This is a genomic window from Lysinibacillus sp. NPDC093210 (assembly GCF_044753985.1).
GTDB lineage: Bacteria > Bacillota > Bacilli > Bacillales_A > Planococcaceae > Lysinibacillus.
In genome coordinates this window covers 333,464-382,408 of the sequence record NZ_JBIVOE010000004.1, presented here as the reverse complement: position 1 = coordinate 382,408, position 48,945 = coordinate 333,464, and the positions used below count along the sequence as shown (strand labels likewise).

Sequence of the window (48,945 nt, the reverse complement as noted above, 5' to 3'; positions counted from 1 at the left end):
AGAGGTCACACCCGTTCCCATACCGAACACGGAAGTTAAGCTCTTTAGCGCCGATGGTAGTTGGGGGCTTCCCCCTGTGAGAGTAGGACGTCGCTTCGCTTGTTTTTTTACGTGGAGGATTAGCTCAGCTGGGAGAGCATCTGCCTTACAAGCAGAGGGTCGGCGGTTCGAGCCCGTCATCCTCCACCATTTTATAAATTTAAAGTAATATTGTCGCGGGGTGGAGCAGTGGTAGCTCGTCGGGCTCATAACCCGAAGGTCACAGGTTCAAATCCTGTCTCCGCAACCAAATTAAGGTCCCGTGGTGTAGCGGTTAACATGCCTGCCTGTCACGCAGGAGATCGCCGGTTCGATCCCGGTCGGGACCGTCTCTTTTTTTGCCGGTGTAGCTCAGTTGGTAGAGCAACTGACTTGTAATCAGTAGGTCGTGGGTTCGACTCCTATCGCCGGCATCAGCCCTTGGAGGGGTAGCGAAGTGGCTAAACGCGGCGGACTGTAAATCCGCTCCTTAGGGTTCGGCGGTTCGAATCCGTCCCCCTCCACCAGTTTTTACTTATAGGGGCATAGTTCAACGGTAGAATAGAGGTCTCCAAAACCTTTGGTGTGGGTTCGATTCCTACTGCCCCTGCCAATTTTTTTAGGTTAAGCTACTGTTATATTTAATATGGCGGTTGTGGCGAAGTGGTTAACGCATCGGATTGTGGTTCCGACATTCGTGGGTTCGATTCCCATCAGTCGCCCCATATAAACTATTGGGGTATAGCCAAGCGGTAAGGCAACGGATTTTGATTCCGTCATGCCCTGGTTCGAATCCAGGTACCCCAGCCATTTTTTATTCATAATATGAGCCATTAGCTCAGTTGGTAGAGCATCTGACTTTTAATCAGAGGGTCGAAGGTTCGAGTCCTTCATGGCTCATCATATTTGCGGGTGTGGCGGAATTGGCAGACGCACTAGACTTAGGATCTAGCGCCGCAAGGCGTGGGGGTTCGACTCCCTTCACCCGCATCATTTATTTTAATTACATAATTGCCAGGATAAATAATCTTATGCACATGCGGAAGTAGTTCAGTGGTAGAACACCACCTTGCCAAGGTGGGGGTCGCGAGTTCGAACCTCGTCTTCCGCTCCAAATGTGCCGGGGTGGCGGAACTGGCAGACGCACAGGACTTAAAATCCTGCGGTAGGTGACTACCGTGCCGGTTCGATTCCGGCCCTCGGCACCATTTTTTAATATTAAGCGCCCGTAGCTCAATTGGATAGAGCGTCTGACTACGGATCAGAAGGTTGTGGGTTCGACTCCTGCCGGGCGCGCCATAAAAAGATAAGATAGACAGTAACGGAATGTAGCTCAGCTTGGTAGAGCACTTGGTTTGGGACCAAGGGGTCGTAGGTTCGAATCCTGTCATTCCGACCATCTTTTAAAATTGGGGCCTTAGCTCAGCTGGGAGAGCGCCTGCCTTGCACGCAGGAGGTCAGCGGTTCGATCCCGCTAGGCTCCACCATATTTATTTGTTTCCGGAGGTATACCCAAGTCTGGCTGAAGGGATCGGTCTTGAAAACCGACAGGCGGGTAACACCGCGCGGGGGTTCGAATCCCTCTACCTCCTCCATTTTGTTTTTCCGGGTCAGTAGCTCAGTTGGTAGAGCATTAGATTGAAGCTCTAAGTGTCGGCGGTTCGATTCCGTCCTGACCCATCTTTTTTTGCGGGTGTAGTTTAATGGTAAAACCTCAGCCTTCCAAGCTGATGTCGTGAGTTCGATTCTCATCACCCGCTCCAAAGAGGGCCTATAGCTCAGCTGGTTAGAGCGCACGCCTGATAAGCGTGAGGTCGATGGTTCGAGTCCATTTAGGCCCATTATAAAATTATTCCGAAGTAGCTCAGTTGGTAGTAGCACCTGACTGTTAATCAGGTTGTCGCAGGTTCGAGTCCTGCCTTCGGAGCCATGGCCCCTTGGTCAAGCGGTTAAGACACCGCCCTTTCACGGCGGTAACACGGGTTCGAATCCCGTAGGGGTCATCTAGTAAAGCATGTAGCATATTGTTGCTACATGCTTTTTCTTTGTAATTTTTCAAATTATTTACTTAGTTATTATAAAATTTGGTAGAAGAATTTTCGACTGTCGGTTTAAATTTGAACAAAGTATTTCATATATAAAAGATGTATGTTTTCTGATGGATTTTTTCGTGGTGAATTTATTTCTATTCATCTAATATGAGGTTAGATGGAGGAAAACGACATGAAACTACAAGAGATACAACGTTTTTTAACACTTTATCAAATGGAACAAAATGAGTCTGCACAATGGCTAACAAATAGATTACAGCAAGTTGAACAAGAGGGAATATATATTCCTTCAACAGAGGAACTTACTTTTGGCGCACGAGTAGCCTGGCGTAATAGTAATAAATGTATCGGAAGATTATTTTGGCACTCACTGCATGTTGAGGATGCACGCGATGTTTTAGATGAGCAAGGTATATTTGAGAAGTTGCTACATCATATTCGATATGCGACAAATGATGGTAAAATCCGTCCAACGATAACCGTATTTGCATCTGGAAGAGTAAAGATTTGGAATCATCAGCTCATACGTTATGCAGGCTATGAGACAGAAGCAGGCATCGTTGGTGATCCACATTCTGTGCCATTTACAAAAGTATGCGAATCACTAGGTTGGCAGGGTGAAGGAACGGCATTTGATGTACTACCACTCGTTATACAGGTGGATAATCGTAAACCGCAATTATTTACAATTCCACGTGAAGATGTATTGGAAGTTGCCATTCGCCATCCTGAGCATCCACAGGTGGAGAAACTAGCGTTGAAATGGTATGCGGTGCCGATTATTTCAAGCATGCGCTTTCAAATGGCAGGTATTGATTTTCAGGCGGCACCTTTTAATGGCTGGTATATGGGGACAGAAATTGGGGCACGTAATTTAGCGGATCATGATCGTTATGATATGTTACCGAAGATCGCTGAAATTTTTGGTCTCGATACAACAAAGCAGGCATCGCTTTGGCGTGATCGTGCATTAGTTGAATTAAATATTGCTGTACTCCATTCCTTTAAAGAAGATGGTGTAAGTATAGTCGATCATCATACTGCTGCACAGCAATTTAAGCTATTTGAAGAAGCTGAGCAGAAGGCAGGCCGTGACTTAACAGGCAACTGGACTTGGTTGATTCCGCCATTATCTCCTGCAACGACACATATTTTTCATAAGCCTTATGTCAATGTATATAATACACCCAATTATTTTTATCAGAAACCCCCTTACTAAATGTAAAGAGGCAGCTCATAGTATAATGAGCTGCCTTTTATTAATTTATAAATTCATTTCTAGAAGCTCTAAATGAGCAGAAGAATAGTAATGCCGCAACGACAACAAATAGCCAGCCAGCAGTATCCCAGCCGCCAAATAAATCATGTAAGTAACCAAATAAAATAGGACCTACTGCGGCTAATAAATAGCCTAATGATTGTGCAAATCCAGATAAATCTGCTGCCTCAAATGCCGTACGTGTACGAAGTGTAAAGAACATCATTGCAAGTGAAAATGATGCGCCACCTGCTAAGCCTAGCAATATCATCCACAATACAGCAAGACTAGTCCATTCCATGACAAGGCCAGTAAAGCCGATGAAATAGAATGCAGTAAACATTAAAACGAGAGGTCGCTGTGACGTCATTTTACTAGCAATAATTGGTACAGCTAAAGCCATAGGTACTTGTGAAATTTGCATGATGGAAAACATCCAACCTGCACGATCTGCGGCTATTCCTTGTGCAATATAGATTTCAGGAATCCAAGCTGCGGTTGTATAAAATAATAATGATTGTAAACCCATCGCGCCAGTGACTGCCCAAGTAACTGGTGATTTCCATAATGGTATACGTGCTTTCGTAGTGGCTACAGTTGGTTCAGGCTTATTAAATTTTAATTGTGGAATCCAAATCAGAATAGTCACTACGACAAGAGCTAGAGCGATTGCAAGTGCACCTTGCCAGCCAAGAGATGCATTAGCTATGGGATAACTAATACCAGCGCCAATTCCAGCTGTTAAGTTCATGGACATTGTGAAAAATGCCATCAGTAATCCAACATGATAAGGGAATTTCATTTTAAGTAGCCCTGGAATAAGGACGTTACCAAATGAAATAGCTACACCTATTATCATTGTACCAAATACGAGTAATCCAGTTGATCCTAGTGAGCGCAGCACAATTCCTAGTGCTAATAAAATCGTTGATATAAATAAAGTTAATTCAAGACCCAGTTTTCTTGCTATTACTGGGGCAATAGGTGACACTAGCGCGAATGCAAGCAATGGAATAGTTGTTAGAAAGCCTGCAAGTACGTTAGATATACCGAGATCCTCACGAATGAAGGAAATAATTGGGCCTACCACCGTTAATGGCATACGTAATGTCGAAGCAAGAAAAATTACACCGATGACTAATAAGAGAGTTGTGCCCTTCCAGTTAATCTTTCTGCTAGGAAAAGTAGATTCCTCGTTAGTTGTCAAAATAAGTACCTCCCTAATAGAACAATTATAATTCGAACCACTATAACACTTTAACACAATAATAAAAATAGTAGAATATTCATAAAATACAGAACATTAATCGTTTTATTGAAATGTCTTAGGTCGTATGTTAAACTAAGACACATCATAAATTTAATAATTATATGCCTCATGTTTGTATTGAGGTAGAGGTCGCGGTATTTATAAGTAAGCTAATGGAGATGACAAGCATTGAAGATGTTAGCTGAAAGGAAATATTGCCGAAGTGTGAGGGGACTTGAAAACCTCATGCTGGGGCTGTCTCCGAAAGGAACAGAACTGTCACGTTGGACAACGTGTTGTGCTATCATTTTTAAGAAACAGAGGATTTACTTAGCCATCACAACGTTCATGTGATGGCATTTTTTTGCCTCTTAGAAAAGGAAGGAAGCTTTAACGTGAGTGAGATAAAAACTAATCAGCTCGGTCATAAAGCACCAGAGTTGAAAAAAGAATTAAAAAGCCGCCATATAACAATGATTTCGTTAGGCGGTACTATCGGAACTGGGCTATTTCTAGCAAGTGGTGGAGCTATAGCGCAGGCTGGACCAGGTGGTGCACTTCTTGCTTATGCACTAATCGGCATTATGGTGTACTTCTTAATGACGAGCTTAGGTGAAATGGCAGCTTATATGCCGTCATCAGGTTCATTTAGTACGTATGCAACAAAATTTGTAGATCCAGCGCTTGGCTTTGCACTTGGCTGGAACTACTGGTATAACTGGGCGATTACAATAGCCGCTGAAATTGCAGCAGTTTCTCTTATAATGAAGTACTGGTTCCCAGACAGCTCTTCGGCACTATGGACAGTCATATTTATTGCCATTGTACTTACATTCAATTTACTATCTGTAAAAAGCTATGGTGAAAGTGAATATTGGTTTGCAATGATAAAAGTTGCGACTGTTATTGTCTTCATTATTGTCAGCCTATTGATGATTTTTGGTATTTTAGGTGGGCAAGCTCCTGTAGGCTTTACGAATTTCTTTATAAGTGATGGACCCTTCCACGGTGGCTTCCTTGCTACATTCGGAATATTTCTAGCAGCAGGCTTCTCGTTCCAAGGGACAGAGCTATTAGGGATAACGGCTGGGGAAACTGATGATCCTGGTAAAAATATCCCGAAGGCTGTTAAGTCCGTCTTCTGGCGTATTATTTTATTTTACATTTTAGCCATTGCAGCAATAGGGATGTTAATTCCATTTACAGATGCTCGTTTATTATCTGAAGATATTGCTGTTTCACCATTCACATTAGTGTTTGACCGCTTAGGAATTGCCTTTGCTGCTTCATTAATGAATGCCATTATTTTAACGGCGATGTTATCTGCAGGTAATTCTGGATTATATGCATCATCACGTATGTTATGGCAATTAGCAGTAGATGGACATGCACCTAAGATTTTCGCTAAGCTAAGCCGTCGCGGAATTCCAATTTACGCATTACTGTTGACATTAGCAGTAGGTTGCTTAGCATTTTTAGCATCTTTCTTTGGTGATGGCGTTGTCTACATGTGGCTTTTAAACGCATCTGGGATGTCCGGCTTTATTGCATGGCTTGGTATTGCCTTTAGTCATTACCGCTTCCGTAGAGCTTTTGAAGCCCAAGGCATAGACCCAAAATTACTACCATATAAAGCAAAGCTATATCCATTCGGGCCACTCTTTGCATTTACAGTGTGTATGGTTGTTGTAATTGGTCAAAACTATACAGCTTTCACAGGCAATTCAATTGACTGGTATGGTGTCCTTGTTTCATATATCGGTATACCACTGTTTATCGCCTTGTGGTTGGGCTACAAAATAAAACATAAAACAAAAATGATTCCACTGCAAAAGTGTGATTTAAAAGTAGAAAAATAGAAATAAAAGCTGTCCTATTAGTTATAGGGCAGCTTTTATTTATTTGGCGTTAATTTCCGTTGCGTGCGGCCCAGGAGTCTGATTAGCTTGGTAAATTGTTTGAGAATTGTTTGAGTGCCTGGCACTTTTAAAGGCATTTTTTAAAAAAACATATGGTAAGCTATACAGATACAGGATAAAAATATAAAAATATGATGGCAAATGGTAATTAAAGATAATGCTTTATGGAAAAGAGGTGCCTAAACATGCAAAAACGTATATTACTAGTTGAAGACGATGAAACTATCCGAGAAATGGTCGACAAGTTTTTAACAATGGAGGGCTTTGCTGTTACATCCGTTACAAATGGTGAAGAAGCAGTGCAAATTTGTTTAAGTAAAACGTTTGATTTAGTTATTTTGGATATTATGATGCCTAAACTAGATGGATTAGAAGTGTTAAAAATAATTCGAGAAAAAGAAGCGATACCTATTATTATGATGTCAGCAAAAGACAGTGATGTTGATAAAGCATTAGGTCTTGGTTTAGGAGCGGATGATTATATTGCAAAGCCATTTTCAATGTTGGAATTTTCAGCGCGTGTGAAGGCTGCAATACGAAGGGCCACACAATATTCTAGCCCGATGGAGGAAACGAAGGGGACATTGACAATTGGTAACTTGGTAATTGATGTCGTTAATTTCTCAGTTGAAAAAGAACAACAACAGGTGAAACTAACTTCAAAGGAATTTGCTATTTTAAAGCTATTTATCACAAATCGGAATCGCGTATTTACTAAACAGCAAATCTATCAACTCATTTGGAATGATCAATATTATGGTGATGAAAATATTATTAATGTGCATATTAGAAGATTGCGAGAAAAAATTGAAGATGACCCTTCCAACCCTCAGTATATTAAAACACTTTGGGGAATTGGCTATAAATTAGAGGGCTAGGCGTATGATACTATTTTTATCTACCATTATTCTTTTTCTCTTAGCAATCATTCTTTTTCAGTTGAAAAGAAAACGAGAGCAAAACGATACAATCAGATACATGCACACAAAACTACAAGCTATTATGAATGAAAACGAACAAACAAACGAGAAAATTTTAGTTGCTACATCGGATCAAGAACTACAGCAAATGCTTACTACTATAAATGCATTACTGAATGATACGCACAAAATATTAGCCAAACATCGAAAAACAGAAAGTTCAATGAAAAAGATGCTTGCCAATATTTCGCATGATCTAAAAACGCCGTTAACAGTTGTGCTAGGCTATACAGAAATGTTGCAGCTACAACAATCGCTAAAAGATACAGAACACAATCGCTTACTTTCAGGAATCCATTTAAAAACGGAGGAAGTACTGAAGCTTATTCATACATTTTTTGATTTGGCAAAAATTGAAGCGGGCGATACAGAATACCCAATAACAAAAGTAAACATAAGTGAAATATGCCGAAAAAATATTTTGTCATTTTACGATATGGTGATGTCGATGGGCCTTCATATTGACATTAACATACCTGAAACACCGATGTATGCTCTAGGCAACGAAGAGGCGTTAGATAGAGTATTGAACAATTTAATTGCCAATGCGATTGCTTATGGGGCTGAAGGTCGTGTAATTGGGCTAACAGTAAGAAATAACGCTACCGATGTTTATATTGATGTCTGGGATTGTGGGAAAGGTATTGAGGAATACCATATAGACAGCGTATTTGAAAGGATGTATACGCTTGAAGACTCAAGAAATAAATCATTTCAAGGTAGTGGGCTAGGTCTAACGATAACAAAACGACTTGTAGAAATAATGAATGGTACAATCCAACTGAAAAGCATCCCTTATGAAAAGACGGTTTTTACGATTTCCTTAAAAAGAATGCTGTACTAATCTAGCCCTGCCTGTAGAGCTAAAAATGCTCTAGAGGCTTTTCTTCTTCTCTTAAGGAATTTGTAAGAATCAAGTAATAAAATAGAGAGTTTTACTTCTTATAATAAAGGAAGCCACATATGAGGGAGAGGTTAAATGGCGTATATTGTAAAAACAAATCAGCTTACAAAAGTCTACGATGGAAACGAAGTGGTTTCCACAGTCAATATGCATGTTAAGAGAGGAGAGATATATGGTTTTTTGGGTCCAAATGGAGCAGGGAAAACAACGATTATGAAAATGTTAACTAATCTGGCCAAACCGACAAGTGGGGATATTGAAATCTTCGGTGAAAAATTAACGGATCGGTCGTACGAAGTGCTAAAAAGAATGGGTACAATTATTGAATATCCCATTTTCTATGAAAAGTTAACAGCACAAGAAAACCTCGAATTACATTGCGAATATATGGGTTATTACGATAAAAACGAAATCGGCCATGTTCTTGATTTAGTAAAGCTAACCAATGTGGATGGTAAAAAAGTAAAGGATTTTTCGTTAGGGATGAAACAACGTTTAGGTATTGCCCGTGCGATAATGACTAAACCAGAGTTGCTAATTTTAGATGAACCTATAAATGGTCTTGATCCAGTTGGTATAAGAGAGTTAAGAGAATTATTCAAGATGTTAAGTAAAGAATATGGCATTACTATTATAGTTTCCAGTCATATTTTAGCTGAGATTGAGCAAATGGCGGATACAATTGGGGTCATTAATAATGGCAGATTAATCGATGAAGTTTCGATGGAGCATGTAAGGCATAGTCAAACAGATTTTATTGAGCTAATTGTCAGTGAGGGGAAAAAGGCAGCCTTTATATTAGATAGTCAATTACGCATCACCAATTTTAAATGCATTGATGAGCGCTGTATTCGAATATACGATATGTCCATTTCACAAAAATTACTATCTAAAACGTTAATAGAACATGATATTGAAATTGAAGAGATTAGTAGGAAAACAAGTTCTTTAGAGGATTATTTCTTGAAATTAATCAATGGAGGTGAAATCCATGCTTAATTTAATGCGTTTAGAAATGAAAAAAAACCATTTAGGCTCGTATGTGACAGCTGCTATTATCGCCAATGTCGTTATATTAGGTTTTATGTTTATGATTTTAGTTATCTCAAAAATTGAAGGTGACGCTGGTTTAGAAAACTATCCTATCGCTTTGACTGTCATTGATTCTTTTGTAAGATGTGTATTTATTATTTTTGCGGCTACACTAATTGCAAAACTTATTATTGGCGAATATAAAAATAAAACAATAATAACTGCATTTATGTATCCTATAAATAGAAAAAAACTAATCGCAGCAAAGCTTGCTATTGTTATATTATTTACATTTAGCGCTATTATCCTTTCAAATATTTTTATTACAGTAATTTTCCTTATTATTAGCGAGAACTTTCAATTAATCCCAGATACATTGACTAATGCAATGATTATGCAACGCATTCCTTCCGTATTAATGAATGCTGTAGCGGCATCCAGTATGGCCCTTATTCCATTGTATTTTGGTATGAAAAAATACTCTGTGCCAACAACAATACTATCATCTCTTTTAATCGTGATGGTCGTTTCCTCAAATACGGGCACATTTTCATTGAATGATATTATCGTAATTCCGATAACATTAGCAATTATAGGTATAGTTATTGCCTATTTAGCAATTCGCAACATCGAAAAGGTGGATGTTTAATAACATAAGTAAAGCCCCTGTGTGAAAATACCATACAGGGGCTTTAAAAAGGCCTGGGGAAGCCTGACGAACCTTATTTATTAATTATTCTCAGGTACATTAGACGTTGCATAGACCTCTACAGAAAGCTTAGCAGGTGCCGTTAATTTAGCAAAGCTAATATACAATAGGAAAGAAACTGCACCACCAACAATCCAAGCAATATCCAATCCATCAAGCATTTTTGCAATAGGACCTACATATAACTCCGTATTAATAAATGGAATTTGAATAAAGATGGTTAACAAGTAAATAATCATTGTTGGTATATTAATTTTCCCGAAAATGCCATCCTTTTTGTTGAACTCATCGGGAGGATAATGTACTCTCTTTAAAATATAAAAATCAGTTAATGTAATCATACTCCACGGAATGATAAAGAATAATATAAATCCTAAGTATAATTGGAAATTAGCCATAAAATTGCTAGAGCTCCAAGTTGCAATAAGCGCAATAATGACACCAATTGCAATGGAAGTAATTGTGCGCAGTCTAGCAGAAGTCTTAAACGTTAAAAAGTTACTCGCAATTGATAAAATAATAATACCTGCTCCATAAATATTTAAGGAGTTAATAACGAGGACACCAAGAGATAACAGTAATGCAATGATGAAACCTAATGAGCCCATATCTTTAATTTGTGCCATTACATTACCATTCACAACCATAGTGGCAATGGCAGCACCTAAAACCATCAACCAAACTGAACTTGCAAAGCTTCCAAGATAACTATAAGTAAATACTTTTTTTGATTGTGATGGATGGATAAATCTGGAATGGTCAGATACATACGGACCATACGTAATTTGCCATGTAACACAAATGGAAGTCATTAATAAAAACTGGCTGAAAGAAAAATTACCTGCATTTAAAAGATCCATGGAAACATTCGCTAAAATCATAAGAGATAAAATTATAAATACCACTGTAAAGCCAATTGTATAGATTTTCATTGACTTTTGAAGTAAGCCTTGTCCAAAAATAGCTAGAAGCACCATTGGAATAAGACTTACGATAACCGTTACATTCATATTAAGGCCGAGTGTTTCTTGCATGCCTTGTCCGACTAACACGGTATTTGTTGCGCCGTAGCCCAGATACATGATAAGAATGATTAACATAGGCAAGATAGCCCCGAAGTAGCCGAATTGTGCTCTACTTTGTACTACTTGTGGTAGACCTGCTTTAGGACCAGTAGCAGAATGGAGTGCCATAATCGCAGCTCCAATGCCATGTCCTAATAGGATAGCAACAAGTGACCACCAAAAATTTAACCCTAATACGATAGCTAGAGATCCTGTTACAAGTGTTGTAGAAACTGTACTTGCGGCAAACCATGTGAAAAATAGCTCTTTAGCAGTACCATTACGCTGTTCTAAAGGAATATGTTCATAACTAATTTCCTCGATAGAATTGCTCATAGATACCCTCCCTCTTATTAATTATTTTCAATATATTTATAGTGTTTTAAATTTAAACAGTTACTTTTAATGATGGCCAGTAAGCAGATTGAATTGAAATAACTTCATTGATTACTTTCTTTTCTACTTCGTTTACAAAATCCGGATACCCTTGGGAATCTTGGAATGGATCTTCAACATCACTTTTCACACCACATAATTCTTCAATAATGCGCAATGTACAAAATGGAACATAAGCATTACTGTAACCACCTTCATGACAAAAGACGATTTTTCCATCTGTATGCTTGTTTGCTAAGTTCATCATGATTTTCGTTAAATCTGCAAAGCCTTCAGCAGTCATGTTCATACGTCCAAGTGGATCAAACATACCTGGATCTTGTCCAGCAGAAATAATGATTAGCTCTGGTTTATAATCGTTCACGATTGGCTCCACGATTGACTTAAATGCTTCAATATAGCCTGCATTTCCTGTACCAGGAGGAAGCGGAATGTTCACGTTAAATCCCTTTCCGTCTGCCTCACCTACGTTCTCTGCATAACCCGTATTATTAGGGAAACTTAAATGCTGATGAACTGAGAAGAATAAAACACCATCAGTGTCATAGAATGCACTTTCTGTTCCATTACCATGGTGAACGTCCCAATCTAACACCATAACTCTTTCTAAATTGTATTTTTGCTTTGCGTATTTGGCAGCAATGGCAACGTTATTGAAAATACAGAAGCCGATGCCTTTTGCAGCTTCTGCATGATGGCCAGGTGGGCGAGTTAATGCATAAACATTATCGACTTCACCGTTCATCACAACATCAACAGCTTTTAATGCACCACCAGTTGAAAGTAAAGCAATTTCATAAGACCCTCTACCAACAATGGCGTGATCTCCAGCGTCTCCACCAGTTGTATCACTTAAATGCTTAACTTTATCTACATATTCCTTAGTATGGAACATTTCAATTTCTTCACGTGTTGCAGAACGTGGCTCAATTTGTTCTAATTCTTTCATTAGGCCACAACGATTAAGTAAATTATTAATTCGTCTTTTTGTTGATGGATGTTCGACAAACACATCTGTTTCTAAGTAACCACCCGAAGGTAAATATAATGTTCCGCTTCCGTTGTCGTGCCAGAAATAACTTTCGTCAAAAATATAACCTGTTTTCATCATCAATTCCGCCCCTTTGATTAAAAAATAATACCGATTTGCACCTTTGTAACACCCCTCGTCAAGGTGGAAAATGGTACTTACAGTTATGAAAATACTAGTTGAGGGAGATTTTTTCTTAAAATGAATTTCAGTCATCTTCCTTGGGATAAAATTTAAATGAATCTCGTTCATTTGTCAAACTAATTTTTAAAAATTAACAAAATTAAATAAATTTTTTAGGTCCATTATAGGAATTAATAATTTTTGGATAAAAGAAAGAGGTTGAATTCTATTTTTGTTTGGATTACAATTTTTAAAAATTCATGATTTTTTAGGGGGCGCATAATGGATAAGGAAAAACGTATCGTAACCTCTGCTATTCAATTGTTTAAAGAACAAGGTATCGACAAAATAAAAATAGCTGATATTGTAAAGAGGGCTGGTATTGCACAAGGAACTTTTTATTTGTACTTCCCTTCAAAAATGTCACTTATGCCCGCTATTGCAAAGGTTATGGTCGACAATATGTTTGAAGCAATACAAAAAAATGTGGATGATCAAGCGCCACTAATTGAAAAATTTAATCAATTAGTAGATACAATATTTATGATGACGAGAGAGCATAAGGAACTTGTAGCAATCATTTATGCTGGATTGTCGGCTTCTGATTATTTGAAAGACTGGGTAAATGCGTATACACCTTACTATAATTGGCTTAGAAATGAGCTGGACAGCGCAAAGTCAAAGGGTGAAATTTTCATAGCCGTTGATTCTTACGCAACGTCAAAGATGGTATTTGGATTAATCGAGTCTGCTGCTGAACGTGCATACTTATTTGATTCCAAGGATGAAGAGCTTATCAATGAGGATAAAAAAGATTTATTAGAATTTATCTGTAATGCGTTAGTTTTAAACAAGGCTGTTGCAAAATAAGCGAACAGGGATAAAACATATTACAGTAAACTTCTGATATATAGGTAAAAATCTATAAACGGTCTTGTTTATAGTAATACGTTGCTATAAACAAGAAAATTAATGTTCGAAATCCGAATTGAAACGCAGATTTTTACTAAAATTTCTAGTAGGTTCTTTTTTACAGTAAAAATGAATGAAGTTCAGTCATTATTAACGGAGGGTTTTTTTATGGGAAAAGCTTGGTTGTATGTAGGGTTAACTAGTTTTTTTGAATTAATATGGATTTATGGTTTTAATGTGGCTTCTCATTGGTGGGAATGGCTATTAATCGTTATATTTATAGGGCTCGATTTGCACTTTTTATCAAAGGCATGCGAGAAATTACCAACAGGAACAGTGTACGCAATATTTGCAGCAATTGGCACAATGGGGACGACCTTAATGGATATTTTAATTTTTAATCAGGTAGTCAGTATCGGTAAGCTTCTCTTTATTTTTATATTGATTGTAGGTGTTATTGGCTTAAAAGTTTCTGATACCGTTGAAGAGAATAAACGTACAAAAGAGGTGGTATAGTATGGGATGGCTTTTTGTTTTTTTAGCTGCATCGAGTGAACTTGTATCTGTTATTGGTCTGAAAAAATATAGCACGAAAAAGGGATTTATCAGCATGTTGCTTTATGTAGGAGGATTTGCTGCGTCACTTAGCTTTTTATATAAATCATTTGAATTTTTACAAACGAGTACGGCTTATGCTGTTTGGATAGGCATTGGTACAGCAGGGGCAGTCTTAATCAATATGATGTTTTTTGGTGAGTCAAAAAGTAAAGGCCGCTTAGCAAGTGTATGCTGTATCATCATCGGCGTCGTAGGGTTAAAGGCACTTTCTTAAAAACTAGAGTCTGAGACAAAGAGAAAAAGTGATAGATTGACTGCCATCAATCTATCACTTTTTTGCTATGCCGTTTATGTTCTCTACAGTGAGTGTAATTGTTTTAGTGCCTGGCACTCAACATAAATACCTAGCATACTATCGGCTCCTAAATCGTAAAAATCCACTTTGCTTTCCACGGGCATAACGTAAGCCGCAACCCTCGCTAACGCGCGGTTTGTTGCGTCTTGCGCTGTGTGCGTTCCCGCAGGAGTCTACGTGGATTTTTACTTAGGTAAGTTTTAAAATACAAGGTTAGCAAGGAAATTGTATGAGTGCCTGGCACCCCCTCGGCTAGATTTTCTCTATTGCCAAAACACCTTTGCACCTGTTTCAAAAAAAATTATTATCATGTCCCAGCATTCTTTTTTAAGCAAATAGCGTTTCCCATAATAAGTAGATATTTAACGCAACTACTATTACAACGACAAACCAACCAAGAACTGTTGTGATACGGTGATTGACCAGGCTACCCATTATGTCCTTTTTACTTGTAAACATCACAAGCGGGATAAGTGCAAAAGCAATACCGAATGACAAGATTACTTGACTTAACACAAGTGCATAGGTTGCATTAACACCTGCTGCGATAATAGCCAAAGGTGGAATCATTGTAATCGCTCTACGTAAATAAAGTGGGATTTTTCGCTGGATGAAACCTTGCATAACAACGTCGCCTGCTAATGTACCAACAGAAGAGCTTGCAAGCCCTGCAATGAGTAATCCAAGTCCGAAAGACACAGCTGCCATAGGTCCAAGAGCTTCTCGTAATCCGCTATAGGCGATATCTAAATCCTCGACTACTAAGCCTTGCGTATGGAACACTGCAGCTGCAATGATTAGCATACTCATGTTAATCGCACCAGCAATAATCATTGCTATCACGATATCGATAAACTCAAAGCGGAAAATACGTCGTTTTTCGTTGTCATTACGACCAACCACACGATTTTGTGTTAAGGAAGAATGTAGATAGATTGCGTGTGGCATAACAGTAGCTCCTAATATACCCGTTGCAAGTAAGAGTGAATCGACACCGTCAAATTGTGGTGTCAACATTCCTAATGTCACTTCGCCCCAATTTGGTTGGGCTAAAAATGTCTGGAACGCAAATGCTAGCACAACAATTAGCACCATACCCGAAATGCCCGCTTCAAAAGCTCTAAAGCCTCTTCGCTGTAGCTCTAAAATTGCAAAAGAACCAATTGCAGTAATAAGTGCAGCGGGTAGCATCGGAATATCAAATAATAAATATAGACCGAGGGCAGCACCGATAAATTCAGCGAGGTCGGTTGCAATGATTACAAGTTCAGCCTGTATCCATAAAAATATAGAAGTTTTTTTAGAAAAATTTTCTCTTGCTACTTCTGGCAAGTTTTTTCCAGTAGCAATACCAAGTTTGGCTGATAAAGATTGAATCAGTACAGCCATTAAATTTGAAAAGGCAATTACCCAAAGTAGTAAATACCCATACTGCGAGCCAGCAGTAATATTTGTGGCAAAGTTGCCGGGATCTATATAGGCAACAGCTGCAATAAATGCCGGACCTAGAAAGGGTAAAATGCGTCGCCATCCTTTTATGTCTCCATCTAAAACTGCTTGGGCTGCCGGTTTTGTAATTTGTTTATAGGCCATCTTGTTCCCTCGTTTCAAAAAGTATCGTAAATGAAATAAAGTTTCCTATGGGAAAATAATAATACTACTATTCTATAGCTAGAACTAAAAAATGTGAAGAAGTTTGCTCATAATTTTTTTGTAAATTTTGAAATCGCCGATAAAATGAGCTGAATCGTCCGTAAAACAGTAAAAATCGCCGATAAACCACGCCGAATCGCCGATAGAGAGCTGATAAAAGCTTGTCTCTGAGAATAAGAAAAAATTTACGAAAAACCGGGCAATATCTTCTTTACTTTTTTTATTTACAGGCGTAATATGACATCATTATAAAAGTTTCAAATTTCTAAATCGCTGAAGCAATTAAACGCGGGGGACCCAATTTTGATGGATTGTTTAAACAATTCTTGGGGTGAATCTCTTTTTAAAGAGTAGGGCTACTCAGGTCCGAATCCGACAGCTAACCTCGTAAGCGTTAAGAGCAGAAAAGTTGGAGCTTGTCAGACGTTAGGGCGTCTACAAGTCGTATTTAGTGATGACTTGTAGACGTTTTTTTTGATGGCATTCTATACGAAAAAGCCCCAGTAGATATAAAGAGACCGATTATGCGAAAGGTGTAATCGATTTAGAAATGCGAAACACACTCTATGAATCTAGAAGGTGTTAAGGATGAAATCCTCATTCAAACGTTATGTTATCGGTAAACCATTGAAATCCGATGCATTAGGGGAACAAAAGCTTAGTAAAACAAAGGCACTGGCCATATTATCTTCTGACGCATTGTCATCAGTTGCATACGGTCCAGAGCAAATTTTAATTGTGCTCATGACTGTCAGTACGGTTGCCTTTTGGTATTCGTTACCGATTGCAGCAGGGGTAGTGGTGCTCCTTGTGGCACTAACTTTATCGTATCGACAAGTTATATTCGCATATCCACATGGTGGTGGGGCATATGTAGTGTCCCGCGAAAATTTAGGTGTGAATGCAGGTCTTGTAGCGGGTGGGTCATTACTCGTTGATTATATTTTAACTGTCGCAGTAAGTGTATCAGCAGGGACAGATGCTATTACTTCAGCATTCCCAAGTTTGCATGCTTATAACGTTCCGATTGCTGTGTTTTTTGTTATTTGTTTAACGATATTAAATTTACGTGGGGTTACTGAATCAGCGTCTATTTTAGCGTACCCTGTTTATTTATTCGTCGTTGTGATGTTAATGCTCATTGGCATGGGAATCTATAACGTAGCAACAGGGCAAGTGCCGGCTGATTTACATCCCAAAATTGGAACGCCAGTTGCGGGCATTAGTTTGTTTTTATTATTAAAGGCATTTGCCTCAGGAAGCTCGGCATTAACTGGTGTAGAGGCAATTTCTAATGCAATTCCAAATTTCAAAAGCCCTGCACCGGTTAACGCGGCAAAAACGCTATTAGCGATGGGGAGTATTTTAGCAGTACTGTTTATTGGTATTGTGAGCCTAGCTTATTTTTACGGAGTCGCTCCAAATGCACAAGCAACGGTTGTTTCGCAAATTGCCGAAGCGAGTGTGGGACGCAATGTATTTTATTATATTGTGCAAGGAACAACAGCAATGATTTTAGTGCTTGCTGCGAATACAGGCTATTCAGCCTTTCCTTTATTAGCAGTCAATTTATCGAAAGATGGTTTTATTCCAAGAATATTTCAAATCCGTGGTGATCGACTTGGCTATTCAAATGGGATAATGATGCTTGGGCTAGCAGCTATAGTGCTTATTATTTTGTTTGATGGCACAACTGAGCATTTAATTCCACTCTATGCGGTAGGTGTATTTATTCCATTTACATTAGCGCAGTCTGGGATGATGCGTAAATGGTGGCGTGAAAAGCCTAATGGCTGGGTTATGAAATTTGTTATCAATACAATAGGGGCAATCATTTCTTTTGTAGTGGCAATGATGTTTTTTGTCACAAAACTACCTCAAGTATGGCCGGTATTTATCTTTTTACCGCTTATTATTTGGATGTTTCATCGCATTAAGCATCATTACAATGCAGTCGGGGAACAACTACGACTTAATGGAGAAGCTTTACCGAAAATAGAGGGAAATGTCTTTGTCGTGCCGGTAGCGGGTATTACGAAAGTGGTGGAAAATTCACTGCATTATGCGCAATCTTTGAATGTTGATAAAATAATAGCCTTTTATGTAGCATTCGATCAAGCGGATGCAAAAGCCTTTGAAGAAAAATGGAAGGCGTGGCAACCAGATGTGCGACTTGTCACTTACTATTCGCCATATCGTAGCATTACACAGCCTTTGAAAAAGTTTATCGATAAAGTGGAACACCAATATGCGAAAACGGACTACCAAGTAACAGTCGTTATTCCGCAGTTTTTACCGAAGAAAGGTTGGCAGCATATGCTACACAATCAATCTAGTCTATTAATTCGAACATCGCTGTTATTTCACAAAAATGTCGTCATTATGACTGTACCTTTCCATTTATCGAAATAATGACTAGCAAGGTCGAAAATAGTCTGATATAATCAGAACATTGATTGAAAACACGAACGTTTACGCCAAAAAAATGCGTAAATACCATTAAATTCCGAAAATTTAAACTTTGCTCGGTGGTAGATATAAGCCTCTGCCGAATGAAGTAAAGTAACAGCTTATTATGCATATTCATATTGAAATTATAAAAATGGATATTTATAATAAGGAAGTTCATACAGCTTAATACTATTTCACTCATATAATAGCGAGAATATGGCTCGTAAGTTTCTACCGATTTACCGTAAATGAATCGACTATGGGTAGCATTGTTTTAGAAAATTCATACTAGAGATGATGTTTTCTATTTATTTCGACGTTTATGCGCTGAATGCCTTGCTCCACTCGTAGATGAATGGAATCAATGTATTTAGCGCTTTTTTTATTACTATAAGAAAGAAGGAAAACAGCAATGAAGTTATTACACGACAAAATTAAGCAGGAAGGTAAAGTTTTATCTTCGTCTGTATTAAAAGTTGACTCTTTTTTAAACCACCAAATTGATCCACTACTTATGAAAGAGATTGGGCATGAATTTGCAAATCGCTTCTCTGATGACATTATTACAAAAGTATTAACAATCGAGTCTTCAGGTATTGCACCTTCTGTAATGCTAGGACTTGAAATCGGTGCACCAGTAGTATTTGCACGTAAACGTAAATCTTTAACATTATCAGACAATCTTTATTCTTCAAAAGTACATTCTTTCACAAAAAACGAAACAAATGAAATTTCAGTATCTTGTAATTTCTTAAATAAAGATGACAATATTTTAATTGTCGACGATTTCTTAGCAAATGGTGAAGCGGTAAAAGGCTTACTTGATATTGCAGCTCAAGCAGGGGCAACTGTCGTTGGTGTCGGCATTGTCATTGAAAAAGGCTTCCAGGACGGCGGTAAATTATTACGTGAGCAAGGTGTTCGTGTAGAATCATTAGCAATTGTGGATTCTTTAGAAGATGGTAATGTAACGTTTGCCACGGAGGATCGTGCATAATGAATGCCTTTAAGTCAACAACGCTAGCTATTCAACATTTACTTGCGATGTATGCAGGTGCTATTTTAGTACCGCTTATTATCGGTGGGGCTTTAGGTTTTGATTCAAAGCAAATGACTTATTTAGTAGCAATTGACATAATGATGTGTGGTATCGCAACATTACTTCAAGTGTATTCAGGCAAATTTATCGGTATTGGTTTACCAGTAGTTCTAGGTTGTACTTTTACAGCGGTTAGTCCAATTATTGCAATTGGGACAAACCCTGAACAAGGCATTACAGACATCTATGGTTCTATCATTGCATCAGGTTTAATTGTAATGGTAATCGCAGGCTTTTTCGGTAAGCTTGTGAAATTTTTCCCTCCAGTTGTAACAGGTTCCGTCGTATCAATTATCGGTATTTCCTTATTACCTGTTGCATTAAACAATATGGCGGGGGGACAAGGTGCAGCAGATTTCGCATCAGGTTCTAATGTTGCGCTAGCATTTATTACTTTAGTTATTATTCTAGTCGTTTATCGCTTTACAACAGGCTTTGCTCGTGCAATTTCAATTTTAATTGGATTAGTTGCAGGGACGGTGTTAGGCGCATTTATGGGCAAAGTAGATTTCACACCCGTTTCAGATGCTGGTGTATTCCACATGGTGCAGCCATTCTATTTTGGAATGCCAACATTTGATGCGACTGCAATTCTTACAATGACGCTTGTAGCAATGGTTTCTTTAGTAGAATCTTCAGGTGTTTATTTTGCACTTAGCGATATTTGCAATAAAAAACTAGATTCAAAAGATTTAGCACGTGGTTATCGTTCAGAAGGGCTTGCTTCTGTTATCGGCGGTATTTTCAATGCCTTCCCGTACACAACCTTCTCTCAAAACGTGGGACTTACGCGTATGTCTGGCGTAAAAGATCGCAAAGTCATTTACCTAACAGGTGCCTTCCTTGTAGCACTTGGCTTCTTACCAAAAATCGCAGCATTAACAACGATTATCCCAACACCAGTACTTGGTGCGGCAATGTTAGCAATGTTCGGTATGGTCATAACGCAAGGTATGGGTATGCTAGTACCTGTTATGAATGAATCAGCAGAAAACGCGATGATTGCAGCGATTGCTGTCGGTCTTGGTGTCGGTGTATCAGTTGTTCCAGATATTTTCGCATCATTACCTCCAGGTGTAGCAATCTTAACATCTAACGGTATCGTCTGTGGTTCGGTAACAGCGATTATCTTAAATATCTTATTTAACATGATTGGGCCAAAGCATAAAAATGACCCGATGCATGGGTAAAAATTAAATAAACGTTCATGGAAATTCGATGGACAAAGCGTTGTCACCTTCCTTATCTATTAACTTAGATTGAGGAGGTGGCATTTTTTTATGAGGGGGAGCGGATGTTATACGCACGTCTTTAGAGACAAGACAAGGGAAATTGAACAAGAGTCTAACTCTCGTTTAATTTCCCTTGTCTTGAAGAAATGATGGCGTTCACAGTCACTCGAATCACTCATTCAGATTATTATAATTGCTGTCCAGTCAGCTTGACATTGTTTTCAGAGTTATTTTATCAACCTGGTTGTGGTGTCGTCCAATTGGCACAACTGATGGAGAATTTGAAACTGGGTCTTCGATAACCATACAGTCGAGTGCGAATATATCTTTAATTAAACCATTTGTAATAATGTCAGATGGTGTACCTTCTGCTACTAGCTTCCCTTCATGTAGGGCGAAAATATAATCTGCATAACGTGCTGATAAGTTAATATCATGTAATACCATGACAATTGTCGTGCCATACTTACGATTTAAATCTGTCAGTAAATCTAAAATTTCCACTTGGTACGTAATGTCTAAATACGTTGTAGGCTCATCCAAAAATAAAATGTCGGTCTGTTGCGCTAATGCCATCGCAATCCATACACGCTGTCTTTGACCACCTGATAATTCATCAATATGGCGATCAGCAAATTCCGTAATGTTCATCATTTCCATCGCTTCTGCTACAGCCTCATAATCCTTTTTTGACCAACCTTTTAAAAAGCTATGATGAGGAAATCTCCCTCTACCAACTAAATCCGCAACCGTAATTCCCTCTGGAACGATAGGTGATTGTGGTAATAAACCTAGTACTTTAGCAAGTTGCTTCGGGGGCATTTTTTGAATTGGTTGCCCATCTAACGTCACTTGTCCGGAAGTCGGCTTAATTAATCGCGCCATCGTTTTCAAAAGCGTAGATTTCCCACAGCCGTTCGCACCAATAATAATACTAATTTTATTGCTAGGAATTGTTACACTCACATCTTGTAAAATCGTTTTATTTTCGTAACCAGCAGTAATTTGTTCCGCTCGAAATGTATGTGTTGGCTTCATATTATAAATCTCCTTTTCGATTGATACGAATTAATAAATAAATTAAATACGGTGCACCAATAATCCCTGTAATGACGCCAACAGGATATCTAGTTTCAAATGCGAACTGACCTATTAAATCTGCAGCTAATACTAAAATAACCCCAACCAAGCCAGCAGGAACAATATTTGAAAAGCCTACGCCGACAATTTTTTTGGCAATTGGACCTGCTAGAAATGCAACAAATGCAATCGGACCAGCAGCTGCTGTAGCCAACGCAATCATTAAAACCGAGCTAAGCAAGAGCACCAATCTCGTTTTGTTCGTATCAACCCCAAGTGATGTAGCTGCTTGCTCACCGAGCTCTAGTATTTCTAATCTACTAGCAAAATAAATAACAATTGGTGTACAAATACAAACTGTCATGATTAATGGATAAAGGTTCTCCATTTTTGCACCATTCAAACTGCCACTTAACCAACGCATAGCTGAAGGGAGGTCATGCGTATTACCAATGACCATTAAGTAGGAAATAAAAGCATTTAACATCGCTTGAATACCGATACCGATTAAAATTAATCGACCGATTGAGAACGAGCTACTTTTCGACAATAGAAAAATAATGATAGCTGTTAAAAGTCCGCCAATGACAGATGCAATGGATACGAATGCATTACTTGCATGCAGGACAATAATACAAAAGACAGCAGCAGCGCTAGATCCTGCAGTAATCCCAATGACGTTAGGATTAGCCAAAGGATTTCGTAACATCGTTTGGAAAACGTATCCGCCAGCACCAAATGCAAAGCCTGCAAATAGTCCGACGATCATTCGTGGTAATCTAATTGTTCCTACAGCAAAGGACGCACCTTTGACATCCTCACCTAATAGAACGGCTACAACATCCTTTACTGGATAAATTGTATTGCCAAGCATAAGCATCAAACCCATAAGTATAAGTGAGATAACTGTTAACAGACACGTCATCAGTAGGAAACGACGTTTACGTTTCATTCTAGAGTTATAAATGGAAATTACTGTATCATTCATCATAATGCACGCATTTTCGCTTTCATTGTAATAAAAATTAATAGAGGAGCTCCAATGAAGGCCGTAACAATACCTACTTCAAGCTCACTCGGACTCCCTAATAATCTTCCGCACACATCAGCAATTGTTAAAATAATAGCTCCAGCTAATGCAGAAAGCGGAATAACATAACGCACATCTGGACCGATAATTAATCGAATTAAATGAGTCGCCAACAATCCGATAAACCCGATTGGCCCAGCTAATGCCGTTGCCACACCGCATAATAAAACGCCACCAAATGAAGCGAGAAGTCGGATTGTCCCAGTTTTTACACCTAAGCCTGTCGCCACTTCATCTCCTAGTGCTAGAGCATTTAATGCAGGTGCAGAGAAGATAGCTATACAAAGACCAATTATTAAAAATGGAATAAACAGTGTGATATTATCCCAGCTACCTGAACCTACACTGCCAACTTGCCAAAATCTAAATTGATCCATAACATTTGTACGTGGAATCATAACGGCCACTACTAGTGATGATAATATTGCACTCGTAGCAGCTCCTGCTAAAACGAGCTTTATCGGTGTTGCTCCGCCACTACCAATTGAACCAACGGTAAATACAAAAATAGCAGTAATCATTGCACCAACTATTGCCAGCCAAATATATTGATTTGCAGAACTAATATTAAAAAAGGCAATCCCACAAACAACAAATAAAGATGCCCCTGTATTCACGCCTAATATACTTGGATCTGCAATAGGATTACGTGTTACAGACTGCATTAAGGCACCTGAAACACCTAAAGCAGCACCACACATAAAACAAAAAATCGTTCGAACAATTCTTTGTCGAACAACATTTGCCTCATGAGAAGCAACTTCTGAATGGAATAAACCATCCAGAAGTTGAGTCCAAGTAATCATCCGAGAACCAAATACAAGCGATGCGATTATACTAAGGCAAAGTAATATTGCAAGCAAAATCATAAGCTTGCCAAAGTTACGTGGCATTAATACATGCTTATTTTCTGAAACGGATGTATTCATCATATTATTTCAGCTTTTTCGCAACATCAGAGATTAATGATAAGTACTCGTCAATTGTATATTGAATTGATAGAGGGTTTGGGTTACCTGCTGCAGCTAATGGCGTATTATCAGTTATCACTACTACTGAACCATTTTGGATTGCTGGCACTTTTCCTAAAATTGGATCAGCTTGTAATGCAGCTAATGTTTTATCGTCACCATAAGTGATAAAAATTTCAGCATCCTTTAAAGCATCCGCATTTTCAGCACTTAATTCGATATAGAAGCTAGATTTATCTGTAATTTGATCTTTAATGCTTTGTGGATACTCCATACCCAATTCCTCTAAAAACTCCCCTCGAGGATCTTCAGGCGTGTAAATATAAAACTTAGATAAATCTGTTGCATTAAACATAGCAAAAGCAGCTTTTTTACCTTTTAATTCTGGTTTTTCACTTGCTTTTGTGGCAATTAACTTTTCAGTATCAGCAATTAATTGCTTACCCTCTTTTTCCATACCCATACCTTTTGAATTGTATAGGATTTGGTCACGCCATGAAATTACCCATGGGATTTCTGGATATGCCACAACTGGCGCAATTTGACTTAATGTATCGTAGTCCTCTTGCGTAATTCCTGAATAAGCAGCTAAGATTACATCTGGATTTGAGTCAGAAATTGCCTCAAAATCTAAACCATCAGTATCTTGGTATATATTTGGATTTGTTTCTCCTAAATCTTTTAACTTTTCAGCTGTCCATGGTAGCATACCGCTATCATCTTGTACTCCATAGTTTGCGGCTGAGAAGCCTACTGGAACAACATCAAGCGCTAATGCAACATCATGGTTTGCCCATGCGATAGTTGCAACACGCTCTGGTTTCTTTTCAATCACAGTTTCCCCAAATGCATGCTTAATTACGATTGGATACTGTGTGTCAGTAGCCTCTGAATTCGACTTTTCCGTTGAATCTTTTGAATCTGTAGACGCAGTGCCAGATTCTTTATCAGCGCATCCCGCTAAAGCAAAAGCAAAAACAGCTATTAATAACATTGCAAATAATGAATAAAAACGCTTTGAATTCATGTTAGAATTACACTCCTATTAAAAAAAATAATTGATAATGATTATCACTATCGATAGTAGTATATAATCATTACCTGTATATTTCAATAGTTTATTTTTTATATTAAAAATTGCGAATACTAAGCATTTATCTCGTGCTTGTTTGTAATAGATTTTTTTCGTGCTATTGCTTTGGAAACATAATTGGTTTGCATAATAGTTGAATGAATACGTTGATTTAATACTGCGATGGGTTGTTTGAAGTGATAGTATGAAGAAGTAAGAAGTGGTTCTAATTCGGAAAATGGGGGGCTTCCATGTCAGAAAAAGAACGAGAAAATTTAAAAGCAAAAGAACAGCGAAAAAATCCTGGTGGTGCGTTGAACAGTGCTACGGCTCAAGCTCATACAGGTACACCTAGCAGCGGTTGTTTAATCAATATTGGTTCGATTGTCATTATAATAGTTATTATTTTGTTGGTAAGAGCGTGTTCAAATTAAGGTTAAAATTCTAACCTCCCTGTATTTTTTTAAAAGGGAGGTTAGTTTTTTGGATATTATACATTTTGATGTAAAAAGGTTTTTGGTGCTTGGTGATGCCTTCTACTGTTAATTAAAGTAATACAGTGAGCCAATCGTTCAATACCGAGTCTTATTTGGCTTTCATTCACTTGAGAAATACATAATCGCAGAATATTTTCCTTTTTATATTCTGGCAAAAACATTCGAGATGCATCATCCACATAGATTTGTTGCTCGTTTAACAGATGAACGATTTGCTTGGCAGTCACATTTTCCGGTAAAAAGATGGATAGATAAAAGCCTGAAGTCGGCTTAGAAAAATAAGTATTAGCAGGTAGTAATAATTCACATGCTTCTTGCAGCATGTGCATTTTCCTACGGTAGAGTTCTTTAATTTTTTTAAGATGACTATGAAACATGCCATTTTTTAAGTAGATTTCTAATGCGCCTTGAGATAAGGTAGAACTATTAAAATCTGAACTAAATTTATAGCGTAAAAAGCTGGAAACCATTCGTTCAGGCAGCACGACTGTTGCAATTCTTAACCCAGGAAGGAAAATCTTTGAAAAGCTTTTTATATAAATTACCCTTCCTGAAGGGGCAAACGAAAACATGGGATCAGCCTTCGTATTTGGATCAAGGTCGCCTAAAAAATCATCCTCCACGATATAGACATCGTATTTTTCTGCTAATTCCACAATTTTTTTCTTCTCGTTATTCGTATAGCTATGACCAAGCGGATTATGAAATCTTGGTATAACATAAAAAAACTTTATGTCATGATTGCGAAACATATATTCCAATCGATCAAGGTCGATGCCATCCATCGTTAAGTCAATACCGAAAGTAGTAACTTGATGTAAATCAATGGATTCAATTATTCCAAAATAGCTAGGTTGTTCGATTAGAATGTTGCTTCTGCCATTTGGAAAGGGCATAGCAACAAATAAATTTAATGCTTGCTGTGAGCCTGAAACGACGACTAATCTTTCTGGTTGAGTGAACACTTGTAAACTTTGCAAATATGTCGCGAGCTGTACGCGTAATGAATACAGACCTTGCTGATCTGAGTAGGTAAACAGCTCTTCTTTATATTGCTCGATAGCTTGATTCAAGCAATGTTGAAAGTCTACGTAGGGCAGTGCATTTATATCTGGACCAGCAGAATAGAAATCAATAATTTCTTGCTCATGCTCGTTGGACTGAAATTCATTGACTACATAGTAACCACTTTTAGGAATTGCATAAATAACATGTTCTTGCTCTAATTCTGCATAGGCCCTAATAACCGTATTTTTACTACAAGAAAATTGCTCAGATAATTGTCTAACAGAAGGAAGCTTACAGCCTGCATAGAGTTTCCCTGTTGCTAATTGCTCTTTCACTTCCTCTATGATTTGCATGTATTTTGAATTCATCGTTTAATCCTCCTTTATCTGTACCATGACAGGTGGATAAAAAAGCTATTTATTTCTTATATGTGTACCTATTAATATTTGATTATACCAGAACAGCCTTTCAAAGCTTAAGAGCTGGTACAGATTAAGGAAGGGAAGTGGCTGCATGCAAGTTGAGAATAGAGGGAAGGCCGGTTTGCTCTTAGGGTTAGTAGGTGTAATTTGCTTTAGCTTAACGCTTCCTTCTACAAGTATAGCTGTTGCCTATTTTGGAACGACTGTCGTAGGGCTAGGAAGAACTGTTGTTGCGGCTATTTTAGTAGCTATTGTTTTTATGATTAAAAAACAACAGCTTCCTACACTTCGCCAATTTAAAAGTCTACTAATTGTTGCTGTAGGTGTCGTTTTCGCTTTTCCGCTGCTCACATCTTGGGCAATGGAATCTTTGCCGGTATCTCATGGGGCTGTGGAATTAGCGTTATTACCATTAGCAACAGCTGGATTCGCAATGTTTAGAGCAGGTGAAAAGCCATCTTTAAAATTTTGGATGTCGAGTTTAATTGGCTCATTAGCTGTTTTTGTATACGCCATTCATCTCGGACTCGGTCAATTACAATTTGCTGATTTAGCTTTACTAGCAGCAGTAATTATACTCGGCCTTAGTTACGCAGAAGGAGGTTTATTGGCAAAAGAATTAGGTAGCTGGCAGGTAATTGCATGGGCAATTATGATAGGGGCGCCATTTTTCGTTATACCAGTTGCGCTACATCTAAAAACTGAAATGCTTCATGCACCGATACATGCTTGGATTAGCTTTATGTATCTCGCGGTAGTTAGTCAGTTTCTTGCATATGTAGCTTGGTATAGCGGAATGGCAATTGGCGGAATAGCAAGGGTAAGTCAAATCCAATATTTACAGCCATTTTTAATGATTTTATTTGCCACTGTATTTCTAGATGAAGCCATCACTTGGTTCACTCTTATGATAGCAGTTATCGTTGTTATTGCTGTTTTAGTAGGAAAAAATGCGCCAATTAAACAATGACAAGAAAGAGACGGTATCTTTTTATGTTGGATACAGTCTCTTTTTATTTATATTATTTTTCAAGTTTAATATAAGGGATGATTTGTGCTGTGGCACCGACGGAGGCTCCGCGAATAATACCTTGCTGTGCTAACGCTTTAAAATTTGCATTTGCCCGCTAACCATTGCCCTGAAACACTTCCTCTTCTAAATTGATAATATAGGTAGATAATACATTTTCTTTTTTATTTTTTTCCTGCCTCCACTTTAACAACGAATGAGCATTTAAATATGTAGACACTTCATTTATTTTAAATAAGATGTTTTGGTCAAAGAAATTTAAGCAGGGTGTTTTGTGAAAATACTTTTATTTTCACATATAGTAAAGTCCAAAACATGTTCATTTCAATTTTTTCATACTATAAGTACATGCTTAGTTTCGGAGGGGGGTTGTATGTTTTTTTTAAAGAAGGGCTTGGTCATCATAATAGGTAGTATCTGTATTTCTTTAGGCATTAATCTATTCTTAACACCCTATCAAATACTAGATGGTGGCGTTGTAGGGGTAGCGCTCATTTTGTACTATTTGTATAAACTGAAAATCGGGCTAATGATTATTATTTTAAGCATTCCGATATTCATCATTGCTTGGTTTAAATACAGATCCTATTTTTACAATAGTGTGCATGGGTTAATTGGCTCGTCTTTTATCATTGACCTTTTGAAGCCTTTAAGAAATTTGGTTCAAATCGATGCCATTTATAGCGCGATATTAGGAGGGATTTTAGTTGGTTTTGGCATTGGTTTAATGCTTCGATTTCAGACAAGCACTGGTGGGACAGATCTTGTTGCACAGTTTTTATGTGATAAAACAGGCATAAATGTAGGGGTTCTTATTTTTTTTATTGATTCAATCGTTATCGTTTTAGGAGGGCTTCTTTTGTCTTCGAATACATTAATCCTTTCGATCATTACCGTATTAGTAGTCGGTATTACTACAAGTATGATAACCAGTCACGCAAAATAAAAAATAGTTTCAGCATAAACTGAAACTATTTGTAGGGGAGCATTATTGTCAGTTATTCATTATCCGTTTTTTTGGATAGGCGGGCTTCACTTCAGCAATTAAAATAGCTAGTAAAATTAATACTGCTCCTATAACCATTCGGCTTGTTAGTACTTCATGTAAAAATATTACTGATAATACCATTCCGAAAAAGGATTCTGTCGACAGGATGATGGCTGCTTTTGTAGCAGACGTATATTGGTTTGCCACGTTTTGAAAAAGGTAAGCAATAGTAGTTGAAAAAATACCTAAATAAATGAGTGAATAGATAGCTTCTTTTTCAAGAGAAGCGGGAATTTCACCTTGACTGACAATGACTAAAATACCTATAACGGAGGCCGTAATAAATTGAATAATTGTAAGAGCTATTGCATCTTCTTTTTGAACAAAAAGGTTTGTACAAAAGATATCAAAAGCAAAGGCAACAGCACAAGCTAGTGAAAGTGCATCGCCTATATTCATCGTTAAGGAACCTTGTAATGATAAACAGCCGATTCCGACAATGGCTATGATGGAGCCGATGATTTCGTAACCATCGATACGACGTTTATAAACAGCATAGGCAATGAGCGGAACGACAATCACATTGACAGCGGTTAAAAATGCATTTTTAGAAGGAGTTGTATATTGTAAACCAACCGTTTGGAGTGCGAAGGCAATATACAATATCGTTCCTAGTAAAACACCTTTCCAAACAACTGATTTTGTTGCTTTTTTTAATTTGTATCCAAATATTACAGTTAGTATAATCGAAGCTAATAAAAACCTTCCTGCCATTACTTGATAAGCAGTTAAATATTCTAGTGCAATGGCCGTTATAACAAATCCACTGCCCCACACGATAGCGGTTGTCAGAAGCATGCCATCAGCTATGTATTGTTTCATCTTTCTTCCTCCTTACTTCAATAAGAATAGCATGAGAAGGAAGAAAATAATTTGACATTGATTCTAAAATTTCAGGCGTTTTTTTGTACTTATTCCAAAGCTCTATTTAATCTGCTATTTTGCTATGTAATAAGTACAATTTAACGGCTGCAGATAAGCGTTCATAAAATACATAATCATTTTCTAACGGTGCTACTAATTGGCGTATTTTTGTCATGCGATATCGTATAGTATTTGGGTGGCAAAAGTGTGCTACCGCTACTTCTTTAATATTACCCTTTTTCAAGATATAAGTGATTGCAGTGTTGATTAAATCTGCATCTGTTTTTTCATCAAGTAATGGTCCTAGATAGTCATTTACATAGTTCATAACGAAATGTGGGTCTTTCCGATGTAATTCTATAAGTAGAATATCTGATCCAAGATGATTGTAGTGACAAGTGGGGGTCATTTCCATTTCAGCCATTATACGGGCGAAGAAAGCTTCTCGCACAGCAAGGTGAAGCTCAGTTTGTGTGACATGTACTTGACTATAACCAACAATCAGCTCGTCTGTTGATATATCATACATTGTGAGCCATTCATTAAGTAATTTTTCAAATTGAAAATGCTGTGATGGATTTGTCACCAAAATGAAAATGCTATTTTTATATTTACAAATTACACCTGATTTTAATAGTAGTTCTAATTGTAAAAATGGCTGCATCCATTCGTCATTTGTTAATGACTTCATCTGAAGATTCGCTACGAAAGTATATTTTTCAAACGGCTTGTTCAATTGTTGTAAAAAAGATGTAATTTGTTCAACAGAAACTTCTTCATTAATAAGGCGTTTCATAATTGTTTCTAAAAAGAATGCATAGTCTTGTGTTTTTGCATATGCCATTGTTTCTAAAATGATTTTTTCGAAAAATTCATCTCCACCAAATCTTAATATAGGGAAATGATGTGCATTCGCTAAAGCGAGCACCTCCTCGGGTAAATCATTATAAATAACGGGTTTATAAGCTAAGGCACTAGCTTCTAACTGAATAAGGCTTTTCACAGCATTTAATAAATAATCGGGTTGTTGTTTTGCAAATAATAAACTGCTGAGTATTACACTATTTGGTGTAAATATCGTTTCTCTAACAGTTTCAATATCAGGTGAAAATTCAAAATCTAGAATTTCAACATTTTGGACAGGTTTATGTAAACCGTTGCTACCTGCAACTACTGTAAAATCCTTTGTAATAGGCAATTGCAAAAAGTTTTTTACGTTCATTAGGGAATCTAGCAACCTTTCCAGTAATTTATTATTAAGTATCGTACCATCATTTTAGGATAAATGAATATAGTTGTTGGTTTTTATTTGCACTGAATAAAAATAACCGCCCACGAATGGACGGCTACATACTATTTAAATGTTAGCAAAAAGATTAGGCTTTCGATTTTTTAATGGATTTGTTTGTTCAATCGCATAGCCTACGTTTAAGATACGACCTTCGTTAAATGCTGGTCCAATAATTTGTAAGCCGATTGGCAAATTCCCTTTAAATCCACATGGAACAGAAAGTGCTGGTAATCCAGTTAAGTTACTTGGCCCAGTGAAACGAATAATATTGTCGATTAAGTCGACCTTTTCGCCGTTTAGCTCTGCAAAGTTATCACCAATTGTATTCGCAACAATCGGTAACGTCGGTGATATTAAGACATCAACTTGATTGAATATTTGCGTAAACTCTTGTTTAATTTGTCTACGTACTTGTTGAGCTTGTAAATAATCAACAGCTGACGGTAATTCACCAAGCTCAAATAACAGACGAATATCATCTCCGAAATCTTGTGGTCTCTTTTGTAAATCTGAGTGATGGATAGCAGACGCCTCTGATAGGGAAGTAACGAGCTCTGCCCATTCTGCATATTGCAAGGATGGTATTTTAACAACTTCTACCTTTGCTCCTTGGTCTACTAGATTTTGAATACTTGCGCGAACCGCACGTTCAACGTCTGAGTCGACGCGGTTAAAGAAATAATCCTCATTAACACCAATGACTAAATCTTTCACATTGCCAGAAAGCTGATTTAAATAATTATCTACTGGTACATCTACACATGTAGGGTCTCGATGGTCGAAACCTGAAATAATCTCGAGCATAGCTGCGGCGTCTTTTACCGTTTTTGTCATAGGTCCAATATGATCTAAACTCCAAGCAAGCGGGTAACAACCAAATTTACTTACACGACCATGAGTAGGTTTTAAGCCAACAATACCACACGCTGAAGAAGGGATGCGGATAGAACCTGCTGTATCTGTTCCTAATGAAGCTACACTTGCACCTGCCGCTACTGCTGCTCCTGAACCACCACTTGAGCCGCCAGGAATTTTATCAAGATCCCATGGGTTACGTACAGCTCCATAATGAGGATTATTATTTGTAATGCCCCATGCGTATTCATGCATACTTAATTTCCCTGTGAAAATAACACCTGCATCCCGAAGCTTTTCAACAACGGTCGCATCATAATTTGAGACGAAATCTTTATGGATTTTTGAAGACATCGTCGTTATTTTATCTTTAAAGTATAAATTATCTTTTAGTGCCATCGGAATTCCATGGTACATTCCTCGGTAATTTCCATTTAAAATTTCTTGCTCTGCTAATTTGGCATTCTCTATAGCCTCTTCGTGGTAAAAGGCCATGTAAGAATTAATTTTTGGCTGGCTTTCTTCAGCAAAGTTTAAAATTTCTTTCGTCAATTCGACAGGAGAAAGTGTTTTGTTTTCGATTAATGGCGCCAGTTCTTCTACAGATTTTAAATGTAAATCAGTTTTCAATGTGGTCACCTCCAGGTATATTGCGAATAGCAATATCCGCATCATCAATTGCAATGCCTTCTAAATTGCTGCGAAGTGATTGCATACTTTCCCACCGTGTTTTTAGTAGTTCAAGGTGTTCAGATTTTGCTGTAATTCCTTTGTTCTCCAATAGTTGTTGAATAGACAAGCTCATTAACATGATCCTCCCTTGAAAAATAATTTATCTCAATAGGTTGTCCTATAAAGACCTAAGAAAAAAATCTACTAGCAAACTATAATTTTCAGAAAAGAAAGAAAAATGGCGCTACTTTAATCATAAGTTAACAAAAACATTTGTCAAGGTGCCAGTCACTCAAACAATTCTGAATTTTGACAGTACGAAAGTGCCAGTCACTCAAACAATTTGCCCGCGGATTTTTCGATGTCTGAAAATCAACTTTGTTCTTTTTACAACAACTTCACAGCACATTTACAAAGAAAGCTTACAATAGAACTAATAACCAATTTAAGAGGTGTGAAATGGAGTCTGCTGTGAGACAAAACGTAAAAACAAACAGTTTCTTTTTATATTTAAATCATTTATATGAACAGCATCAAAATAATACTTTATATATAAAACGTTTAAAGACATTGAAAAAAATTATAGAGACTAAAGATTTACATACTTTTTTTCAACCAATTCTGAACTTACAAACGAGAGAAACAATGGGATTTGAGGCGCTGAATCGCCCGACGCCTTCCGACTTATTTAGTAGTGTCGACCAATTTTATGAATTTGTAGGACAAACAGATTGCGTGTTTTTATTTGAATGCTTTTGTCGTAACCTTTCATTGCAACGTTTCAAAGAGCGTCTTCATGGAGAAATGCTGAATAAAGATTTTATGCTATTTCTCAATATCCATCCGAACGTATTACTAGATAAGAAATATAATAGTGGTGAGACGTTACAATTGTTAAAAGAGCTAGGCATTAAGCCGCAGCAAGTAGTGTTTGAGTTAACAGAGCGCAGTGCTGTGTTAGATTTTGTGGAGTTTGAACGAGTATTATCACATTATCGTTCACAGGGCTATCGTATTGCGGTGGATGATATGGGATCTGGCTACAATAGCTTTAAAACACTTATTTATTTAAAGCCCGAATTTATTAAGTTGGATCGCTCATTAATTCAATTTATTGATAAAAACAGTGAGCAGCAGCAGCTTGTTACCTTACTTATGACGTACGCTGAGCAAGCACAAACGAAAATTATTGCAGAAGGCATTGAACGGCAAGAGGAGCTCGATTATTTACAAGACATTGGCATCCATTATGCACAGGGATATGCAATAGGGAAGCCATCAAAAGACATACATTTTGGGGAAATAAGGGTGGATGACTATGCAGATAGGGGAAGTCATAGAAAACGTTCTTAGTATTGATGAATTTGTAAAAAACAAAGAAGTAGATTTACTTTTTACGAGCAATCCATCATTGCGCAGTGTTGTTGTTGTAAGAGATGGCAAACCAATTGGACATATTACACGCACACATTTCTATCAAAAAATTGGTACACGTTATGGTTATAATTTATTTATGGGTCGACAAAATCAACTTATTATGAAAGAAAATCCTTTAATTGTAGATTGTAGTACACCTATTATTGAAGTGAGTACGGAAGCGATGGACCGACGAGCAGAGGAACTATATGATGATGTCATTGTCATTAAAAAAGGTCTATATTTGGGTGTTGTTAGTATTAGAGAACTGCTGTTAAAGCTGGTAGAGACACAAGTAGCTATTGCAAGCTTTTTAAATCCTCTTACAAGCTTACCTGGCAATAAATTAATTGAAGAAAAACTAGAAAAGGCACTACAGCTTGAAAAATATAGCCTAATTTATTTTGATTTAGATCATTTTAAAACCTATAATGACACGTATGGTTTTAATAGAGGAGATAAGATTTTGCTCTATTTAACAGATATCCTTAATAGAAACATTACAGGAATAGAAGATTTTTTAGGACATATAGGTGGCGATGATTTTGTTGCTATTCTTCCGCATTATGAAGTAGCAAGCATTTGCCAAACGATTATTGAAGAGTTTGATGCCCAAATAATTGATTTTTATGAGCTTGAAGATTTGTTGCAATTACAAGTCCCAAACAGAGTTGGGAAATTAGAGCATTTTACATGTACTTCGTTGTCCATTGCTGTTATTACAAATGAGTATCAGCAATTTACTTCAGTTGATCAATTGTCCGATGCAGTAACACGTTTAAAAAAAGAATGCAAAAAAATATATGGAAGCTGTTATTTAGTTAATGACAAAAAAACCTACCTCGTTCACTAAACGAAGTAGGTTTTTATTATGGAGTACTATTTTAATAGAAATCTTAATAAGCGCTCCAACCAGCATCAGCAGCTAAAGCTACACCATTAATAAGAGCAGAATCTTCAGAAGCTAAAAATAGAGCAATATTTGCAATATCTGAAACCTGACCTGCTTTTGGCATAAGTTGAACGCCACGCACAGATTGTTGCATACCAAATGGGTCAACATTAGTCATCGCTGCTGCAAAACCTGTTTCTACATGTGCTGGTGCAATCGCGTTGCAACGGACGTTTTGAGGTCCGTAGTGAGATGCAATATTTTTTGTCATACCAACAACTGCATGTTTAGCAGTTGTATATGCTAGTCCACCGCGACCGCCCGTTAATCCAGCGATAGAAGCCATATTAACAATCGTTCCTCCGCCATTTTCAATAAAGATTGGTAATACTTGTCGAATTGCACGCATTACACCGCTTACATTAATGTCCATGACACGTTGCCATACAGCATCTTCAACATTTGCTGCTGCCTGCATATTGTCACCAACTCCAGCGTTATTGACTAAAATATCTATACGACCAAAATGAGCTACGGTATTAGCAATCATTTTTTGGATATCCTCTTCTATAGCGACATTTACTTTGACACCAAATGCCTCAAAACCAGCATGATTAAATTCAGTAACGGTTGCAGTTAATGCGTCCTCATTGAAGTCAGCAATGACAACTTTTGCACCTTCTTGTGCATATTTACGTGCTATTTCTTTACCGATTCCTGCTCCACTACCTGTAATAATCGCCACTTTATCTTGTAATTTTCCCATGAACATTATCCTCCCTGAAATCAGTTTACTGTTAAACTAATTTGATTGTATTCCTTTTCAGCCGTTTAATCAAAATAAATAAACCGCTTACATTTATAAAATTATTAATCTTAATAAAACATACTTGAATAATAGGGATTATAGGTATATAATTCGGTTTACATTATTATAAAACATCTTAGGAGGCCTTCTATTGTCAACTTTACAAGTTATTCTTAACGTAGCGCTGTTACTTGTGTGCGTTGGGATTTTAGTTATTATGAACAAAAAACACGTGAAATTTTCAAATCGTGTTTTTGCTGGTCTAGGTTTAGGTATTGCACTAGGTCTAGGACTTCAATTATTTTATGGTATTGATTCGGAAGTTTTAGCCGAAACAACGCCATGGTACAACATCATCGGTACTGGTTATGTAAAACTGCTACAAATGGTGGCAATGCCATTAGTGTTTATTTCTATTTTGATTGCCTTTACGAAAATGACAATCGGCAAAAATTTTGGGAAAATGGCTGCATTAATTTTAGCAATTTTAATTGGTACTACAGCTGTATCTGCAGCAGTAGGGATTCTTTCGGCAACAATATTTGATTTAGATGCTACTCAAATTATGCAAGGTGATGCTGAAACAGAGCGTGGAGCATATCTAGAAGAAAAAACAACAGGAATGGCTGCACCAGATTTACCAACACAAATTATCGAATTATTCCCAGCGAATCCATTCCTTGATTTAACAGGTGCTCGTTCTACATCTACAATTGCAGTTGTAATATTCGCAGCATTTTTAGGTTTCGCCTATCTACGTGTTGCACGCAAAGATGGAGAGATGGCAGCTACCATTAAAAAAGGTATAGATGCTATACACGCGTTAATAATGGGTGTTGTTACAATTGTTTTACGTTTAACACCTTATGGTATTTTAGCAATTATGGCACGTACAGTAGCAACATCGGATTTTGGGGCAATTTACAACTTAGGTAAATTTGTTATTGCTTCTTATGTTGCATTAATTATTATGTTCCTTGTTCATTTACTAATTCTTCCATTAAGTGGTTTAAATCCATTTACGTACTTGAAAAAATCGCTTGAAACATTATTATTTGCCTTCACTTCACGTTCGAGTGCGGGAACTTTACCGATGAATATTAAAACGCAAACAGGTAGACTTGGTGTGCCAGAAGGTATAGCGAACTTCGCAGGCTCATTCGGTTTATCGATTGGTCAAAATGGCTGTGCGGGTGTTTATCCAGCAATGTTAGCTATTATGATTGCACCAACTGTTGGTATTAATCCACTAGATCCTGTTTTCATCATTACTGTTATTGCGGTAGTAGCGATTAGCTCATTCGGTGTAGCAGGTGTTGGTGGTGGTGCGACATTTGCAGCGATCCTTGTGCTATCAGCGCTTCACTTACCGGTTGCACTTGCAGGTATTTTAATTTCAGTTGAGCCATTAATCGATATGGGTCGTACTGCACTAAATGTAAGTGGTTCAATGACGGCAGGTGTCACTACTGCGCGAGTAACGAAAGAATTAGATACAGAAGTGTATAATAATAAAGCAGTTAGTGCACAAGTTGCTGATTTATAGTTTTTTATAAGTGGGAAAAGTATGCTAAGTTGATTCTTAGCATACTTTTTTTCGTAGAATTGAATTGCAAGGAAAGTAGGGAGGGGCTTAAGCAATTTCTATAATGTGAACCTTCTAAGTATATTTGTGGCTTTCTAAAGCGTAAAAATCCACTGCGCATTCCGCGGGCACGTTGTAAGTTGCAACTGTCGCTTTTGCGTCGCCTGTTGTGTCTTACATTGCGTGCTTTCCCGCAGGAGTCTCTGAGGATTTTTGCTTGGAAATGTATAAAATTGTGTGAGTGACTGGCACTTGTAGGGCGCTAGGTACGTTTCTGCGGCATTCTCCCTATACGCCTCGATAGAAGTGTCATTATCGCCTTATAAAGCGTCCTTGGACTTGAAGTTAACAGCTAGGAAAGAAAAGAGAGTACGGGAACGGTTTTACGTTCTCGTACTCTCTATTTTTTAAAAACACCTTAATAAGTATTTTGTATATTTTCGGTGCTCTTAGCTGTATCATTAATGTATTTTGCGATGCTATGGTTATCAGCTGTGATGTTTTCAATCGATGCATTCATTTGTTGTAATGTTGCAGTTGCTTCCTCGATAATTGCAGCAAAGTCGTTTGTCGACGTATCAACATTTTGGCTGTTAACAGCTACCTCGTTTGATAAATGCTCAAATTCATTAAATTTAGTTTTTAATGAATGTAAAATTTCACTTAATTGTATAAAGTTTGTGTTTACTAGCTTTGTAGACTCAACACTTTGATGTAATGTCTCACTACTTTTGTTCATGTTTATTTGTGCTAATTTATTCGTTGTATTGACATCAGTTAAATTATCTGTGATTTTGACAGTAATATTATTCGTTAAATCTGCTAAATTTCTTATTTCTTGGGCTACAACAGAGAATCCTTTTCCAGCATCCCCAGCACGAGCCGCCTCGATAGAAGCATTCAAGGCTAATAAATTTGTTTGTTCAGTTATTTGTTGAATATCGTTGGCAAACTGATTTGTTTCTTCTATTTTCCCAGTTAAAGTTTTGAAGTTATCACTTAAGTTTGAAATAACATCTTGAAGACTATTCATTTCAGTTGTAAGATGATTGATTTTATTTTGGCCTTCATCTGCTAGGTTGCTAGATTGAACAGAGTCATCAATTAAACGGGCTGTTATTTCATTCATTGAATGGATTGCCGTTAAGTTATTTTGTGCACTGTCCGCTATTTTAGAAATTTGTTCACTTTGTATCATACTACCTGTTGAAACTTCATTCATAGCTATTTGAATTTCTTCTTGCGATCTTAAATTCAACTGAACTTTATCGTTAATTTTACTAATACTTTCAGCAATGACGCCAATTTCGCGTTCCAAATGAATTTTATGCTCTTCTTTTGTTTTAGCATCTGCTTCTGCAATTTCACTGTACTCTTGTAGTTTTTTAAACTGGTTTTGATTCATTCGAATTAATATTGTTAACAGGAAACCAGTGAAGAGATAAATGATAACAAATGAGCTTATATTTCCAGAATAATACTCAAAGGAGGGAGAAGGGAAAAGATAAACTAAAATAAGCGTTACTAACCCTAAACTATACCCAATACCAAAGATTTTGTTATTAAATTGAACAGCAGAAAATACTGCAAAGAAAAATATAGAAAGAGCAGTGGATAGGTCCCCACCATAAATCATTACTAAACATATGTTAAAGATGTTCATAATGATAACTATTAAATATGGGAAAGCAATTTCTTTCTTATAACGATTACTAACTATGTATATCAAAGGGTAAAAAATGATTTGCACGCTATAAAAAAGGATAATCCAAAAATCAGGTTTTAAAGATATTGAGCCTACTAAACCTAAAATTGTGGAAGCTAAATAAGTGAAAAGCATTAGTTTATTTTTATTTTTCAAGTCCATTAACTTTAATTGCTCAATCATGTTGCACTAAAGACCTCCTATAAATTTATTATTTTGAAATAGTTATTAATCACTAATAAAGGAAATGATTTCCCGTTAAACTAATGATTAAGATTGATTATATTAATTTTAGTAGGAAGTAGTAAAGACTTATTTTTGAATTTCGCTGATGTTAGTTAGAACTACCTATTAAAAAATAGTGAAAATAACGCGGAAAATAAAACCTAAAAAATTCAAAAAAAGGTGTTGTCAAGTGTTTTTTGATTAATTAATAAATATTCTGTGAAATTAATTAATTTAATATTAAACAGTTTAATGTTAAAATAAATTGCAGGTCACAAAAGTTTCACAATTATTGGAGGTGTTTATGTGGGGAGAAAGCAAGATAAAGTCTAATGTAGTGCGGTTTTAAAGGTTAAATGATCAACTGCGAATTTGCTTGCAGAAATGTCGAAAGTAAGCTACCGCAGATCTAAATAAAAAGAGTGTAGGAGCATTTTGAGATAGTCAGTGCGCAAGGATTCCACTTCATTTAATCAATTTAAAGGAAGCCGTAAATTCTTTTTATAAAGTAGATCTTACTTAAATGTTGTGCATATAGCTTAGTCTAATGGTACAAGTTAAGTAATGTAAATATACAACAAATTATCTATCGTATCATTGCATAAACGCCAAATTACATCCGAAAGGCGAAATTTGTAGTTTTATGTAAAATAAAGTCTTTTAAATAAAAGGAGAAATAGGGAAATGAGTGCTAATAAAAAAAAGTTTCACTTTGCATGGCTAGTTTTACTAGGTTTATGTATTACAGTTGGTTTAGCTAAGTCTGGACTAAACAGTTCAGCAGGACTATTCTTACCATCAGTATCAGAAGACATTGGTGTAGGTCTAGGGAATTTAACGTTATATCTAAGTATTTCATCAATCGTGACGATGATCTTCTTACCAATTGGCGGGAAGTTAATGGCCAAGTATGATACTCGTATTTTACTTGTTGTTGCGATTATTTTACAAGCAGGTTCTTTTGCTCTATTCGGTATGATGAGCTCTGTGTGGGGCTGGTATATCCTTGCGATTCCTCTAGCTGTTGGTGGGGTATTAATCACAGTTTTAGCAGGTCCAGTATTAATCAATCAATGGTTTAAACAACGCAGTGGCTTAGCTTTAGGTATTATTACTGCGTCAGGTGGTTTAATTGGAGCTTTCTCATCTCCGATAATTGGTAACTTAATTGCTAATCAAGGGTGGAGAAGTGCTTATATTATGGTAGGTGTTGCAGCTATCGTAATTATTGTTCCGACAATTATTTTCTTTTTAAGAAAATCGCCTCAAGAAAAAGGTTTATTACCTTATGGTGCTGATGACAATAACAATAGTGAGAAAAAAGTAGAAAAAGATACTAGCAATTCTGGTATTTCATTCGCAGATGCTAAAAAATCATTAGCATTTTCATTATTACTTTTGTTCTTCTTTATTATTACGTCTGTTGCAAGTTTTTCAATTCACATACCAACATACCTTGTGAATCAAGGATTTAGTGTGAAATTTGCCGGTAATGTTATGTCTGCTTTAATGGTCGGCGTACTTTTAGGTTCTATTCTCTTTGGTTATTTAATTGATAAAATTGGTGCTAAAAGCACGACAATTATCGCTATGTTAATCGGATTAGTTTCTATGTTATTATTAATATTCTTTGTACAAAGTACAATTGCAATTGTGGTAGCTGTTGGCCTATTTGGTTTCGTATCAGCTTGTATCGGAACATTAGCTCCTGCAATTACTTCTGCATTATTTGGTAATAAAGATTACAGTCAAATCTATTCTACAGTTTCTATCGGCTTGGCAGTAGCAGGTATTATCGCACTACCAGCATATGGCTATATTTTTGACTTTACAGGAAGCTACACACCCGTGTTATACATCATTGTCATCATGTTAATTATTAATATTATTGCTGTATTGGTTGCTTTCGGCAATAAAGAAAAAATGGTGAAAGCAGGCTTGTGGAAATAAGTCCTAGCATCATTAAATGAATAAATGCTTCTAAAACTACACCTCACTTGTTGGACAAGGGCAGGTGTAGTTTTTGCTTTTGGAAAACTAGTTTTAAGAAAAATTGACTCATAGGTCACTTTTTATGCATAGCATAGAACTACGACTTCCTATATAGTAAAAATCCACTACGTTTTTGCGGACACAGTGTAGCCGCAGGAGTCTACGTAGAGAGAATTCAAAATTGTTTGAGTGCCTGGCACTTAAAAGGCACTTAAATGATTTTTACGTAAAAATCTTTACCATTTATAATATCCGTTAATTCAATATCGTAATGAGCTTTATAGTAGTCATAAATATTACGTGCTAAACCGGAGTGTCCATTTAAATAAGTTCCCTTTTTAATCTCTTTACGTGGATTATGGAAATCAAAATATAAGCGTGAATCGTGGCACATTGCATTTAAAATGGCATTGAACTCTTGTTCCTCAATATGAATCCCTCGCGTATATTGGCACTCGCGACGATACGTATCGTGCGAAATATTCACAGGAGAAGGCTCTAGAATCATTTCGATTTTTCTATTCAAATGTCAACAGCTCCTTTCAAAATAATTACAAGTATTATTCCTTCTATTATAAAATTGTCAGAAAATTATATCAATATTTATCTATATTAAAGATTTTTGTATATCTTACTTGTAGGGGGAGATATTCGATTATCTACCAATCCTGCTGTTGCTGTTGTATTTCCTCTGCGATTACCTGTAGATCGTAGGAGTTGATTGTAAGAATAGTATAGTCGTGATTTTCCATATATTTTTCGGCTAAACGCTTCATATACTTCGGGGAGCCCTCATTTTCTTCATCATAAACTAGTAGCAAGCCGTCTGTGTTTTGAATAATAAATTTATCTTTTTCAGTAAACTGCCAAGGAGCCTCATACGGCTTTTTTGTCACGCTTGTTACAAAGTCTGCGTGAGCAACTAGTGACTGATATTTTTCTTGTTTTATTTCTTGCCAGTTCTTTTCTTGTTCTAAAAATGGTGTGATGATTGCATATTTTAAATTAGGAAATTCCTCTTTTAACGTTAAGACAACCTCTGCACCCCATGTTTCAACACCTTGCTGACCACTAATAATGACCCATTCCAAACCTTCATCCAATAAGGCTCTTAAGCGGCTTTCTAAAGCTTTTTTAATAATGGGGATACCGGGATGCTTGTCATTAAAAATACCAAGTTCGTGTGGTTTATAGCCTGTAATAATAATTCGCTGTAACACTAAAACGCCCCCTGAGCTTTTTTATGTATCAACAGTATACAGCAGGGGGCGACTGAAAACGAATGGAATGAGGCAATGCAACGCAATAGATTATTACGTATGATATCAGGGTACAAACACAACAAAATGCGAAAAATTAATTTCATTTGCATAATGGAACAGTTAATGTCAGTTCGGGTGTGCGAACGGCTCCGTCTTTGTTTTGCAATTCTAAAACGAATAAAAGAGTTTAAGGTATTTGTAGAATCGGTCATGTATATTGCATTTGACCGTTTCTCTTTTAGCGGCTTATTTATCTATGTTTGTAGAAACCTCTGAAAATGCCCAATGTAAAACCCCGATTAGTCATACTAATCGGGGTTTTTATATAGCTATTTTATTTTTTTACATTGTTCTGATGGCTGACCCATTTTCACATAGCGCCACAGATTATTGGCAATATCGCGCGCTTCAGCAGCATGTTCGGTTCCGACAAAAGCTTTTCTGAAAGGAGTAAGAAGAGATTCAATAATAAAAAGTTTTGGCTTCTGCTTTTGAAGTTCTTCTAGAAGGAATGTTGAAAACTCAAAACCTTCCAACGTTTCTTCCTCTGTTAGCCCCTTTGTAAAGCCCAGCAATTGCTCAATTACAACATCTTTACTTATTTGTTGATAATTTATTACGTTTTGTATAGCATTAAACATTTCAGCTGTAATAAGGACTTCTTTCGATTCAAGCATGGCGGGTATAATTATGCTTATATTGCGTAATGCTACCCGTACAATTGCTTCGCGGTTTATATATTTATAGTCAGCTATTAAAACTGCACGTAAGGAAAGATTAACCATCCCAAGCGTTTGTACAGCACATTCATAGCTCATCGGTCTAATTTCTTCACCAAAAACCTGTACAAGTCGATTTGCAAGCCATTCCAATTCTTGTAAGTGATAATTCAAAAGGATTTTCTTTAGTTCACTGTCACGTGAATGAAAAATTGATTCGAAAATTTGTACTAGGTTATGCTCACGGTTAACATGCATTAACACAGCAACTTGCTGTGTTAATATTTCTAAATCGGTAGGGTCTTTTCCATAAAGAAGCTCATGTCGACGATTGCTAGCTTCTTCACGCCCCTCATCTAAAATGGCAATTAAGCAGTCATTTTTAGAAATGAAATGATTATAAAAAGTCCCCTTTGAAACTTTGGCTGCACTAATAATATCGTTAATGGATGTATCTAAAAATCCTTTTTCTATAAAAAGCTCCCGAGCTGCAGTGATAATTTGTCGTTTTTTTTTGTTCATGACCTCACCTTTTTAAATTATTATACTCGTATTCTACAATGTAAACGCTTATATATCAACGTTTTAAAATTTTTTAATCTTAATTCTTGAAAAAAGTAGACTGCGAGTATAAAATAAGTTTTATCGCAAAACAACAAGAAAGAATAGAGGGATATAAATGAATAATGACTTAACAATGAAAAAGCCCCCTTATGGCATGATTGCTATTTTGTTCGTGGGTGCTTTTGTTGCTTTTCTTAACAACACATTGTTAAATGTTGCGTTGCCAACAATCATGAAAGATTTTGGTATTACGTATGCAAAGGTACAATGGCTTGCAACTGGTTATATGCTTGTAAGTGGTATTTTAGTACCTGCTTCAGCATTCTTTGTGACACGCTTTAAAAATAGACATTTATTTATTACTGCCATGTCTATTTTTACAATAGGTACAATTATGGCTGGCTTTGCTCCAAACTTTGGTATGTTACTTGCAGGACGTATGGTGCAAGCGGCAGGGGCTGCTAGTATGTCACCATTATTAATGAACGTAATGCTGACTAGCTTCCCGAAAGAAAAACGTGGAGCAGCAATGGGTATTTTCGGTTTAGTTATGATTGCTGCACCGGCGATTGGCCCTACATTATCGGGTTATATCGTGGAACATCATGATTGGCGTATGCTGTTCCAAATGATTATACCATTTGCGATTATTAGTCTGCTATTTGGTATTTGGAAATTAGATAACGTTATGGAAACACGTAAAGTGCACTTAGATGTTCCTTCCGTATTATTATCAACAATAGCATTTGGTGGTATTTTATACGGTTTCAGTACTGCAGGTGACAAAGGATGGTCTAGTCCTTGGGTTTACGGTACGATTTCAGTCGGGTTTATTTCCTTACTTATCTTCATCTTTAAACAATTACGTATGGATCAGCCTTTACTAGAGTTACGTATTTACAAATATCCGATGTTTGCATTAGGTTCTGCTATCTCAGTAATCGTTTCAATGGCGATGTTCTCTGGGATGATTTTAACACCTGCGTATGTGCAATCAATTCGCGGTATTGAACCATTTGAAGCTGGTTTAATGATGCTTCCTGGGGCACTTGTAATGGGGATTATGTCACCTATTACTGGTAAACTTTTCGATAAATTCGGACCACGTATTTTGGCAATCATTGGTTTAACAATTACAACAATCGCAACATTTGGATTAACAAAATTAGCACTCGATTCTAGCTATACATTCATCGTATCGATGTATACAATTCGTATGTTCGGTATGTCAATGGTTATGATGCCTATTATGACAAATGGTTTAAATCAATTACCACAAATGATGAATCCACATGGTACTGCGATCAATAATACATTACAACAAGTAGCAGGAGCTATTGGTAGTGCTGTATTAGTTACATTTATGAATAACCGTACAAAATCAACGGCTGCAGACTTAATTGCAGATGCTAAGGCACAAGCAGCGCAATCAGGTGCTGTACCTACAGCAGAGCAAATGCAACAAATGCAAGATCAAATTATGCAAACGGCTCTTCTAGATGGTATTACACATTCGTTCTTAATCGCGGCATTCGTTACAGTTCTCGCATTAATACTTGCGTTCTTCTTAAAACGTGTAAAAGTTGAAAGTGCAGCTGCTACGATGGATTTAAAAAAACCAACAAACTAATATCGTAAAAAAGAATCCCACCAATAAGCTATTCCAGAGCTTGCCGGTGGGATTTTTACTGTAGACTAATCTGAAATGTCTATAGTCTTTATTTATGAAAAATTAATATGGGTGACTGTTGCTATGCTTTTCTTCTACATGCGGTAATGCGGTCTACTGTCCGCGTAGCATGCTGGGCGACCTTCCTAAAGGGGATAAATCCACTGCGCTTTCTTGCGTGCGGGTACGTTGTAAGACACAACAGTCACTGGCCCCGTTTTTTTGCGTCTTACGTCGTCCTGTGCATTCCGCAGGAGTCTACGTGGATTTTTCCTTATGTCGTAATAAACAGGAACGAGTTAATAGTTTTAGTAACTTGCAAGGAAAAGTTAGTATGCTACGGATAACGTTAAGAGGGCTAAAAATTTTTCAAGTAGGCAATGCAAATTGCAATTAACAAAAAAACGACTACTTGAATATGGCAAGTAGCTTAATAGAGAGGCAATGCCTGAAAAGTACATTTAATATAGTAGGGAATGCTCTTTTCTAATTATAAAAATAACAAAAGGCATCAAGATTGATGCCTTTTGTAAAATCATTTAAAGAGTTAATTTCCTTTTTTAAATAGGGCTCCTGGCCAAAATGCATATTTGCCCAGCACTGTTGTAATAGCTGGTACAAGTAAAGGTCGCACGATAAACGTATCGAGCAATATACCAATAGCCGTCACAACCCCGAACTGTACAAGTACTTGAATTGGTAGTGTAGCAAGCACTGCGAACGTACCTGCTAAAATAAGCCCTGCAGATGTAATAACACTACCTGTATGCACAACGCCTTCTTCTACCGCTGTTAAATGATCCTTTGTTTTTCGTTTCTTCCAAATCTCTGAAATCATAAAGATATTATAATCCTCACCAAGTGCAACTAAAAATACAAAGGCATATAGCGGAATAGAGCCTGCGATCGCCTCTGCCCCCATGACATAATGCAAAATAAGCCAACCTGCACCAAGTGCACCGAAATAAGAAATAACGACTGTAGCGAGCAGATATACAGTTGCTGTTACTGATCGTAAATAGACAAATAATAATAAAGCTATTAAAGCAATCATTGTCGGCATGATGACAGATTCATCACGCTCAGTAACTTGTTTTGTATCATATTGACTTGCTGTTTCTCCACCAATCCATACGTGCGTATCAGCGTTTTTAATGCCAGTGTCTTCAAGTAACTGAACTACTTCAGCTTTCAACTCTGGTATATGTTCTAAAGACTCTTTTGCATAAGGATTTGCATTTAATGATAATTCATATAATTGAATAGAGTTATTTTTCGTACCAATTTGTACATCAGAAACACTATCAATATATGAAATGTTTGCAAGCTGTTGTTGTAAATTGATATCAGTACCTTGCGTGTCGATAACTAGCTGAACAGGTGCCAGCTCACCAGGTGAAAAATTTTCTTCTATTAAAGTGAAGCCTTCACGTGACGGCATATCTTCTGGGAATGAAGACAATAAGTCAAAAGTATATTGAATGCGTGGTACAAATGATGCTAATCCGCCAAGAAGCAGGAGAGTGATAGCAATAACAATCCATGGCTTATGTGTTACAAAGCGTCCAATTTTATGACTAACTTTATGTGAAGATTTATGTTGTTTTTTGCCATTTTTCTTTGCCATTTCCTCTGTGCGTGGAGTGAATGGGAAAAAGGCTACTCGCCCTATAACAACGAGAATCGCTGGCAATACAACAAGTGCAGCAATTCCCATTACTAACACGCCAAAGCTAAATGGAACTGCGAAGCGTTGGAAAGAGCCATAATGGGCAAGACTAAGGGTAGCTAAACCAATAACAACCGTTAGGGCACTCATCATAATAGCGCCACCCGATTCCTTAACAGCGAGTTTCATCGCTGCAGCTTTATCCTCAACTTCAAATAAAATTTCGCGGTATTTTGAAATTAAAAATAAGCAATAATCTGTCCCTGCACCAAATAGTAAAACTGTCATAATCGATACAGCTTGTGAATCTTTATCAATCCATCCTTGCTCTGCGAAGAAACCAAGTGTCGGGCTAATTACACCGTAAGCAAGCCCTACAACAATTAGTGGGATAATGGCAAGTAATGGAGAACGATAAATTAAAATTAGTAATACTAATACAAGAAGCACAGTCGCTATCATTAATTTCACATCAGCTTGTGAGAATAAGCTAACAGCATCTGTAGCAATACCAACTGGACCAGAATAACGAACATGGAGAGCGTCACTTGTTAGGTCTTCATCCAATTGCACATTATTTGAGTTCATTGTTTTCGTTAAGGAATCTAGACTCTCTTGTAACATATCTGTTGCAACACCTTTTTCAAAGAACACAGGTGTGACAATAGTGGAGCCATTGTCAGATGTAGATGCAGAAAAAGCCTGTGGAGGCATTGCATCATAAGGTGGTATGAGTGTTTGATGCTCTAAAGGATTTGTTTTAAGCTCTGCGTAAACCTTTTGGATAGCTGCAAAATCATCATTTGTTAGGCCGTTTTCTCTATGCCAAACGAGTAATAATGGTGTCCCTGCATCATTAGGAAATTCTTCAGCAATAATTGCTGCTGCTTGCTCAGACATCTCAGTATCAGGTAAATTTTTACCCGATTCACTTTCAATACTGTTGATTTGTGGCCAAGCAAACGAGAGGACAACAACAAGTAAAACCCAGCATCCGAGTGCTAAAAATCGCCCTTTTTTACTTGCAACCATTGAGCCCCATTGCTCAAGAGGGTGTTTTTTCATGAGAAAACCTCCGTTTCGTGTAATTATTATTAATTATATATACTAGAAGGTTAATTAATCAATAAAGAAGTTTTGATATGTTATAATATGTTTAAAAGAACACATTATAAGGAGGCGATCTTGTTGAAACAATCACCGCGTGTTCTAGGAAGACCTCGCCATGATGATAAGTCTAAACCTACAAAAGATATTGTCTTAGAAACAGCAACGATGCTATTTATTAAAGAGGGATACAAGAATGTATCCATGGATGATGTTGCGAAAGCCTGTAATGTTACGAAAGCAACCATCTATTACTATTACCCAACTAAAGGGGAGTTATATACATCGGCATTAGTTGAAATGATGCATAGAATTAGGCTGCATATTGAACGAATTTTAGAACAACCGATTCCATTCAAAGTGCGATTAGAACAACTAATTGAAGTACATTTATCGGCAACTGTTGATATTGATATGAAGAACTTTATGCGCGAAGCTT

General features: G+C 37.1%; 40 protein-coding genes, 21 tRNA genes, 1 rRNA gene and 3 riboswitches (1 of these 65 running past the window's edge). Of the genes, 43 read left to right on the top strand and 19 right to left on the bottom strand.

Features of this window, described 5'->3' with window-relative positions:
• The 23 genes from rrf to ACIP9C_RS13175 form a co-directional block, all read left to right on the top strand.
• Positions 1 to 99: ribosomal RNA gene (rrf, locus tag ACIP9C_RS13285) — 5S ribosomal RNA — on the top strand; the annotation flags it as partial.
• Positions 100 to 113: 14 nt separating this feature from the next.
• Positions 114 to 189 (top strand) — tRNA-Val (locus tag ACIP9C_RS13280).
• A 25-nt stretch (positions 190 to 214) separates the two neighbouring features.
• A tRNA-Met gene (locus ACIP9C_RS13275) sits at positions 215 to 289 on the top strand.
• Between the two features lie 6 nt (positions 290 to 295).
• Positions 296 to 368, top strand: a tRNA-Asp gene (locus ACIP9C_RS13270).
• 11 nt (positions 369 to 379) lie between these two features.
• Positions 380 to 452: transfer RNA gene (locus ACIP9C_RS13265), tRNA-Thr, on the top strand.
• Between the two features lie 9 nt (positions 453 to 461).
• Positions 462 to 545 (top strand) — tRNA-Tyr (locus tag ACIP9C_RS13260).
• A gap of 12 nt (positions 546 to 557) precedes the next feature.
• A tRNA-Trp gene (locus ACIP9C_RS13255) sits at positions 558 to 631 on the top strand.
• A gap of 36 nt (positions 632 to 667) precedes the next feature.
• Positions 668 to 743 (top strand) — tRNA-His (locus ACIP9C_RS13250).
• A gap of 10 nt (positions 744 to 753) precedes the next feature.
• Positions 754 to 828, top strand: a tRNA-Gln gene (locus tag ACIP9C_RS13245).
• A 17-nt stretch (positions 829 to 845) separates the two neighbouring features.
• Positions 846 to 918, top strand: a tRNA-Lys gene (locus tag ACIP9C_RS13240).
• An 8-nt stretch (positions 919 to 926) separates the two neighbouring features.
• Positions 927 to 1,008 (top strand) — tRNA-Leu (locus ACIP9C_RS13235).
• Between the two features lie 49 nt (positions 1,009 to 1,057).
• Positions 1,058 to 1,132, top strand: a tRNA-Gly gene (locus ACIP9C_RS13230).
• Between the two features lie 5 nt (positions 1,133 to 1,137).
• A tRNA-Leu gene (locus tag ACIP9C_RS13225) sits at positions 1,138 to 1,226 on the top strand.
• Positions 1,227 to 1,240: 14 nt separating this feature from the next.
• Positions 1,241 to 1,317: transfer RNA gene (locus ACIP9C_RS13220), tRNA-Arg, on the top strand.
• A 23-nt stretch (positions 1,318 to 1,340) separates the two neighbouring features.
• Positions 1,341 to 1,417: transfer RNA gene (locus tag ACIP9C_RS13215), tRNA-Pro, on the top strand.
• A gap of 12 nt (positions 1,418 to 1,429) precedes the next feature.
• Positions 1,430 to 1,505 (top strand) — tRNA-Ala (locus tag ACIP9C_RS13210).
• 15 nt (positions 1,506 to 1,520) lie between these two features.
• Positions 1,521 to 1,613: transfer RNA gene (locus tag ACIP9C_RS13205), tRNA-Ser, on the top strand.
• A 12-nt stretch (positions 1,614 to 1,625) separates the two neighbouring features.
• Positions 1,626 to 1,698 (top strand) — tRNA-Phe (locus tag ACIP9C_RS13200).
• Positions 1,699 to 1,707: 9 nt separating this feature from the next.
• Positions 1,708 to 1,781, top strand: a tRNA-Gly gene (locus tag ACIP9C_RS13195).
• Positions 1,782 to 1,785: 4 nt separating this feature from the next.
• Positions 1,786 to 1,859, top strand: a tRNA-Ile gene (locus ACIP9C_RS13190).
• A gap of 12 nt (positions 1,860 to 1,871) precedes the next feature.
• Positions 1,872 to 1,948: transfer RNA gene (locus ACIP9C_RS13185), tRNA-Asn, on the top strand.
• 1 nt (position 1,949) lies between these two features.
• Positions 1,950 to 2,021: transfer RNA gene (locus tag ACIP9C_RS13180), tRNA-Glu, on the top strand.
• Positions 2,022 to 2,241: 220 nt separating this feature from the next.
• On the top strand, positions 2,242 to 3,288 hold the full coding sequence (locus tag ACIP9C_RS13175; RefSeq protein ID WP_401011253.1) for a nitric oxide synthase oxygenase: 1,047 nt from the start codon (positions 2,242 to 2,244) through the stop codon (positions 3,286 to 3,288).
• A 40-nt stretch (positions 3,289 to 3,328) separates the two neighbouring features.
• On the opposite strand, the gene ACIP9C_RS13170 is transcribed toward ACIP9C_RS13175, so the two are convergent.
• Positions 3,329 to 4,534 carry a CynX/NimT family MFS transporter gene (locus tag ACIP9C_RS13170; RefSeq protein ID WP_401011252.1) on the bottom strand — a complete coding sequence of 402 codons (1,206 nt, stop codon included), beginning with the start codon at positions 4,532 to 4,534 and terminating at the stop codon, positions 3,329 to 3,331.
• Positions 4,535 to 4,712: 178 nt separating this feature from the next.
• Positions 4,713 to 4,888, top strand: a riboswitch (Lysine riboswitch).
• A gap of 83 nt (positions 4,889 to 4,971) precedes the next feature.
• Between ACIP9C_RS13170 and ACIP9C_RS13165 the strand changes: the two genes are divergently transcribed.
• The 5 genes from ACIP9C_RS13165 to ACIP9C_RS13145 all read left to right on the top strand — a co-directional run bounded on the left by ACIP9C_RS13165 (position 4,972) and on the right by ACIP9C_RS13145 (position 10,060).
• Positions 4,972 to 6,435 carry an amino acid permease gene (locus tag ACIP9C_RS13165; protein ID WP_401011250.1) on the top strand — a complete coding sequence of 488 codons (1,464 nt, stop codon included), beginning with the start codon at positions 4,972 to 4,974 and terminating at the stop codon, positions 6,433 to 6,435.
• Positions 6,436 to 6,680: 245 nt separating this feature from the next.
• Positions 6,681 to 7,373 (top strand): response regulator transcription factor, encoded by a 693-nt coding sequence (locus tag ACIP9C_RS13160; RefSeq protein ID WP_401011248.1) that lies wholly within the window; start codon positions 6,681 to 6,683, stop codon positions 7,371 to 7,373.
• Between the two features lie 4 nt (positions 7,374 to 7,377).
• Positions 7,378 to 8,319 carry a sensor histidine kinase gene (locus ACIP9C_RS13155; protein WP_401011246.1) on the top strand — a complete coding sequence of 314 codons (942 nt, stop codon included), beginning with the start codon at positions 7,378 to 7,380 and terminating at the stop codon, positions 8,317 to 8,319.
• A 135-nt stretch (positions 8,320 to 8,454) separates the two neighbouring features.
• Complete coding sequence (locus tag ACIP9C_RS13150) at positions 8,455 to 9,378, top strand: ABC transporter ATP-binding protein (protein ID WP_401011245.1); 924 nt, start codon at positions 8,455 to 8,457, stop codon at positions 9,376 to 9,378.
• Positions 9,371 to 10,060: an ABC transporter permease gene (locus ACIP9C_RS13145; RefSeq protein ID WP_401011243.1), complete on the top strand. Its 690-nt coding sequence runs from the start codon at positions 9,371 to 9,373 to the stop codon at positions 10,058 to 10,060. Before ACIP9C_RS13150 ends, ACIP9C_RS13145 begins: the two co-directional genes overlap by 8 nt.
• 80 nt (positions 10,061 to 10,140) lie before the next feature.
• Here ACIP9C_RS13145 and ACIP9C_RS13140 read toward each other — a convergent pair whose 3' ends face one another.
• Together ACIP9C_RS13140 and ACIP9C_RS13135 are read right to left on the bottom strand one after the other, a co-directional pair.
• Positions 10,141 to 11,520, bottom strand: a complete 1,380-nt coding sequence (locus ACIP9C_RS13140) for a purine-cytosine permease family protein (RefSeq protein ID WP_401011241.1) — start codon at positions 11,518 to 11,520, stop codon at positions 10,141 to 10,143.
• A 52-nt stretch (positions 11,521 to 11,572) separates the two neighbouring features.
• Complete coding sequence (locus ACIP9C_RS13135) at positions 11,573 to 12,691, bottom strand: class II histone deacetylase (protein ID WP_401011240.1); 1,119 nt, start codon at positions 12,689 to 12,691, stop codon at positions 11,573 to 11,575.
• Positions 12,692 to 13,015: 324 nt separating this feature from the next.
• On the opposite strand from ACIP9C_RS13135, the gene ACIP9C_RS13130 reads away from it, so the two are divergent.
• The 3 genes from ACIP9C_RS13130 to ACIP9C_RS13120 all read left to right on the top strand — a co-directional run bounded on the left by ACIP9C_RS13130 (position 13,016) and on the right by ACIP9C_RS13120 (position 14,477).
• On the top strand, positions 13,016 to 13,603 hold the full coding sequence (locus ACIP9C_RS13130) for a TetR/AcrR family transcriptional regulator (protein WP_401011238.1): 588 nt from the start codon (positions 13,016 to 13,018) through the stop codon (positions 13,601 to 13,603).
• Between the two features lie 210 nt (positions 13,604 to 13,813).
• On the top strand, positions 13,814 to 14,161 hold the full coding sequence (locus ACIP9C_RS13125) for a DMT family transporter (RefSeq protein WP_401011236.1): 348 nt from the start codon (positions 13,814 to 13,816) through the stop codon (positions 14,159 to 14,161).
• A gap of 1 nt (position 14,162) precedes the next feature.
• Positions 14,163 to 14,477, top strand: coding sequence for a DMT family transporter (locus ACIP9C_RS13120; RefSeq protein WP_401011234.1), 315 nt, complete (start codon positions 14,163 to 14,165; stop codon positions 14,475 to 14,477).
• Between the two features lie 408 nt (positions 14,478 to 14,885).
• Here the strand turns inward: ACIP9C_RS13120 and ACIP9C_RS13115 are convergent, their stop codons facing one another.
• Complete coding sequence (locus ACIP9C_RS13115; protein ID WP_401011232.1) at positions 14,886 to 16,151, bottom strand: Nramp family divalent metal transporter; 1,266 nt, start codon at positions 16,149 to 16,151, stop codon at positions 14,886 to 14,888.
• A 321-nt stretch (positions 16,152 to 16,472) separates the two neighbouring features.
• Positions 16,473 to 16,619: riboswitch (cyclic di-AMP (ydaO/yuaA leader) on the top strand.
• A gap of 180 nt (positions 16,620 to 16,799) precedes the next feature.
• Here ACIP9C_RS13115 and ACIP9C_RS13110 point away from each other — a divergent pair.
• The 3 genes from ACIP9C_RS13110 (at position 16,800) to ACIP9C_RS13100 (ending at position 20,951) form a co-directional block, all read left to right on the top strand.
• Positions 16,800 to 18,623, top strand: a complete 1,824-nt coding sequence (locus ACIP9C_RS13110; RefSeq protein ID WP_401011230.1) for an APC family permease — start codon at positions 16,800 to 16,802, stop codon at positions 18,621 to 18,623.
• Between the two features lie 217 nt (positions 18,624 to 18,840).
• Positions 18,841 to 18,942: riboswitch (purine riboswitch) on the top strand.
• 132 nt (positions 18,943 to 19,074) lie between these two features.
• On the top strand, positions 19,075 to 19,659 hold the full coding sequence (locus tag ACIP9C_RS13105; RefSeq protein ID WP_401011228.1) for a xanthine phosphoribosyltransferase: 585 nt from the start codon (positions 19,075 to 19,077) through the stop codon (positions 19,657 to 19,659).
• The gene (locus tag ACIP9C_RS13100; protein ID WP_401011226.1) at positions 19,659 to 20,951 is read left to right on the top strand and encodes a nucleobase:cation symporter-2 family protein; all 1,293 of its coding nucleotides are present in this window, start codon (positions 19,659 to 19,661) and stop codon (positions 20,949 to 20,951) included. Before ACIP9C_RS13105 ends, ACIP9C_RS13100 begins: the two co-directional genes overlap by 1 nt.
• Before the next feature lie 246 nt (positions 20,952 to 21,197).
• On the opposite strand, the gene ACIP9C_RS13095 is transcribed toward ACIP9C_RS13100, so the two are convergent.
• Genes ACIP9C_RS13095 through ACIP9C_RS13080 form a run of 4 tightly spaced genes read right to left on the bottom strand, consistent with a single transcriptional unit; the run spans position 21,198 to position 25,161 of the window.
• Positions 21,198 to 22,031: an ABC transporter ATP-binding protein gene (locus ACIP9C_RS13095; protein WP_401011224.1), complete on the bottom strand. Its 834-nt coding sequence runs from the start codon at positions 22,029 to 22,031 to the stop codon at positions 21,198 to 21,200.
• Position 22,032: 1 nt separating this feature from the next.
• On the bottom strand, positions 22,033 to 23,064 hold the full coding sequence (locus tag ACIP9C_RS13090; RefSeq protein WP_401011222.1) for a FecCD family ABC transporter permease: 1,032 nt from the start codon (positions 23,062 to 23,064) through the stop codon (positions 22,033 to 22,035).
• Positions 23,061 to 24,095: a FecCD family ABC transporter permease gene (locus ACIP9C_RS13085; protein ID WP_401011220.1), complete on the bottom strand. Its 1,035-nt coding sequence runs from the start codon at positions 24,093 to 24,095 to the stop codon at positions 23,061 to 23,063. The genes ACIP9C_RS13090 and ACIP9C_RS13085 overlap by 4 nt, the downstream gene beginning before the upstream one ends.
• A 1-nt stretch (position 24,096) precedes the next feature.
• Positions 24,097 to 25,161 carry an iron-siderophore ABC transporter substrate-binding protein gene (locus ACIP9C_RS13080; RefSeq protein WP_401011218.1) on the bottom strand — a complete coding sequence of 355 codons (1,065 nt, stop codon included), beginning with the start codon at positions 25,159 to 25,161 and terminating at the stop codon, positions 24,097 to 24,099.
• Between the two features lie 296 nt (positions 25,162 to 25,457).
• Here ACIP9C_RS13080 and ACIP9C_RS13075 point away from each other — a divergent pair, with 296 nt between their 5' ends.
• Complete coding sequence (locus ACIP9C_RS13075; protein WP_401011216.1) at positions 25,458 to 25,640, top strand: DUF6366 family protein; 183 nt, start codon at positions 25,458 to 25,460, stop codon at positions 25,638 to 25,640.
• A 56-nt stretch (positions 25,641 to 25,696) separates the two neighbouring features.
• Here the strand turns inward: ACIP9C_RS13075 and ACIP9C_RS13070 are convergent, their stop codons facing one another.
• On the bottom strand, positions 25,697 to 27,079 hold the full coding sequence (locus tag ACIP9C_RS13070; protein WP_401011214.1) for an aminotransferase-like domain-containing protein: 1,383 nt from the start codon (positions 27,077 to 27,079) through the stop codon (positions 25,697 to 25,699).
• Between the two features lie 145 nt (positions 27,080 to 27,224).
• On the opposite strand from ACIP9C_RS13070, the gene ACIP9C_RS13065 reads away from it, so the two are divergent.
• Both ACIP9C_RS13065 and ACIP9C_RS13060 read left to right on the top strand, forming a co-directional pair.
• Positions 27,225 to 28,103 carry a DMT family transporter gene (locus ACIP9C_RS13065; protein ID WP_401011212.1) on the top strand — a complete coding sequence of 293 codons (879 nt, stop codon included), beginning with the start codon at positions 27,225 to 27,227 and terminating at the stop codon, positions 28,101 to 28,103.
• A gap of 433 nt (positions 28,104 to 28,536) precedes the next feature.
• Positions 28,537 to 29,109 (top strand): YitT family protein, encoded by a 573-nt coding sequence (locus ACIP9C_RS13060; protein WP_401011210.1) that lies wholly within the window; start codon positions 28,537 to 28,539, stop codon positions 29,107 to 29,109.
• Between the two features lie 48 nt (positions 29,110 to 29,157).
• On the opposite strand, the gene ACIP9C_RS13055 is transcribed toward ACIP9C_RS13060, so the two are convergent.
• The 4 genes from ACIP9C_RS13055 to ACIP9C_RS13040 all read right to left on the bottom strand — a co-directional run bounded on the left by ACIP9C_RS13055 (position 29,158) and on the right by ACIP9C_RS13040 (position 33,026).
• Entirely contained in the window at positions 29,158 to 30,033 is an 876-nt protein-coding gene (locus ACIP9C_RS13055; protein WP_401011208.1) for a DMT family transporter, read from the bottom strand.
• Positions 30,034 to 30,139: 106 nt separating this feature from the next.
• Complete coding sequence (locus ACIP9C_RS13050) at positions 30,140 to 31,297, bottom strand: PucR family transcriptional regulator (protein WP_401011206.1); 1,158 nt, start codon at positions 31,295 to 31,297, stop codon at positions 30,140 to 30,142.
• A 135-nt stretch (positions 31,298 to 31,432) separates the two neighbouring features.
• Entirely contained in the window at positions 31,433 to 32,851 is a 1,419-nt protein-coding gene (locus ACIP9C_RS13045) for an amidase (RefSeq protein WP_401011204.1), read from the bottom strand.
• On the bottom strand, positions 32,841 to 33,026 hold the full coding sequence (locus tag ACIP9C_RS13040; RefSeq protein WP_139860532.1) for a hypothetical protein: 186 nt from the start codon (positions 33,024 to 33,026) through the stop codon (positions 32,841 to 32,843). Before ACIP9C_RS13040 ends, ACIP9C_RS13045 begins: the two co-directional genes overlap by 11 nt.
• A 326-nt stretch (positions 33,027 to 33,352) precedes the next feature.
• On the opposite strand from ACIP9C_RS13040, the gene ACIP9C_RS13035 reads away from it, so the two are divergent.
• Together ACIP9C_RS13035 and ACIP9C_RS13030 are read left to right on the top strand one after the other, a co-directional pair.
• Positions 33,353 to 34,246 (top strand): EAL domain-containing protein, encoded by an 894-nt coding sequence (locus tag ACIP9C_RS13035; RefSeq protein ID WP_401011202.1) that lies wholly within the window; start codon positions 33,353 to 33,355, stop codon positions 34,244 to 34,246.
• The gene (locus tag ACIP9C_RS13030; protein ID WP_401011200.1) at positions 34,212 to 35,162 is read left to right on the top strand and encodes a GGDEF domain-containing protein; all 951 of its coding nucleotides are present in this window, start codon (positions 34,212 to 34,214) and stop codon (positions 35,160 to 35,162) included. The genes ACIP9C_RS13035 and ACIP9C_RS13030 overlap by 35 nt, the downstream gene beginning before the upstream one ends.
• Positions 35,163 to 35,205: 43 nt before the next feature.
• Here the strand turns inward: ACIP9C_RS13030 and ACIP9C_RS13025 are convergent, their stop codons facing one another.
• Positions 35,206 to 35,967 (bottom strand): glucose 1-dehydrogenase, encoded by a 762-nt coding sequence (locus ACIP9C_RS13025; RefSeq protein WP_401011198.1) that lies wholly within the window; start codon positions 35,965 to 35,967, stop codon positions 35,206 to 35,208.
• 193 nt (positions 35,968 to 36,160) lie between these two features.
• Here ACIP9C_RS13025 and ACIP9C_RS13020 point away from each other — a divergent pair, with 193 nt between their 5' ends.
• Entirely contained in the window at positions 36,161 to 37,555 is a 1,395-nt protein-coding gene (locus ACIP9C_RS13020) for an L-cystine transporter (protein WP_401011196.1), read from the top strand.
• 457 nt (positions 37,556 to 38,012) lie between these two features.
• Here ACIP9C_RS13020 and ACIP9C_RS13015 read toward each other — a convergent pair whose 3' ends face one another.
• Positions 38,013 to 39,482: a methyl-accepting chemotaxis protein gene (locus ACIP9C_RS13015; protein ID WP_401011194.1), complete on the bottom strand. Its 1,470-nt coding sequence runs from the start codon at positions 39,480 to 39,482 to the stop codon at positions 38,013 to 38,015.
• A gap of 726 nt (positions 39,483 to 40,208) precedes the next feature.
• On the opposite strand from ACIP9C_RS13015, the gene ACIP9C_RS13010 reads away from it, so the two are divergent.
• Entirely contained in the window at positions 40,209 to 41,474 is a 1,266-nt protein-coding gene (locus ACIP9C_RS13010) for an MFS transporter (RefSeq protein ID WP_401011192.1), read from the top strand.
• Positions 41,475 to 41,727: 253 nt separating this feature from the next.
• Here ACIP9C_RS13010 and ACIP9C_RS13005 read toward each other — a convergent pair whose 3' ends face one another.
• The 3 genes from ACIP9C_RS13005 to ACIP9C_RS12995 all read right to left on the bottom strand — a co-directional run bounded on the left by ACIP9C_RS13005 (position 41,728) and on the right by ACIP9C_RS12995 (position 44,019).
• Positions 41,728 to 42,042, bottom strand: coding sequence for a hypothetical protein (locus ACIP9C_RS13005; protein WP_401011190.1), 315 nt, complete (start codon positions 42,040 to 42,042; stop codon positions 41,728 to 41,730).
• Between the two features lie 133 nt (positions 42,043 to 42,175).
• A complete protein-coding gene (locus ACIP9C_RS13000) occupies positions 42,176 to 42,736 on the bottom strand; it encodes an SLOG family protein (RefSeq protein WP_401011188.1) in 561 nt (186 codons plus the stop codon).
• Positions 42,737 to 43,107: 371 nt separating this feature from the next.
• The gene (locus ACIP9C_RS12995; protein ID WP_401011186.1) at positions 43,108 to 44,019 is read right to left on the bottom strand and encodes a TetR/AcrR family transcriptional regulator; all 912 of its coding nucleotides are present in this window, start codon (positions 44,017 to 44,019) and stop codon (positions 43,108 to 43,110) included.
• Positions 44,020 to 44,176: 157 nt separating this feature from the next.
• Between ACIP9C_RS12995 and ACIP9C_RS12990 the strand changes: the two genes are divergently transcribed.
• Positions 44,177 to 45,691: an MDR family MFS transporter gene (locus ACIP9C_RS12990; protein WP_401011184.1), complete on the top strand. Its 1,515-nt coding sequence runs from the start codon at positions 44,177 to 44,179 to the stop codon at positions 45,689 to 45,691.
• A gap of 586 nt (positions 45,692 to 46,277) precedes the next feature.
• Here the strand turns inward: ACIP9C_RS12990 and ACIP9C_RS12985 are convergent.
• On the bottom strand, positions 46,278 to 48,464 hold the full coding sequence (locus ACIP9C_RS12985; protein ID WP_401011183.1) for an MMPL family transporter: 2,187 nt from the start codon (positions 48,462 to 48,464) through the stop codon (positions 46,278 to 46,280).
• A 123-nt stretch (positions 48,465 to 48,587) separates the two neighbouring features.
• On the opposite strand from ACIP9C_RS12985, the gene ACIP9C_RS12980 reads away from it, so the two are divergent.
• Positions 48,588 to 48,945, top strand: the 5' portion of a protein-coding gene (locus ACIP9C_RS12980; protein WP_401011181.1) for a TetR/AcrR family transcriptional regulator. It continues 260 nt past the right edge of the window; the window shows 358 of its 618 coding nt (coding positions 1-358); its start codon is at positions 48,588 to 48,590; its stop codon lies beyond the right edge, outside the window.

Excerpts from the sequence above, each read along its gene's own strand:
- ACIP9C_RS13175 (WP_401011253.1), top strand. The coding sequence starts at position 2,242 with ATGAAACTACAAGAGATACAACGTTTTTTAACACTTTATCAAATGGAA.
- ACIP9C_RS13160 (WP_401011248.1), top strand. The coding sequence starts at position 6,681 with ATGCAAAAACGTATATTACTAGTTGAAGACGATGAAACTATCCGAGAA.
- ACIP9C_RS13155 (WP_401011246.1), top strand. The coding sequence starts at position 7,378 with ATGATACTATTTTTATCTACCATTATTCTTTTTCTCTTAGCAATCATT.
- ACIP9C_RS13150 (WP_401011245.1), top strand. The coding sequence starts at position 8,455 with ATGGCGTATATTGTAAAAACAAATCAGCTTACAAAAGTCTACGATGGA.
- ACIP9C_RS13145 (WP_401011243.1), top strand. The coding sequence starts at position 9,371 with ATGCTTAATTTAATGCGTTTAGAAATGAAAAAAAACCATTTAGGCTCG.
- ACIP9C_RS13140 (WP_401011241.1), bottom strand. The coding sequence starts at position 11,520 with ATGAGCAATTCTATCGAGGAAATTAGTTATGAACATATTCCTTTAGAA.
- ACIP9C_RS13135 (WP_401011240.1), bottom strand. The coding sequence starts at position 12,691 with ATGATGAAAACAGGTTATATTTTTGACGAAAGTTATTTCTGGCACGAC.
- ACIP9C_RS13130 (WP_401011238.1), top strand. The coding sequence starts at position 13,016 with ATGGATAAGGAAAAACGTATCGTAACCTCTGCTATTCAATTGTTTAAA.
- ACIP9C_RS13125 (WP_401011236.1), top strand. The coding sequence starts at position 13,814 with ATGGGAAAAGCTTGGTTGTATGTAGGGTTAACTAGTTTTTTTGAATTA.
- ACIP9C_RS13120 (WP_401011234.1), top strand. The coding sequence starts at position 14,163 with ATGGGATGGCTTTTTGTTTTTTTAGCTGCATCGAGTGAACTTGTATCT.
- ACIP9C_RS13115 (WP_401011232.1), bottom strand. The coding sequence starts at position 16,151 with ATGGCCTATAAACAAATTACAAAACCGGCAGCCCAAGCAGTTTTAGAT.
- ACIP9C_RS13110 (WP_401011230.1), top strand. The coding sequence starts at position 16,800 with ATGAAATCCTCATTCAAACGTTATGTTATCGGTAAACCATTGAAATCC.
- ACIP9C_RS13105 (WP_401011228.1), top strand. The coding sequence starts at position 19,075 with ATGAAGTTATTACACGACAAAATTAAGCAGGAAGGTAAAGTTTTATCT.
- ACIP9C_RS13100 (WP_401011226.1), top strand. The coding sequence starts at position 19,659 with ATGAATGCCTTTAAGTCAACAACGCTAGCTATTCAACATTTACTTGCG.
- ACIP9C_RS13095 (WP_401011224.1), bottom strand. The coding sequence starts at position 22,031 with ATGAAGCCAACACATACATTTCGAGCGGAACAAATTACTGCTGGTTAC.
- ACIP9C_RS13090 (WP_401011222.1), bottom strand. The coding sequence starts at position 23,064 with ATGATGAATGATACAGTAATTTCCATTTATAACTCTAGAATGAAACGT.
- ACIP9C_RS13085 (WP_401011220.1), bottom strand. The coding sequence starts at position 24,095 with ATGATGAATACATCCGTTTCAGAAAATAAGCATGTATTAATGCCACGT.
- ACIP9C_RS13080 (WP_401011218.1), bottom strand. The coding sequence starts at position 25,161 with ATGAATTCAAAGCGTTTTTATTCATTATTTGCAATGTTATTAATAGCT.
- ACIP9C_RS13075 (WP_401011216.1), top strand. The coding sequence starts at position 25,458 with ATGTCAGAAAAAGAACGAGAAAATTTAAAAGCAAAAGAACAGCGAAAA.
- ACIP9C_RS13070 (WP_401011214.1), bottom strand. The coding sequence starts at position 27,079 with ATGAATTCAAAATACATGCAAATCATAGAGGAAGTGAAAGAGCAATTA.
- ACIP9C_RS13065 (WP_401011212.1), top strand. The coding sequence starts at position 27,225 with ATGCAAGTTGAGAATAGAGGGAAGGCCGGTTTGCTCTTAGGGTTAGTA.
- ACIP9C_RS13060 (WP_401011210.1), top strand. The coding sequence starts at position 28,537 with ATGTTTTTTTTAAAGAAGGGCTTGGTCATCATAATAGGTAGTATCTGT.
- ACIP9C_RS13055 (WP_401011208.1), bottom strand. The coding sequence starts at position 30,033 with ATGAAACAATACATAGCTGATGGCATGCTTCTGACAACCGCTATCGTG.
- ACIP9C_RS13050 (WP_401011206.1), bottom strand. The coding sequence starts at position 31,297 with ATGAACGTAAAAAACTTTTTGCAATTGCCTATTACAAAGGATTTTACA.
- ACIP9C_RS13040 (WP_139860532.1), bottom strand. The coding sequence starts at position 33,026 with ATGAGCTTGTCTATTCAACAACTATTGGAGAACAAAGGAATTACAGCA.
- ACIP9C_RS13035 (WP_401011202.1), top strand. The coding sequence starts at position 33,353 with ATGGAGTCTGCTGTGAGACAAAACGTAAAAACAAACAGTTTCTTTTTA.
- ACIP9C_RS13030 (WP_401011200.1), top strand. The coding sequence starts at position 34,212 with ATGCAGATAGGGGAAGTCATAGAAAACGTTCTTAGTATTGATGAATTT.
- ACIP9C_RS13025 (WP_401011198.1), bottom strand. The coding sequence starts at position 35,967 with ATGGGAAAATTACAAGATAAAGTGGCGATTATTACAGGTAGTGGAGCA.
- ACIP9C_RS13015 (WP_401011194.1), bottom strand. The coding sequence starts at position 39,482 with ATGATTGAGCAATTAAAGTTAATGGACTTGAAAAATAAAAATAAACTA.
- ACIP9C_RS13010 (WP_401011192.1), top strand. The coding sequence starts at position 40,209 with ATGAGTGCTAATAAAAAAAAGTTTCACTTTGCATGGCTAGTTTTACTA.
- ACIP9C_RS12995 (WP_401011186.1), bottom strand. The coding sequence starts at position 44,019 with ATGAACAAAAAAAAACGACAAATTATCACTGCAGCTCGGGAGCTTTTT.
- ACIP9C_RS12990 (WP_401011184.1), top strand. The coding sequence starts at position 44,177 with ATGAATAATGACTTAACAATGAAAAAGCCCCCTTATGGCATGATTGCT.
- ACIP9C_RS12985 (WP_401011183.1), bottom strand. The coding sequence starts at position 48,464 with ATGAAAAAACACCCTCTTGAGCAATGGGGCTCAATGGTTGCAAGTAAA.